The sequence below is a fragment of the Sinomonas humi genome (genome assembly GCF_000802235.1).
Classification (GTDB): Bacteria; Actinomycetota; Actinomycetes; order Actinomycetales; family Micrococcaceae; genus Sinomonas; species Sinomonas humi.
Genome location: NZ_JTDL01000098.1, coordinates 1 through 54,738, shown reverse-complemented (window position 1 = coordinate 54,738; position 54,738 = coordinate 1). Strand labels below are relative to the sequence as shown.

Below are 54,738 nucleotides of genomic sequence, written 5' to 3'. Positions count from 1 at the left end.
ACTCCTCCATCTGGACAGTCTCGCAGTCCACAGGTCTCGCACCCGCCGATTCGCCAGCTTCCGCCAACCTCGGGTACTCTAGAGTCTGCTCTGCACAGGGTGCCCGAAGGGGCGCGGCTGTGCGTGGGGCAATCTGGAGGATTCGCCTAGCGGCCTATGGCGCACGCCTGGAACGCGTGTTGGGTTCACGCCCTCGGGGGTTCAAATCCCCCATCCTCCGCCGTTGTGGCCCCGGGATCGGTTCGATTCCGGGGCCATTTTCGTCCCTTTCGTCTCTCCCGGAGGCCGAGCCCTCGGCCTTTCCACCTGCGCGGCTTTCCCGCTTATGCGCGGCTGCCCCGCTTATGCGCGGCTGCCCCGCCGCGCATAAGCGGCGCGAGCGCCCACGAGCGGCTCGAGTGCACATAAGCGGCCCGAGCGCCCAAGCGGTTGCGGTGAACACCCGAGCCTTGTGCGTAGCGCCAGTCCATTTCTGATCCTCGATTGGCGCGGATCTGCTCTCACTGCTCCCGTTTTCTTGACAAGCTGTCGAAGCGCTGTGTGACTCTGTCAATGTCTAGCGGGATCGCTCTGTCTAACTGACAATGGAGCCATTCGGCGCGAATTACTTGGATAGATCATGCCGAAAAACGCATGACTGATTGGGGAGTCACGTGGAGCAGCAAAGCGGTGCAGGGCGTCAGATCGGTCGTCGAGGCTTCGTCGGGCTACTTATACCGATAGCCTGCGCGGTCTGCGGCGCGAACGCGGCGTTCGCCGATTCCGGTAGCTCGGACGTCGTGCGCGCTGACCCGAACGCGACCCTCACCTTCGACCGTTCTGCGGTCAGTTCGATCCCCGCCGGCAATCACTCGGGAACAGTCATGGTCGCCTCGGCAGACCTTCCTCGGCCTGCGAAGGGGCAACTGTACGCTCCGCTCGAAACCCTTGTGCCTACCTCGCCCTTCGGCTATCGGATCAACCCCCTGACCGGGCAGCCGGGCGAGTTCCACTGGGGCCAGGACTTCGCGGCCGCGGAGGGCACGCGCGTCTACGCTGCCGACGCCGGAGTTGTCCAGGCCGCGGGTTGGCACCCCTGGGGTGGTGGGAACCGCGTCGAAGTCAACCACGGCAACGGTCTCGTGACCACCTACAACCACATGCACGCGTGCGCCGTGAAGGCTGGGGACTCGGTTCAGCCGAGTCAGGTCGTCGGTCTCGTGGGCCACACGGGCAGCGCTACAGGCCCGCACCTCCACTTCGAGACCCACCTCAGCGGCGTCTACGAGGACCCCATGAAGTGGACGTATATCCCGATCAAGCAGACAGATCCGGTCACGAATCTCACCCTCACCGACTACACGCCCAAGAGCGGTCAGACCCCGGCGAACCAGAACTGGAGCGTTCCCACGACCCTCGACGAGCCAGCCCCGGGAGAGACGATCCAGAAGGCGCCGGCACCCGCACCGACCGCTCCGGGGCCAGCGGCGGCCCCTACGCCCAGCCATTCACCGGCAGCCTCGAACCCCGCGCCGACTACCGGCCCGGCACCCACGTCGAAACAGACGTCGGCCAGCCCGTCGTCGTCCGCGAGCCCCAGCCACACGCCGAGCCCGACGCCTACGCCGAGCCCCACCCCCACGCCGAGCCCCACGCCGTCGCCCACGGCGACCCCTACGCCCACGCCGAGCCCCACCGCGACGTTGAATGGCGCTCCGTCGATGGCCACCTCAGCAACGGCGACACCGTCACCAACCCCGACGGCGACACCAACCCCGTCGCCTACCGCGACAGCAACGCCTACGCCCACGGCTACCGCGACCCCGACCCCCTAGCCCGAGCTGGGCCGTTCCCGGGACGCTGAGTCAGCGATTGGCCATAACCGCGTTGCGCCACTCGCGCAGGAAGGCGAGCCCGGCGTCGTCGTGGATGACCTCGGGGCCGAGGCCGAGATAGCCCGCCGTGAGGATCTCGTACGGCTTCTCCGGAACGCCGTCCTCAGGGCGGACGTCTACGTGCGAGACCTCGTGGTCGTTGTGGTGGAGCCAATCGGCCATCGCGTAGTCGGTCCGCGAATCGCCCATGGTGAACCAGGCTTGCGGCACGATCCCGTCCCGGCGCAGGAGCTCGCACGCGCGGCTCGCCCCGAGGTCCTTTCCGAGCCGGACCGACTCGATGTCGGTCGAGATGATCGTCGGGTCCACGCGGTAGTCCACCGTGTCGTCTTGGCCCGGAACGTGATGGTCCAACCGCACAGCACCGAGTCCGAGCTGCGCCATGATGGCCATCGCGTCGGAGTCGAAATGCTCCTGGATGGCGCGATATTCGCTGTTCGGAACGTCGACGCGCTGCTCGACCGAGACCATCGCCCGCTTGGTCTCATCGAAGAACATATAGTCCGCGTACTTCTCCTTCACCAGGCGCCGGACCTCGTCCGCGAAGCCGACGGGGACGGCGAGGTCGCGGTCCACCCGGACGGGAGTCGCGGCGGCGCCGGAGAAGGAGAACCAGGTGGCGCCCTTCTCGCAGATCGCGTGAACGGTGAGCGAGGACGGCATCCCCTCGGCCAGCATCGGTTCCATCACCTGGCCCGCGATGAAAGCGTCCGAGCGGCCAGTATTGAAGACAAGGGGAATTCCGGCCTCGCCGAGCTCGAGCAGGAGCGAGATGATCTCGGGCTTGACTGAGCGGCTCACAGGGCTCGCGATCGGGCCGTCGACATCGAGCAGGAGGGCGAAAGGGGGTCGGAGGTCCATGCCACCCATTCTTTCAGGCACCCCGTGCGCAAGCCGCCGATGACGGGCTACGGCGACAAATCGGCGTCGTCCGCTGGCTTTCCGAAGCGGTCCGTAACCGTTCGGCCACAATCCTGAGGGGCGCGGCATGCGGCATGACGCTCGGGCGAGCGCCTGCCTACTCTAGTCGCGTGATCTTCAAAGCTGTGGGGGACGGGCGCCCCTACCCGGACCATGGGTACCACACGCCCAAGGACTGGGCCGCCCTCCCGCCGCGTCCCGTGCGGCTCGATGAGCTCGTCACGACCAAGCGCACCTTGGATCTTGAGGCCCTCCTCGCCGAGGACTCGACCTTCTTCGGCGACCTCTTCCCGCACGTCGTCCAATACCAAGGGGTCCTCTACCTCGAGGACGGACTCCACCGCGCCCTGCGGACGGCCCTTCACCAGCGCACGGCCATCCACGCGCGCGTCCTCGATCTCGATTCCTGAGCCGAGGGCGCCATGAGCCGCAAGCCCAAGGACCTCACCGTCTACCACGGGCACCACGTCATCGACGGGGAGCACCTGCGCTCGCAGTTCGAGGCGGAACGCGACGAGCGGGAGCGCCAGCGGAGCAAATGGCGGAAGATCCGGCACGGCGTCATGCTCACGCTCCTGCTGCTCCTCGTCGTCGGCGGCTCGACGGGAGCCTGGGCCGTTCTGACCGGCCGGATCGTCCTCTCGCCGCAGGCCGCCTCGCCCGCGCCGACCATGGGATGCCCCGCCGGTCCATTCGACTACGCTGCCCCGCAGTCGGTTCACGTCAACGTGCTCAACGCCACGGGCCAGGACGGTCTCGCGCGCAGCATCGCGGATCAGCTCGCACAGCGGAAGTTCGTTGTCGGCAAGGTCGCCAACTCCACGGCCGATGGGGCGCCGCCCGCACTCATCGTGTCGGGGGCCGCGGGTGAAGGGGCGGCGTTCACGGTCCAGCGGACCGTGCCGGGGAGCGTCTACACCGCCGACGGGCGGGGCGACTCGAGCGTGGACCTCATCCTCCTGCCCGGTTTCGCGGGCCTCAAGGACCCGGGCCTCGTGGACCAGACGCCCGGCGGACTCGTGTGCGCCGGGGCCTCGCCGAGCCCGGCCCCGCCCGCGCCCCCGGCGCCTTAGGCCTGCCGGGCTCAGCCGCGGACCGGTCTCCCGATTTCGTCGAAGCGTGCCCCCACGCCGAGCTGGATGAAGCGCACAGTGGCTTCGGTGTGGCGATCGTGCCGCGCGTCCGGCACGCGGAGTTCCGGGTCCTGGGCCTCGGCGTCGCCCTCCCGGCGTCCGCGGTCGGCACTCGCGGCGAGCGAGCCGAGCACGAGCTGGGCGAGTTCGTCGAGGTCGGCCCGCGGAATGTAGCCCTCGTCCATGCATGCTCGGAGGATGTCCCGCAGCACCGCGTGGAGCTCGCCGACGTGGTCGCCGAGCTTTGCGAACGATGACGGCGAAAGCACGGCCCGCATTGCAGGGCCCGGCGGGAGGTGGCGGCGGGAAAGGTCCTCGATCTGGGCGCGGATGTAGACGGCTAGGCGGTCGACCGGATTGTCGAGGCGCCCGAGCTCATCCTTGAGATCGCTCAGGAAGCGGCCGGTCTCGTCGAGGGCATAGCCGATGAGGAGCTCTTCGAGATCCGCGTAGTAGTTGTAGACCGCCGTCCGGCCGACGCCGGCTTGGCGCGCGACGTCTGTCATCGTCAGCCCAGGGAGGCCGCGCGTGAAGAGCAGTTCGCCGAACGCGTCGAGAATGCGGCGCTGAGTGAGCGCGCGCTGGGCGGCGTTGGATTCTGCCTGAATGCGGGGCATAGGCCCATTTTAAGTCGATGTGTCAGTAAGCGAGATCCATCCGCGAGCTGATCTGCCGATTCTGGGTGCTCGGCTCGGGGTAGCGCCAAGGTGGACGAAGCCGATGAGCGGACAGGAGACCGGGATGCTGGTGTGGTTGACAGAGAGGGTCGGACCGCTGGGCGCCGGGCTCTACGCTGGAGTGCTGTGTCTCGTGGTGCTCACGGTCGCGGGGATTGTGGGCCTCGGGCTGCATGAGCCTTGGCTGTTCCCCAGCCTGGGCCCCACCGCCATGATGTTCTTCGAGACCCCGCAGGCCAAGGCGGCGCGACCGCTCGACACGCTCGTCGGGCACGGAGTTGCGCTCGTGGTGGGCATCGCGATGTTCTTCGCGTTCGGGCTCGAGGGCCTTCCGTTCGCGCCCGGCGGCAGTCTCACCCTCGGCCACGTCCTTGCTGGCGCGCTGTCGGTGGCTGTCACGACGCTCATACTTTCGTGCGTCAAGCTGCCCCATCCTCCCGCCGGGGCGACCACGCTCATCGTGAGCCTCGGGATCCTGCGCGGCTTCACGGCGTGGGGCACGATGGCGGCGGCCATTGTGCTTCTCACGGTGATGGGCTGGGGACTCAACATTCTGCTGCACGAACACCCTTCTCCTCGGACCGAGGCGGCGATGAAGCGGTGACGCGGTGAACGCTGGGGCCGCCTGCTTCGGTTGGTGAGGCAGGCTCTCAGCCCCCAGCATCCGCTCCAGCCCACTTCTGGGCCAGCGAAATCGGGTCCGGCCGCAACACGCCGCGGTTCTGACTGATTGAGAAATCACAAGTGGGCTGGAGCGTAGAGCCTGCTCGTCGGGCGGGTGAGTTGGCGTACCCGAGATGGGTTTTGGGGTGAGTTGGCGTACCCGAAACAGGGGGTTCTAGAGCTGGACGTCTAGAGCTGGACGGTGGTCGACTTCGCGGCGGCGGATTCCTCGATCGCGGCCAGGACTCGTTGGACCTGAAGGCCGTCCTCGAGGGAGGGCGAGGGCGGGTTGCCGTCGCGGATCGCCAGGAGGAAGTCGCGGATCTGGTGGGTGAACGTGTGCTCCCACCCGATCACATGCCCCTGCGGCCACCATGCCTCGAGGTACGGGTGCTCGGGTTCGGTCACGACGATCCGCCGGAACCCCTGCTCCTGGACCGGCCCGGTGCCGTCGAGGAACTCGAGCTCGTTGAGTCGTTCGAGGTCGAAGGCGAGCGAGCCCTCGGACCCGTAGACCTCGATCCGGAGCGAGTTCTTCCGCCCGAGCGCCACGCGCGAGGCCTCGACCGAGGCGATCGCACCGCCGGAGAGCGCGAGGATCGCCCAAGCAGCGTCATCGACAGTGACGTCCTCGAGGCCGTCCCGGCCGGGCCGCCGGCCCACGAAGGTGTGCAGCCGCCCGGACGCCTCGGCCACGGTGTCGCCGAGGAGGTACTGGACCTGGTCGATCGCGTGCGAGGCGATGTCCCCCAGCGCCCCGGACCCGGCGGTCTCCTTCCGCAGCCGCCACGTCATCGGCGATTCCGAATCAGCGAGCCAGTCCTGCAGATACGATGCCCGGACCTCCCGGACCGTGCCGAGCCGGCCGTCCGCGATCAGCTGGCGCGCGTACGCGAGGGCCGGGACGCGGCGGTAGTTGAACCCGACCATGGACTGCACGCCGCGGGCGCGGGCATCCTGGGCGGCGGCGACCATGGCCTCGGACTCGGCGAGGGTGTTGGAGAGGGGCTTCTCCACGAGGACGTGCTTGCCGGCCTCGAGCGCGGCGATCGCGATCTCGGCGTGCAGCCACCCGGGCGCGCAGATGTCCACGATGTCCACATCGTCCCGGGCGATCACCTCGCGCCAGTCCGTCGCCGACTCCGCCCACCCGTACCGCGCCGCGGCCTCGGCCACGGACTCCGGGTCCCGGCCCACGAGGACCCGCTGCTCGACGGCGGGGACGTCGAAGTACGCCCCCACGTTCCGCCAAGCCTGCGAGTGCGCCTTGCCCATGAACGCATACCCGATGGCCGCGACCCCGAGGGGCCGCGGCGTCGCTTCCCGCCCGGGGAGGCCGGGTGCGCTCATGCGAGCACCCCGTCGAGGGTGGCCGTCTCGGGGGCCCAGTCCTCGGGCAGGGGGGCGGACGACGGCGCGGAGCTGGCGACGTCGGTGAACGCGCCCGAGTCGATCGACTCGGAGACCGAGACCATGGTGTCCAGCACGTGGTACGCGAGCTGGCCCGTGGCCCGGTGGGGTTCGCCTGCGCGGATGGACCGGGCCATGTCCAGAACGCCCATGCCCCGCCCGTTCGCCGGGCCGGTCGTGGGGATCGGCGTCCACCCGTCCGACCCGTTGGGGTGGATCTCGAGGGGCCCGTCGAAGTAGTTCGGATCCGGCACCGACAGGGTCGCCTCCGTGCCGGTGATCTCGACGTAGCCCACGCGCTTGAAGGGCGACTGGAAGCTGAAGATGCTGTGCGAGGACGCCCCAGACTCGAACTCGGCCAGCGCGCTGACGTGCGTCGGGACCTCGACCTCGAACTCCTCTCCGGCCTTCGGCCCCGAACCGATCACGCGCGTGGCCTTTGACTTGGACCCGAGCGCAGCGACCCGGCGGATGCTGCCGAAGGCCTGGACCAGGGTTGTGAAGTAGTACGGGCCCATGTCGAACAGCGGTCCGGCCCCGCGCTGGAACAGGAACGCGGGGTTCGGGTGCCACGACTCGGGGCCAGGGTTCTGGAACACGGTCTGCGCGGTGAGGGGCTCCCCGATGTCGCCGCGCTTGATCACGCGCAGGGCCGTCTGAATGCCCGCCCCGAGGAAGGTGTCGGGAGCGCACCCGAGCCGCAGCCCGGCGTCGTCCGCCTCCTTCAGCAGGCCGAGGCCGCTCTCGCGGTCGAGCGAGAACGGCTTCTCACTCCAGACGTGCTTGCCGGCGCGCACCGCGGCCGTGGCGACCTCGACGTGCGCGGCCGGGATCGTGAGGTTCACGATGATGTCCACGCCCGGGTGGTTCAGGGCCAGTTCGGGGGCGCCATGCTCGGCGATCCCGTACTCCTCTGCGCGGGCCTCGGCAGCCTGGGGGAACAGGTCCGCGATCACGTGGACCTTCAGATCCGGGAACTTCGTGAGGTTGTCCAAGTACTGCTTGCTGATCACCCCGGCGCCGATCAGGCCGACGCCAACAGGTCCGCGGCTCATCGCGCAGCCTCCTCGCCCGTCGGCGCCCCGGCCTCGAGGTAGCGCAGCGAGGCCGCGACGCCCTCGAAGATATCGCCGGAGTAGTCGTCGAACTCGACGACGCCGACCTCGAGGTTCTTCGCAGCGGCGATGACGCCCCAGATGTCCACCTTGCCCTGGCCCGCGGGCTGCTGGGCCTTGCGGTCCTCGTTGACGGGGCCATCCTTGAGGTGGACCGCGACGACGCGGTCGCCGAGCCTCCCGAGGACGGCGATGGGATCCTCCCCGCCCACTGCAACCCAGTAGGCATCGACCTCGAGGACGACCTCCGGGTCGAGGAGCGAAGCGAAGAACTCGAGCGCGTTCGTGCCCTCGACCTTGGACTCGAGCTCCCACCAGTGGTTGTGGTAGCCGACGCGGATGCCGTACTCCGCGCCCTTCTTCGCGGCCTCGTTCAGTCGGGCTGCGGTGTCGCGGATGGTCTCGGCGTCCTGCCACTTCTCGGCCGGGACGAACGGATCGATGACCGTGCCGATGCCGAGCCGCTTGGCGGCGGCGAAGATCTCGTCCTGGTCTGCAGAGAGCAGCGGGGCGTGCCCGGTCGGGGCGCTGATACCGTTCTCCTCGAACGCAGTGGCGAACTCCTCGGCGCGCTCTGCGAACTTGTACGGCTCGGCCTGGGTGTAGCCGATCTCTGCGAGCCGGCGTATGGTGCCGGGCAGATCCTTCTCGATCGCATCCCGGACTGTGTAGAGCTGGACTGAATAGGCCATGGGACAGGTCCTCTCGGGTTGGCGGAGGTCAGCGCAGCGTGGCGTGATCTACTTCACTTGAAGCCTAGGGGCACTTTTGACGGTACGCAAGCAAAAGTTGAAGGGTCGACGTACCGAAGTCGCTGTGCCACACTAAGCGCATGGCAGACGACGGACGCTCAGGTCCCCGCGCTGGCGACCTGTTCCAGCTCCTTCGTGACGGGAAAGCGTGGACGCGGGCGGAGCTCGCGACGACGACGGGCCTCGCGCGCTCCACAGTCGCCGGCAAGGTCGACCTCCTGCTCAGTTCGGGCCTCGTCGTGTCCGTCGGTGAGGCCAGCTCGAGCGGTGGCCGCCCGCCGTCCCGCTTCGCGTTCCACGCGGAGGCCCGCACCGTGCTCGCCGTCGACGTCGGGGCGAGCCATGTCCGGGTTGCCCTCACCGATCTGAACGGCGAGGTGCTCGCCGAGGAACGCGAGCTGATGCCCGTCGCGGCCGGCCCCGAAGCCGTGCTCGGCTACGTCATCGAATCCGCCGAGCGCCTGCTCGCTGCGACTCACCACCCGGAGAGCCTGCTCGCGGGCGTTGGCATCGGGCTCCCCGGCCCGGTCGAGCACGCCACAGGCCGGCCGGTGAAGCCACCGATCATGCCGGGGTGGGACGGGTTCGACGTGGTCGGCTTCGTCCAGCAGTCCCTCCGTGTCCCTGTTCTCGTGGACAACGACGTCAACATCATGGCACTCGGCGAGCGGGCAGGCTTCTGGCCCGACGTCGACGACCTCCTGTTCATCAAGCTCGCCACCGGCATCGGCTCCGGCATCATCAGCAGTGGCCACCTCCAGCGCGGCGCCGACGGCACCGCGGGGGACCTCGGCCACGTGCGCGTCGCGCGGGGCGACGGCGTCGTATGCCGTTGCGGGAACGTCGGCTGCCTCGAGGCCCTCGCCTCGGGGGACGCCGTCGCGCACTCCCTCGCCGAGCAAGGCGTCGACGCACCGAACGGCGCCACCGTCGTCGAGCTCGCGTCGCACGGCAACAGCGCCGCGATCCAGTCCCTGCGGCAGGCCGGACGGGACATCGGCGAGGTGCTCGCGACGTGCGTGAACCTGCTCAACCCGAGCGTGATCGTGATCGGCGGCTCGATGGCCGCCGCCGGAGAGCACATCATGGCGGGTGTGCGGGAGGTCGTCTACCGCCGTTCGCCACCGCTCGCCACGACGAATCTGCGCATCGTTCTCTCCCGCGCAGGCGAGCGTGCCGCCGTCATGGGCGCGAGTCAGCTGGTCTCCCAGCACGTGCTCTCGCCGGCGGGCATCGAAGCCGCCCTCTTGAGCATGGCGACGGCTGGCTGACGCGAACGCCGCCTACCCCTCCGCGATCCGCAGCACCCTGTCCGCGCGCTCGGCCGTCGCCGCGATGAGCGCGGCATTCGCCTCGTCCGTGCCGAGGGCCCACGCCCGCGCGGCCTCAGGGCTCTTGCCGAAGGCGACGTGTCGCGCAATGAGGCGCTCCCGGCGCACGTCTGGCGCGGGCTCGAGGAACCAGCACTCGGTGAGGCAGGCGCGCACGCGGGGCCACGCGCCGTCGTCCGCCAGGAGGTAGTTCCCCTCGGTGACCACGAGCGGGACGTCGGGGCGCACCTCGATGCTTCCGGCGATCGGCTCCTCGAGGTTCCGGTCGAAGCGCGGGGCGTAGACGATCTCGCCCGGGCGCGGGTGGCGGATGCGTTCGAGGAGGGCGGCGTAGCCGGCGTCGTCGAAAGTGTGGATCGCGCCCTTGACGTCGCGGAGACCGCGGGCGGCCAAGACTGCATCGGCGAGGTGAAAGCCGTCCATGGGCACGAGCACCGCCCGCTCCGGGCCGAGCGCCTCGACGATCCCTTCGCCGAGCGTCGACTTCCCGGCGCCCGGCGCCCCCGTGATGCCGAGGATGGTGCGCCGCTTCCCGGACGCAAGCCGGGTGGCGGCCTCGATGAGGTCCGCGAGCGTCGTCGCCTGGGCGCGTGCCGTCATGCGGGCAGGTGGGTGAGCGCGGAGATCCCGAGGATGACGAGCGAGGCGACCTTGACGAGTTCAAGCCCCACGTACCAGAGGTGCAGGCTGTGGCGCGGCATCGCGTCGCTGACGTTTCCGCTCGTGTAGCGGCGGTCCATCCGCGGGCGCAGCACGGCGACGTCGAGCACGAGCACGACGACGAGAATCGCCATGAGCACGACCGCCGCGGCCGGCGTCGATCCGCCCAAGGCGACGAGGCACACGACGACGACGGCGGCAAGGACGCATTCGGCGGTGTTGAGCGCGCGGAACACGAGGCGGCCGATCCCGACGCCGAGCTCGATCGTGATGCCGGGCGCCCGGAACTTGAGCGGCGCCTCGAGGAACGAGATCGCGAGCACCATCCCGAGCCACACGAATACCGCTGCCGACGCCACCGCTGTCGCCACTGTCACGCTTGTTCACCTCGAAAGGAAGGGGTCAGTTCTGCCCTTTCGAGATTAGTCCTGGTTTCGCGCGCTTCAGTCCGCCGCGAGGCGCCAGGCCCTGAGCACGGCATCGGTCATGACCGCCGTCTGGCCCTCCGGCCCCGAGACTTCCCGGCCCTCCGACGTCGTGGCCTCGACCTCCCACCCGCCAGCCCGCAGCCCGAGGCTCATGGCGAGCTCCTCCGCCGTCGGAAGCTCTGCCTCGTCCGCGTGGCGGTGGCGGCCCCACGGCGGGAAGGCGGTGTGTCCGACCACGAGCAGGAGGCCACCCGGCGCGACGGCAGCCGCGGCACGGCGAAGGATCCGGTCGCGCGGCAGCTCGATCGGCGAGTGCAGGAACTGGGCCGAGACCAGGTCGTATTCGCCCTCCGGCTCCCACTCGCCCAGGTCGCGTTCGAGCCATTGGACCCGGTTCGTGACGCCCGCGTCTTCGGCGTGCTGCCGCGCGCGGGAGAGCGCGACGGCGGAGACATCCACCGCCGTGACCGTCCAGCCGCGAGCGGCGAGCCAGATCGCGTCGGCACCCTCGCCGCACCCGAGGTCAAGGGCCCGCGCAGGGGCAACGGTCTCGACCTCCCGCACGAGCGCGGCGTTGGGCTTGCCGCTCCAGACGCGCTCACGCTCGCTGTAGAAGCCGTTCCAGAACTCAGAGGGGCCCTCAGTCGTCTCGGTGTCCATCCACCACTCCTATCCGTGGGCGGGCACGGTGCGCAAGAGGGTCGGCCGCGGAAGCGGCCTCGTTGGTGGGTTCCCGCAGGTTGGGAGAGGCCTTCATGGACCCTTCCGTCCGGCGATGCCGCTACGTACCCTCGGGGCTAGGAGGTGATCCGCGATGAACGCTGTGCAGGGAGACCGCATCATCATCCACGGCCGGACGGTGGACTCCAAGGACCGGCATGGGGAGATCGTCGAAGTCAAGGGAACCAACGGGGATCCGCCCTACGTGGTCCGCTTCGATGACGGGCACGAGTCCGTGGTGTTCCCGGGCGGGGACTTCTCGATCGAAAAACCCACCAGCTGACGCTGTTGCCACATTCCCGGCCTTCCCCGCACAAATCCCGAGTGAAATCCCCGGAGGCGGGTAGGGCGTACTGAGCCGACCGAATCGAGTTGGAATCGAGTCGAGGAGGAACCACATGCATGCCCTCAGGGACTTCGCCGAAGCCCTCCGTGAGAATGGCCCCTGGTGCACCATTCACGCGAACGTGAGTACCGGAACCGTCACCAGCCTCGAGGCGACTGAGGTGTTGGGTGACAACCTTGCCCGTCAGCTCGCCGACGCCGGTGCGAGTCCCGAGGATGCGAAAGCCGCGGGCCAGCTGGTCTGGTCCGCGAAAGGCGCCGCGGGCCCGGTCTCGCGTTTCGTGCTCATCCGCGACGGCGAAGCTGTGGTGGACGAAGTCCTCCCGGGCGCGCCGACGCAGCCCGTCGTCGAATGCGGCGCGATCCCGAATCTGCTGCCGCTCGCCGCGGTGCGCGGTTCGGACCTCGAATACCTCGTGGTCGAGGTCGAGCGCGCCGAGGCGAAGATCGGCCGCTACCGCGCCTCTGCGCGGGGGCCGCTGGACCAGCAGGAGATGACGGGCGAGACCGAGAACCTGCGGAAGGTGCCCGTAGGTGGCTGGTCGCAAGGGAAGTACCAACACCGCACGGAGGAGATCTGGCGCCGCAACGGTGCCGATGTCGCGGCGGAGATCAACAGGATCGTCGAGGAGGGGGACGTGCAGCTGGTCGTCATCTCCGGCGACGAACGCGCACGGCAGATGGTGCTCGACGCACTGAGCGAGCGTGCTGCTGCCCTCGCTCAGACCGTGGACATGAACTCCTCAGCCGCAGGCGCGGATCGGGAGCGTTTCGAGGAGGAGGTCGACGCCGTCGTCGCCGGCGTCGCTGCCCGGCGACAGCACGAGATACTCGAGCGGCTCGTCGGAGGACTCGGGAGCGTCGCGGCCGGTGACTGGACCGAGACCCTCAGAGCGCTCCAGCAGGCACGCGTCGACACGCTGCTCCTCTCGCCGGAGGTCGCTGAAGGGCGCACCCTCCTTGCGCTGGGAGCCGAGCCGTGGATCGCCACCGACGAGTCCGAGTCCCTCGGCGCGCCCGTGCTCGGCAACGTGGACGCATCCGCAGCGCTCCTGCGCGCCGCCGTACTCACGAAGGCGGACACGGTCCTGTTCCCGAAGGGCGCGCTCGAGAACGGCGAGGCGGCGGCCGCGCTCCTCCGGTGGTAAGACTGGTTCAGAAAGACCCAACGGTTCCGAACAAGGGAGAACTGTGCATTACACGCGTCTCGGCAACACCGGCCTCGAAGTCTCTCGTCTCGCCGTCGGCTGCATGAGCTTCGGCGACCCGCAGCGGGGCAACCACCCCTGGAGTCTCCCCGAGGAGGAGAGCCGTACCCTCATCAAGCAGGCGGTCGAGGCCGGCATCAACTTCTTCGATACAGCCAACGTCTACTCGGCAGGCAGCAGCGAGGAGATCGTGGGCCGCGCGCTCGGGGACTTCGCCGACCGCGACTGGATCGTCCTCGCGACCAAGGTCCACGGCCGCATGCACGAGGGGGCCAACGGCGGCGGCCTGTCCCGCAAGGCGATCATGAGCGAGATCGACGCGAGCCTGCGCCGCCTCGGCACGGACTATGTGGACCTGTACCAGATCCACCGCTGGGACCCGCACACGCCCATCGAGGAGACGCTCGAGGCGCTGCACGACGTCGTCAAGGCCGGGAAGGCGCGCTACATCGGGGCCTCTTCGATGTGGGCGTGGCAGTTCTCCAAGGCCCAGTACATTGCCCGCGCGAACGGTTGGACCCCCTTCATCTCGATGCAGGACCACTACAACCTGCTGAATCGCGAAGAAGAGCGCGAGATGTACCCGCTGTGCGCGGACGAGGGCGTCGGGGCAATCCCGTGGAGCCCCCTCGCGCGTGGGCGCCTCGCCCGTGAATGGGGGACGACGACGAACCGCACCGAGACCGACGAGTTCGGCCGCACGCTGTACCACGAGAGCGACAAGGCGATCGTCGATGCCGTCGGCCGGGTCGCAGACCGCCGCGGCGTCTCGCGTGCGCAAGTCGCCCTCGCGTGGGTGCTGCGCAACCCCGTCGTCGCCGCCCCGATCGTCGGTGCGACCACGAGCTCGCACCTCGAGGATGCCATCGCCGCCCTTGAGATCGAGCTCGACGACGCCGAGGCGGCGGAGCTCGAGGAGGCCTACACGCCGCACGAGCCGGCGGGGTTCTGACCCCGCGGGGGCCGGCTGGCCTCCGTTCCTGCCGCCTCACGATTCCGACCACCTTTGAGAGGCTCTCGGCGGCGTGTCGCGCAGACACGCCGCCGTTCAGCCGATCCTCGCCGCGATCCCGGTCGGAAACCCGAGCATCCGAGCCACCTCGGCAACGAAGACCTCGGGACGGTGGACGATGTCGGCATACCCGTACCGGAAGACCGGGTGGCCGCGCAGCTGCGCCGCCCGGTCCCGGCGCCTGTCCTTCTCCCGTTGAGCGCGCTCCTCGTGGCTCTTGCCGTCGAGCTCGAGGATCAGCCACCCCTCTACGAGGGAGTCGACCCAGCCGACACCGTCGATCTCCACCTGCGTGTCGACACGGAAGCCCGCACGCCGAAGATGCACTCTCGCAAGGGTTTCGATCGGCGACTCAGAGCCGCTGTCCACTAGGTCGAGCACGGCCCGCGCTGGCCCGTTCCGGTTGCCGGGGAGCCGCTCCCGGATGAAGTCCATAGAAAGTCCTCGATGCATCGCCGACTCGGCGATGAGGAGGGCTTCGAGCTCCGGGAGGCACCGCACCGCGTGGAGGACGACGTCGGCCAGGCCCGCCACGGGCGCGTAGGCGTCCGGCGGAACCCAGGTGCCCCGGTGGATGACGGCGTCAGGCGGGTCCCCGCCAGTCTGGCGAAATAGGTGGAATCGGCCCTGGGCGGTGAGCGTCCAGAGGCCGTAGAAGCCCGCCGCGGAGGCACACGTGAGGAGTGAGCGCGTGCGCCTGGCCGCGACGAACACAGGGTCGGCCTTCGGGAGTGCGTAGAGGCCTTTGCGGACCAGGACAAGTTCTCCGCGGACGACGGCGGCCCGCACCTCGCGCTCGGCGACTCCCCTCGAGAGCAGGTCCCGCAGGCGGCAGACGCCGTGGAACAAGTGCATGACGTGGCTTATCCGGCCCCGAGAATTCCCCATGAGGCCATCCTCGGGGCCCGCCACGCGCCGTCGTCCGCGATCTCGCGCTTATGTGGATAACTCCACCCTCGGATTCCGACCAAGTTTCAGCCCGCGACTAGGCGTGTCGAGGCCAGACACGCCCGAGCGGGGGCGCGAACGGCTTCAAACCAGGTCGGAATCCGCGCACGCGGCCGAGGACGACCAAGTCTAGGGGGACGGCGGCAGAGGGAGGGAAGGCAGTCGAGGGAGGGAAGGCAGTCGAGGGAGGCTCGGGTCAGCAGCCGTCGGGGCCGCAGGCTTGGCCGTTGAGCTCGTCGTCGCCCCTACCCGCGCCGGGCCCTGCGCTGTCATCTGCCGGAGCGTTGACCATCACCAGCGGGTTCGACTCGCGCCACGCGGTGTCGAGCGCCTGAGCAAACAGCTCGGCGGGCTGAGCGCCGGAGACGCCGTACTTGCGGTCGAGGACGAAGAACGGCACCCCCTGAATCCCAAGCGCCTGGGCCTCCCGGATGTCGGCGCGGACGGCGTCACGGTAGGTGCCGGCGTCGAGCGCTGCAGTGATGTCGGCTTCGGCGAGCCCGGCGGCGGTCCCGACCTCGATGAGCACTTGGCGGCTCCCGATGTCCTTCCCGTGCTCGAAGTGGGCCGAGAGCAGGGCCTCCTTGACGGCGTCGGCCGCTCCTTCGGTTCCGCGTGCCTTGGCGAGGTGCAGCAGCTCATGCGCGGGGAAGGAATTGGCGACGACGACGGTGCTGAAGTCGTACGCGAGCCCCTCGCCGGCCGCGACCTGCGTGACCTGCTCGAACATCTGCGCGACGCGGTCCTCGGGCATGCCCTTGCGCTGGCTCAGGTACTCGAGCTCGGTACCGTCGTAGTGTTCGGGAAGCGACGGGTCGAGCTGGAAGCTGTGCCAGGTGACCGTTACCTGGTCTTTGTGCGGGAACCCAGCGAGAGCCTTCTCGAATCGGCGCTTTCCAATGAAGCACCACGGGCAGGCGATATCGGACCAAATGTCAACGTTCACTTCTGTTCAAAGGCGCGCCCGTTGGCCTCTATTCCCTTGAGAGCGAAGGTGTCCGAGACTGACAGCACCAGCAGTACGGCAGCGCGCAGGGCAGGAGTCGACGATGACGATGTTCGAACTGACAGAGGACCAGCGCGATCTCGTGGGAATGGTCCATGATTTCGCCTCGGAGAAGATCGCCCCGCACGCACTGGAATGGGATACGACCAAGCATTTCCCGGTGGACGTGCTCCACGAAGCAGGCAAGCTGGGGTTGGGCGGCATTTATGTGGCCGAGGAGTATGGGGGATCCGGCCTTTCGCGGGCCGACGCCGTCCTCATTTTCGAGGAATTGGCCAAGGCAGATCCGACGATCGCTGCCTACATTTCGATTCAGAACATGATTGTCTGGATGGTCGATACCTTCGGCACCGACGCACAGCGCGCCGAGTGGATCCCAAAGCTCGCCTCCATGGAATCGCTCGGCAGCTACTGCCTCACCGAACCCGGGGCGGGCTCCGACGCCGCAGCGCTCATCACCAAGGCGACGGCGGACGACGGCGATTACGTCCTCAACGGCGTCAAGCAGTTCATCTCGGGGGCCGGTTCTTCGGCGCTCTACATCGTCATGGCGCGCACGGCGGATACAGGCCATCACGGCATCACAGCGTTCCTGGTGCCGGGGGACGCGCCGGGGCTTTCCTTCGGGCGCAGCGAGAAGAAAATGGGCTGGAACGCCCAGCCGACGAGCCAGGTGGTCTTCAAGAACGTCCGCGTCCCTGCAGCGAACATCTTGGGCGAGGAAGGATCGGGCTTCAGCATCGCGATGAAGGGGCTCAACGGAGGGCGGCTGAACATCGCAGCGTGCTCCCTCGGCGGCGGGCAGGCGGCCTTGGACAAGACGGTGGCCTACCTCAAGGAGCGGACGGCGTTCGGGGGCCGGCTGGCCGACAAGGAGGCGCTCATGTTCGATCTCGCGGACATGGAGATGAAGCTCGAGGCCGCGCGAAGCCTCCTCAGCCGGGCCGCCGCCGCCCTCGACCGCAACGACAGGGACGCTCTACGGCTCTGCGCGATGGCGAAACGCGTGGCCACCGACGCCGGATTCGAGGTCGCCAACATGGCGATCCAGCTCCACGGCGGCTACGGCTACCTGCACGAGTACGGGGTCGAGAAGATCGCGAGGGACCTGCGCGTTCACCAGATCCTCGAAGGGACCAACGAGATTATGCGCCTGATCGTGGGCCGCATGCTGGTCGAAGGCTGAATGGGTCGAGGGGCCGATCCGCGCAGCACCACTACGTGGATCGACCCCTCAACTCTGGTTCCCGATCGCCGGCCCCCGGCCTTCGGGGTGCGTGTTGCGAGTGGCGCGTGCCGGCGTCGGGAAGTATGGGTGGTGGACGGGTGAGAAGAAGCCTGGGCGGCCCCGACTAGACGACCGCCGCGAGCGCCCTCTCGGGTTCGGGCAGCCCGGCCTCGTACTCGTCCTCCTTGCCCGCGGTCTCGCACAGGTAGCGGGCGTAGGCCGGGAGGGTGAGGAAGGTGGGGAACTCGGGGGCGAGGGCGACTTCTTCGAAGATCTCGTGGGCGTCGCGGAACCGGTCGCCGTCGAAGCGCTCGAGCTTGGCGAACTCCTCCTCGAAGAGCTCCTTGACCCACTCGCGGGTGATGACCTCGCCTTGATCGGTGATGGCGTGGGAGTAGATCCACTGCCAGATCTGCGAGCGGGAGATCTCCGCCGTGGCCGCGTCCTCCATGAGGTTGTGGATGGCGACGGCGCCGGAGCCCCGCAGCCACGCCTCGATGTAGCGGACCCCGACCTCGATGTTGTTCCTGATCCCGGCCTCGGTGATTGTCCCTGTGCAGGAGGCGATGTCGATGAAGGCCCGATCGTCGGCGGTGACGTCCTCGCGGAGCCGGTCGAGCTGGTTCGGGCGCTCGCCGAGCACCGAGTCGAACACGTCGCGGGCCACGGGCACGAGATCCGGGTGGGCCACCCATGAGCCGTCGAAGCCGTCGTTCGCCTCGCGCGTCTTGTCGGCGCGGACCTTCTCGAACGCAATCGCGTTCGCCTCGGGATCCTTCCGGTTGGGCACGAACGCCGCCATCCCGCCGATGGCCATCGCCCCGCGGCGGTGGCATGCGCGCACCAGCTGCTCGGTGTAGGCGCGCATGAACGGCTGCGTCATCGTCACCTGGCCCCGGTCCGGGAGCACGAAGCGCGGCCCGCGGGTCCGGAAGTTCTTGATGACCGAGAAGATGTAGTCCCACCGGCCGGCGTTCAGGCCCGCGGCGTGGTCACGGAGCTCGTACAGGATCTCCTCCATCTCGAACGCGGCCGTGATGGTCTCGATCAGCACGGTGGCGCGGATGGTGCCCTGAGGGATGCCGAGGAGGTCCTGGGCAAACACGAACACGTCGTTCCAGAGCCGGGCCTCGAGGTGGTTCTCGATCTTCGGGAGGTAGAAGTAGGGGCCCTTGCCCTGCCCGATGAGCCGGCGGGCGTTGTGGTAGAAGAACAGCCCGAAGTCCACGATCCCGCCCGCGATCGGCTTGCCGTCGATCAGCATGTTCTTCTCCGGCAGGTGCCACGCCCGGGGGCGCACCACGATCGTGGGCCGCTCTTCGGCCGGGCGGAGCCGGTACTCCTTGCCCTCGGGGGAGACGAAGTCGATCCGGTCCGCGAGGGCGTCGATGAGGTTGATCTGGCCTTGGATCACGTTCCGCCAGGATGGGGTGAGCGAGTCCTCCATGTCTGCGAGCCAGACCTTTGCGCCCGAGTTGAGGGCGTTGACGGTCATCTTCCGCTCGACCGGCCCGGTGATCTCGACTCGTCGGTCCTCGAGGCCTGGCGCGGGCGGGGCCACCCGCCACGACGGGTCGCTGCGGACGTGCGCCGTCTCCGGCAGGAACCGGGGGTCCTGCCCCTTGCGGATCGCGGCGCGGCGCTCGTGGCGGGCCTCGAGCAGTTCTTGGCGCCGCCCCGCCGTCGCCCGGTGGAGTTGGGCGATGAACTCGAGGGCGCCCGAGGTGAGGATCTCGTGCTGCCGCGCGAGCGGCTGGGCGGTGAGGGTGATGCCGTTGATGGTGATGCCATCGCTGTAGCTGTTCATGGGGGTCTCCTAGAGGCGTGAGGTACGACGGCGGGTGGGCGCCCGAGGCGCAGGCGGCACCCGCCGTCGTCAGCTCGAATCAGTGGAATTGGCCCTCTTCGGTGGATCCCACCAGGGCAAGGGTGCTGGCGTTCGGGTTCAGCGCCGTGGAGACCAGGTCGAAGTAGCCGGTGCCCACTTCGCGCTGGTGCTTGGTCGCGGTGTAGCCGCGGTCCTCGGAGGCGAACTCGCGCTCCTGGAGTTCGACGTACGCGCTCATCCCGTTGCGGGCGTAGCCGTGGGCGAGGTCGAACATCGAGTAGTTCAGGGCGTGGAAGCCCGCGAGGGTGATGAACTGGAACTTGAAGCCCATCGCGCCGAGTTCGCGCTGGAACTTCGCGATCGTGGAATCGTCGAGGTGCTTCTTCCAGTTGAACGAGGGCGAGCAGTTGTAGGCGAGCATCTGGTCCGGGAACTCGGCCTTGACCGCCTCGGCGAACTTCCGCGCCAGGGCCAGGTCCGGGGTGCCCGTCTCCATCCAGATCAGGTCGGAGTACGGGGCGTAGGCCTTGGCGCGGGCGATGCAGGGCTCGACCCCGTTGCGCACCTTGTAGAAGCCCTCCGGCGTCCGCACGGGCGCCCCGCCCTCGGTGACGAGGAACTCGCGGTCCCGCTCGTCGACGTCGGAGGTGATGAGCGTCGCGGCCTCGGCGTCGGTGCGGGCGATGATGACGCTCGGCACGCCGGCAACGTCGGCGGCGAGCCGAGCAGCATTGAGGGTGCGGATGTGCTGCTGGGTCGGGATGAGGACCTTGCCGCCGAGGTGGCCGCACTTCTTCTCCGAGGCCAGCTGGTCCTCCCAGTGCACGCCCGCCGCGCCGGCCTGGATCATGGACTTCATGAGCTCGTAGGCGTTGAGCGGGCCGCCGAAGCCGGCCTCCGCGTCCGCGACGATCGGCACGAGCCAATCCTCAACGCTCGACTTGCCCTCCGAGAACTCGATCTGGTCCGCCCGCTGGAGGGCGTTGTTGATCCGGCGTACGACGGCGGGCACCGAGTTGGCGGGGTAGAGGGACTGGTCGGGATAGGTCTGTCCCGAGAGGTTCGCGTCCGCGGCGACCTGCCAGCCCGAGAGGTAGATCGCCTTCAGGCCGGCCTTGACCTGCTGCACGGCCTGGTTGCCCGTGAGGGCTCCGAGGGCGTTGATGTAGCCGGTGCCGTTCTCCCGGCCCTCCGTCACGGCGCTCCACAGCTTCTCCGCACCGCGGCGCGCCAGCGTGTGCTCCTCGACGACGCGGCCACGGAGCTTCACGACGTCCTCTGCCGTGTAGTCGCGCTCTACACCCTCCCAACGGGGGTCGGCGGACCACTCGAGCTTGAGGGCCTCGGCCTGCTGCTGAGGGGTCTGGGGCTGCTCGAATGCTGCGGTCATCGCGGTCTCCTTCGACTCGTCCTCCGGCTGCTCCGCCGGGTGGAATTCTTCGTGAGAACAACTTTTCCGCCTCTGCAAGCCCTCTTCCAGAGAAATGTGCTGGCAAGAAATGCGAATCTTCACGTATTCTCAAGAAATGTCGCCTGCATCCTCTTGGGCCCGCCCATCCGGACCTACGAGTCCCGCCCGCAAGGGTGTCGACGCCACGCCCGGGGGAGGCGCCGACGTGATCAGCCTGGGTCGCCGGGTCCGGCATCTGCGGAAGGCCGCGGGCCTCACGCTCGACGAGCTCGGCGCCGCCGTGGGCGCTGCGGCAAGCCAGCTGAGCCTCATCGAAAACGGGAAGCGGGAGCCGAAGCTCGGCCTGCTCCAGCAGCTCGCAAGCGCACTGGGAGTGGGCGTGGATTCGCTCCTCGGGGCCGAGCCGCCGAGCCGGCGCGCGGCCCTCGAGATCGAGCTCGAACGCTACCAGCGCAGCCCCCTCTACGAATCCCTCAATCTGCCCAAGATCCGCATCAGCTCAAGGACTCCTCTCGATGTACTGGAGTCGCAGCTCGGACTCCTGCGCGAGCTCGAGCGAAAGCTCAACGAGCAGGTCGCCACGCCGGAGGAAGCCCGGCGGGCCAACGGGGAACTGCGCCGCATGATGCGCGAGCGCGGTAACTACTTCCCGGAGTACGAGGCCGAGGCGCAGAAGGTCCTCAAGGCCGTGGGCTATCCGGGGGGCCCGCTCAGCCAGCACCTCATCGCCGACATTGCCGCCCACCTCGGATTCACGCTGTACCACGTGGGCGATCTGCCGCATTCAACCCGCTCCGTGACCGACCTGAAGAATCGCCGGATTTATCTCACTCAGAACCAGCGCTCGGATCATGACCCCCGATCGGTGCTCCTCCAAGCCCTCGGCCATTACGTCCTCGGGCATGAGACTCCGGGCAGCTATGGCGACTTCCTCGCTCAACGAGTCGCTACCAATTACTTTGCCGCGGCGCTTCTCCTACCCGAGCACACGACCGTTGAATTCCTGCAACAGGCCAAGGCCCGCAAGGAGATCTCGGTCGAGGACCTGCGCGACGCCTTCGCCGTCAGCTACGAGACTGCCGCCCACCGGTTCACGAACCTCGCGACCCAGCACCTGGGCATCACGACCCACTTCCAGAAGACCCACCAGAGCGGCATCATCTACAAGGCCTACGAGAACGACGGCGTCAATTTCCCCATGGATCACACGGGCGCCATCGAGGGCCAGCCCTCGTGCAAGGCGTGGACGAGCCGCGCGGTCTTCGACGTGCCCGACAAGTTCAGCTCGTACAGCCAATACACCGACACGGTCAACGGCACCTTCTGGTGCACTGCCCGCACGGAGCGAAGCGCGAGCGGCGAGTTCTCCCTGAGTGTCGGGGTGCCCTACCAGCACGTCAAATGGTTCCGCGGGCGGGAGACGACGGCGCGAGCCACCTCCCGCTGCCCGGATCCCGCGTGCTGCCGCCGGCCGCCCGTCGAGCTCAGCGACCACTGGGCCGGCAACGCGTGGCCCTCGGCGCGCGCCCACTCCCATCTCCTCGCCGCCATGCCCCCCGGCGCCTTCCCCGGCGTCGACGAAACCGAGGTCTATTCCTTTCTCGAGGCCCACTCCGGCGCGTGAGCCAAGGGGGGGCGGGGAACGCCAGAGGGTGCGGTCAGCCAACGGGCGGCGGGAACGCCACAGGGTGCGGTAAGCCAACGGGCGCGGTAAGCCAACGGGCGCAGTGAGCCAACGGGCGCAGTAAGCGGCCGGGCTTGGAGCCGCCGATGCCCAATGCCACCCCTGGCCGGCTCCGTGGTTCCGCTCTGGCCGGTTCCGCCGAGTGGCAGGGTTGATCCATGGTGGATCCGAACGGTGTCCGAGCTTTGATGGAATTGCTGGCGACAGCACCAGCTGCAGGCATCTTCGAGGGGCTTTTCTACCCCTCACAGGTTCGCGGCATTGCCGAGACCGCAGGCCTTGTCGTCGAGAAGACACCGACGCTCGAGGATCTCGCGCGCGAACTCCTTAGTCAGCGGCGCACCACTTCCGGCGGCGCCCATGAACATCTGGAGGAGCCGGGAGAATCGGTGCCGCGAGAACCGGAGCCGTGGGAGTCGAACGTCTGCCCTGCTCCCGGCGACTCCGACATCCTCCCCTTGCAACAGCTCAGAGATTCCCTGGCCCAGATCCTGAATGCATCGCTCGAAGACCAGGCCCGGCGGCGTCAGGTTGCACTGCTAAGCGTCGAGTTCGAGCTGTTTCCGTGCATCGACCACGAGGGACGCCACGCCATTCGCTCGCGGCGCGGCGACCCCGCTGCACGAATTGCCGCCGTCCTCGTCCCGGCAGTTGCGGCGCTCGTTGTGGACGGACAGCTCGGGCGAGTTCGTCGCTGCGCCGCACCCGTCTGCGGCTTGCCTTTCTTGGACCGAAGCCAGGATGGGCGAGGACGATTCTGCTCCAGCTCGTGTTCGTCCCGGGCGCGCGCTCGACGACGGCGGGAACGGCTGTACGGCGGCTGAGGCTCAGGGCCGGACCAGCAGCTGAGGCTCAGAGCCGGGCCAGCGGCGGAGGCTCGAGAGCTGGACCAGCAGAGGCATCGTTGGTCAGGAAAGTCACGCATTCGAGTGCTTTGAATGCGTGACTTTCGTGAGAGGCATCCCCTGCCCTCTGCAACATCCGTGCTGCCTTTAGCGTCTGGCGGCAGCGGGGTAGTAGCGGCCGAGGGTCTCCTCCTTGAAGTCCCAGAAGGTGCCGTCCTCGATCGCGTTGCGCGCGTCGTCGACCATTCGGACCACGAAGCGCTCGTTGTGGATCGAGATGAGGGTGTGGGAGAGCATCTCCTTGGCTTTGAAGAGGTGGCGGATGTACGCGCGCGAATAGTTCTGGCACGTGTAGCAGTCGCAGCCTTCCTGGAGCGGACCCCAGTCCTTCCGGTACCTTGCGCCGGAGAGGTTGAAGCGGCCCTCGGAGGTGTAGAAGGCCGAGTTGCGCGCGACGCGGGTGGGGGAGACGCAGTCGAAGGTGTCGGCGCCAGCTTCGATGGCGGCAAAGATGTCGTCGGGCTCGGAAATGCCGAGGAGATGCCTTGGCTTGTCCTCGGGGAGCTCCTCGGAACACCACGCCACGATGGTGCCGAGGTTCTCCTTCTCGAGCGCGCCGCCGATCCCGAAACCATCGAACGGCATGGCCCCGAGGTCTCGGCACGCCTTCCGCCGCAGATCCTCGTATTGCGCACCCTGTATCACGCCGAAGAGGGCCTGATAGGGCCGATGGCTCCGCTCGTCGGTGAGCCGGAAGTGCTCGGCAACGCAGCGCTCGGCCCACCGCCGCGTCCGCTCGAGCGATTCCTCCTGGTAGCCGCGTGAATTCTGCAGAGTGGTGAGCTCGTCGAACGCGAACATGATGTCCGCTCCGATCTGGTGCTGGACGTTCATCGAGATCTCCGGCGAGAAACGGTGGCGATCGCCGTTGAGGTGACTCGTGAACCAGACCCCGTCCTCGTCGATATGCGCGAGGCGTTCCTTGCCGGGCGCGACGGCTAGGTCTCGATCGGGGTGCCCTAGCGCAGACTGCTCTCGCGCAGAGTGCCCTCGCGTCGGATCGTCGGGGCCTGATGCATCCACCGCCGTCATGTCGATGACCTTCTTGAAGCCGGAGCCGAGGCTCATGACCTGGAAGCCGCCGGAGTCGGTGAATGTCGGTCCCTGCCAGTTCATGAACTTCCCGAGGCCACCCGCCTCGTCGAGGATCTCTGGGCCGGGCTGGAGGTAGAGGTGGTAGGCGTTCGCCAGCACAGCCTGCGCACCCAGATCGCGCACTGACTCAGGAAGCACCGCCTTGACTGTCGCCTTCGTGCCGACGGCGATGAAGGCGGGCGTTCGGATCTCGCCATGGGGCGTCGTGATGGTTCCAGTCCTGCCAAGAGTGCGGGCGCCGTCGGAAGCCATCAAGGGGCTGTCCACACGGAAGGCGAAGTCAGACTGGCGAGGATGGGAAATCGGCACCCCACCAGTCTGCCGTACGCTCACGTTTCCACAGTGCTCGCACAGAATCGTCTCCTAGATTGATGGGCGCACCACTGAGGGGACAGGAGAACAGATGAAGCACGCAGGTGGTCCCCGACGCGTGCGCCGCCTTCCTCTCGAGTCGGTTTTGGGAAGGACGGTCCGGGTCCGGCGCCGTCGACTCGTCGCCGCCGCCTTGGGAGCTGCCTTCGTGTTCATTGCTGGAACGGCCGGGATCACGAGTGCGAGCGCCCTTCGCGGCCACGCGCCGAATCTGCTCCTCAACGCGCCTGTCTCTGCTGCGACCCCAGCTCATCCGAAGCCCGCGGCTGCCCAACAGGCCCCCGCCCAGTCAAGCCAGTCCAATCAGCCTGCATGGCAGCAGATGCCCTCGCAGATCTCAGACATCGTCTCGCAGTTCCTCTCGGACCAAGGTGCAGCAGGTATCGCAGTGGCTGTATCGACGGGTGGTTCCTCGTCGTCCGGCGGCAACGCGCGTTACGTCACAACCCAGGGCAATGCCGCGGACGGAGTCGCGTGGTCGACCGATACCCGCTCGGCATTCCGCAGCATCACGAAGAGCTTCGTCGGCACCGTGGTCCTCCAGCTCGTCTCCGAGGGCAAGCTCAACCTCGACGACCCCGTCTCCCGCTACGTCCCCGACGTCTCCTCCGTCCAGTACAACGGCTCCGCCGTGGGCGACCAGATCACGGTCCGCGAAGCCCTCGAGATGCGGACCGGTCTGCCGGAGTTCTCCGGCACGCAGGGATTCTCGGATCAGCTCAACACCGATTACACGGCGCCGTTCACGGACGATCAGCTCCTCGGCTTCGCGTTCGCGCAGCCGCTCGATTTCGCGCCGGGGAGTGACTACGAGTACAGCAACACGAACTTCGTGCTGCTCGGAAAGGTGATCCAAGCAGTCACGGGCAACTCGTGGGACCAAGAGGTCCAATCGCGGCTCCTCACGCCCCTCGGCCTCAGCTCTGTCGCCTACTCGGGAGCGAGTGACCCGGCTCCGCCCGTCGCGACGCCCTACGAGATCGACAGCGATTCGAATCTCGAGAGCCTCGCTCAGGTCAGCCCGTCGCTCTACGGCGCCTCTGGCGGACTCTTCGGAAATATCGGCGACCTCCTCCGGTGGGGAACAGCGCTCGGCTCGGGCCAGTTCCTCCCGGCGTCCCTCCAGCAGCAACGGCTCTCGGCGATTTCGAATCCAGACGCTGACGACCCCCAAAGCCCCGAGTACGACGCCTACGGCCTCGCGGCCGGCGAGCTCGACGGTTGGTGGGGCCACACTGGCACGGGCCTTGGCTATGAGTCCCTCACGATGTACCAGCCCAGCACCGGCATGACCGTGGCCATCCTCATCAACACGCAGTTGCCCAACCCGAACGGGCCGGCGATTCTCTTCAAGCAGCTTGAGGGATCGCTCAGCTCCCTGAGCTGACCCATTCAGCGGCCGTTTCGTCGTCTGGAAGCGGCGCGGCCCCTTCCAGACCACGTCAAACTGCGGTACAAAGACGGCGGGGGGACAGACATATGCGCCTCCGCCCAGCTGATTTTCCCGAGTGTTCGGGGGAACGGCCGGACGGGCTGACAAGGAGGTCCTGATGTCCGGTCAAGAAAATCCCGCGCCCGACCAGCGCCCCATCCCTGCCGTCCCTGGAGCAAACGGGGGCCGGAGCCGTGATCAGGTGACCAGGGATACTCCGACCAGAGGTCCCGCTCGACCGCTCCCGTACGTCATCGCGGGCATCCTGCTCGCGGCAGCGGTCGTGTTCCCGCTTCTGCCGCAGATGTATTCGTTCGACTCCCCGCGCCTCGGCGGGATGCCCTTCTTCTACTGGTACCAACTTCTGTGGGTACCGATCTCGGCCATACTGAGCAGCTTCGCTTATTGGCTCGTCACGAGCGAGGACCGACGACGGCGCCGTGAGGCCCGGGCAGCCGGGGCCGGTTTCGAGGGGGGTGAGCGGCCATGACCCGTCCTATCAGCTGGGTGGCGCTCATCATCGTCATCATCCTCTTCCTGATCGTCGCCGCCATGGGCTTCATGGCCGCACGCTGGCGGCGGAGCGAGCAGGCCACAGGCCTCCATAGCCTTGACGAGTGGGGACTAGGCGGCCGCGGCTTCGGAACCTGGATCACGTGGTTCCTGCTCGGCGGCGACCTCTACACGGCGTACACGTTCGTGGCCGTCCCCGCCGCAATGTACGCCACCGGCGCCGTGAGCGGCTTCTTCGCAGTTCCGTACACTGTGGTGCTCTACCCGATCATCTTCATCATCATGAGCCGCCTGTGGTCGGTGTCCCACCGCCACGGGTACGTCACGGCCGCGGACTTCGTGGGCGGCCGCTACGGGAGCCGCTGGCTGTCGCTCGCGATCGCCCTCACCGGCATCGTCGCGACCATGCCGTACATCGCGCTGCAGCTCGTCGGGATCAAGTCGGTCCTGACGGTCTTGGGCCTCGGCAGCGCCCAGAACGCGTTCCTGACGGATCTCCCGCTCATCATCGCGTTCGTCGTGCTGGCCGCCTACACCTACACGTCCGGCCTGCGCGCGCCGGCGATGATCGCGTTCGTGAAGGACATCCTGATCTATCTCGCGATCATCGTCGCGGTCATCTACCTGCCGATCAAGCTGGGTGGATGGGACACGATCTTCGGGGCAGCGCAGGCCAAGCTCAGCGCGATCAGTCCAGCCACGGGCAAGCCGGCCGGCGTGTTCATCCCGAGCCCCACGAACTACTCGGCCTACTGGACGCTCGCGCTCGGTTCCGCGATGGCGCTGTTCATGTACCCGCACTCGGTCACCGGCGTTCTCGCGTCGAAGGGGCGCAATACGATCCGTCGCAACGCCGCGATCCTGCCTCTGTACTCGCTCATGCTGGGGTTCCTCGCGCTCCTCGGCTTCGTGGCGATCAAGGCGGGGACCAAGCCCATCGACCTGAACGGCACGGCGAACCCGCAGCTCGTGATCCCGCAGCTGTTCCTCGATGCCTTCCCGTCGTGGTTCGCGGGGATCGCGCTCGCCGCGATCGCGATCGGGGCGCTCGTGCCAGCTGCCATCATGTCGATCGCGGCGGCGAACATGTTCACTCGCAACATCTACAGGGACTTCTTCCGTCCTGATGCGAATCCGAAGACCGAGGCGAACGTCTCGAAGATCGTCTCGCTCCTCGTGAAGATCGGCGCTCTCGTGTTCGTCATCGCGATGGACCAGTCGGCGGCCATCAACATGCAGCTCCTCGGCGGCATCTGGATCCTGCAGACGTTCCCAGCCGTCGTCGCGGGCCTCTACACGCGCTGGTTCGACCGTTGGGCACTGCTCATCGGGTGGGCCGCCGGCATCATCTTCGGGACGGTGTCCGCCTATGACGTCGTGAATCCCGCCACGCATGCCCACTTCGGCGGCTCATTGGCCAACATCCCTGGGACGAACATCAGCGTGTACATCGCGATATCGGCGTTCGTGCTGAACCTGATCGTCGCAATAGTCCTCACGCTCGTGCTCCGCGCGTTCAAGGTCCCTCAGGGCGCGGACATGACGCGGCCTTCGGACTACGGCGCCGACGAGACTGATCCAAGGGTGCTCGAGATCGAGGAGAGGCAGCACGGGTTCGTGGAGCCGGGAGGCCCCTCGCCCGTGGCGTGACCGACTCCGGGGCCACGCACCCTCACCGCTTGACGGCGTCGAGCTCGATCCTGATCCGGCGATCGAGCTCGGCGCCGTCGAACGCTTCCGAGCCCCCATGGGCGCGGAGGTGCAGCAGTGTGTCGAGCCGCAGGATCCGCCAGCTGTGTTCCTCCGCCTCGTCGCCGGTCTCCGCGGCCCGGGAGACCTCCTTGTCGTAGAGGTTGGGCTCGTTGAGGGTCCGCTGCCGGACGCGGGCGGCCATCTGGGCGCGGAATGGGTCCTTCTCTGCCGTCTCTGGGGCACGGAGCAGTTCGGAGTACACGGCCGCCCGCGCGTCCTCGCCCCGCTCGCGGGCGAGGTGGGCGGCCAATGCGAGACCGGACTCGACCGACGCCCACCGCCCCGGGTTGCCGTCGAAGGGCACGACGGCGAGCAGGTCGGCTACCTTCTGCGCGTTCTCGGGGTCGTTCTGGCTCACGTAGAGCTCGTAGGCGAGCTCCCGCAGATCCTGGAGGCACGCGCCTGACTTCGTGTTGATGCCTTTCCCGAGCCGCTCGCACAGCTCGTGGATCGCGTGCCGTCCGGGGTGTACCGCGTCGATATGCCGGATGAGATCCTCGGGATGCCCCTCGAGCTGCGGGATGAGTCGGAGCTGGGCCGGGGAGGGGCCTCCCGTCGACACGCGGGCCTTGCCGGGAACGACGACGACGTCCCCCGTGTCGAGCGTGATGGTCGTCTCCCTGCGCTCGGGTTCGCCCCCGTCGGCTTCCGCGGCGCCCCCAGCTGATTCGTCCGTCGCCGGGCCGTCGTCGCGTGCAGCCGAGCCGCCGTCGTCCGGGCCGCCGTCGTCCGGGCCGCCGTCGCGTGCAGCCGGGCCGTCGTCGTCCGCACGGCCGTTGTCTGGCTGCCCCTGGTTCTCCAACGGGTAGCTCTGGAAGTGGCGCCCCTCGGCCTGCGTCCGGAGATCGCCGTCGGCCGCTTCGCCGCCCCAAATCGCAGCATAGGCGGGATCGAACGGGCCCTTGTCCTCGTCCGCAGACCCGGCCCGCGCCTTCTCTCGCCCGGCCTTCTCGCCCCGCGCCTTCTCCGGCCCACCCTTCTCGCCCCGAGCCTTCTCTGGCCCACCCTTTTCAGGCCCGGTCGCCGCAGGACCGGAGAACAGGAGGTCGGCAGGGCGGCTCGGGCGGGGGGCGACGATCCGCGCAGACGTGCCGTGCGCGACGCGCAGGTTGAGGTGGTTGTCGAGGATCGCGAAGTAGAGGGCGGGGTTGTCGTAGTCGTCGAGGACCGTGTCGATCTCGATGATCTCGGCCGTGCCCTCACCGTCGGGAAGCACGAGCCGGTGCCCGGGCCGCAGCTCGGAGGCGTCGATCGATCGGAAGTTCTCGAGCGCGTGGGGGTTCGACCCGCTGGGCTCAGAATCTGGGCGGTACTGCATGGCGGAGTCCTCCAAGTCGCTGTCGGTCCGCGCCCCAGTCTATAAAGGTCCGGTAACGGTCCCTCCGAGGCGCGCCATAGGCCGCGTCCGCTAGAGCACGATCAGCCGGCCACGCCCGCGAACGCAAGCGCCTGCCGCACGAGCTCGCCGCGGCCGCCCATGAATTCGGCCTGGACGGGCCCGCTCAGCACGTCGGACGGAGACATCCACGTGAGCTCGAGCGCATCCTGCCGGGGCTGGCACTCACCCGCGACCGGGATGACGTACGCAAGGGCGACGGCGTGCTGCCGCTCGTCCGTGAACCCGGTCTGGGATGGCGAGGGGAAGTATTCGACGACGGTGAACGGCACCGGGCTCACGGGAAGCTGGGGGAGTGCGAGGGGACCGAGATCCTTCTCGAGGTGCCGGAGGAGCGCCGCTCGAATGGTCTCCTTGTAGAGGACCCGGCCCGAGACGAGCGTGCGCATCATGTTGCCCTCGTCGTCGGCTTGGAGGAGCAGGCCGACCTCGTTGACGTAGCCCAGAGGGTCGAGGCGCACAGGCACCGCCTCGACGTACAGCATCGGCAGGCGGTTTCTGGCTTCGTAGAGATCCTCAGGGGAGAGCCAGCCAGGGTAGGGGTCGGGTGTGCGCACTGCCATAGGTAAGTTTCTACAGCATCCAATCGACGATGTCCCCGATGACGGCGGCGTCGACGTGGGCTGGCGTCCTCCTCAGCTGCGTCCCCCAACCCTTATTCTGAGGCCCATGGCCATCGAATTGCCCGAGCTGCTTCTTCCCGACGCCGCTGCCTGGCGGGCGTGGCTCGCGCAGAACCACGCCACGAGCCCCGGCGTGTGGCTCGTGCAGCACAAGAAGGGCGGTTCTGTCACCGGCCTGACCTTCGCGGACGCCCTCGACCACGCTCTGTGCTTCGGCTGGGTGGACGGGCAGATCGGGCGCCGCGACGAGGGCAGCTACGTCACCCGGTTCACGCCTCGCGGGCCGAAGAGCAAGTGGTCGAAGCTCAACGTGGCCAACGTCGAGCGGCTCGAGAAGGCTGGCCTCATGACTGACGCGGGCCGCGCCGTCGTCGATGCCGCGAAGGCCGACGGTCGCTGGGAGGCGGCGTATGCGGGCCAGGCATCTGCCGAGGTTCCCCCGGATCTGGCCGCCGCGATCGCGGCGAATCCCGCCGCTCAGGAGATGTTCGAACAGCTCACCGCAGTCAACCGCTATGCGCTTATCTACCGCACGGAGTCGGTGAAGAAACCGGAGACGAGGGCAAAGAAGATCGCCCAATTCGTGGACATGCTCGCCCGCGGTGAGACAGTCCACCCCCAGAAGAGCCGCGCTGAGAGGAACTAGTTCTCATGTCACACGTACCCGAGGCGCGGCTGCACGCGACCGTCAAGGGCATGGTCCAGGGCGTCGGTTTCCGCTATTGGACGCGAGGCGAGGCGAACAGGCTCGGCCTCGTGGGCAGCGCCGGAAACAGGCTGGACGGGACCGTTGAGATCGTGGCCGAGGGGAATCGCGACGACGTCGAGCAGTTCCTCAGGTGGCTCCAGTCAGGCGAGACTCCGGGACGGGTCGAGGGGGTCGAGGCCTCGATCGGCCCTGCGACCGGGGAATTCCGCCACTTCTCGGTCTGGTGAGGCGAGCTCACGCCCAGCCGCGGAGATAGTCCAGCTGGGCCGCGACGGAGGTCTCGGCAGCGCTGCGGACCGACGTGTCGACGTCGGCATAGACGAGGTCTGTGACCGCACCGACCGGCGCCTCCGCCCCGAGGCTCGAAAGGGCCGCGCGGATCTGGGCCAGACGTTCCTCGCGGTGGGCGGCATATGCCCGCGCGATCTCGCCGAGGTCTGGCAGGACCGGCCCGTGTGCGGGGAGCACCGTCTTCGGCCCGAGAGCCTCGAGGCGGCGGAGGGACGCGAGATAGTCGCCCAGTCGGCCGTCGGGGTACGCGATGACGGTGGTGCCGCGGCCCAGGATCGTGTCGCCCGTGAGGACGGATCCGTGGTCGCCGTCGTCGGGGAGGAGCAGTGACACCGAATCGGCCGTGTGCCCCGGCGTCGCGAGCACCTCGATCCGAACTCCCGCAGCCTCGATGATCTCGCCGTCAGTGAGCGGCGGGGCGGCGAAGCACAGGGACCCGTCGAGCGCCCGGACGGGCGCCCCGGTGATCCGATGGAACTCCTCGGAGCCCTCGGTGTGGTCTGAGTGGTGGTGCGTGATGAGTACGAGCTCCACGCGCCCGGCCGCGGCGAGTTCGCGGAGATGGGTCGCCTCGAGGGGGCCGGGGTCCACGACGACGACGGGCGGTTCGTGGGTGGCGTCCGCGCCTCCCGCTGCGGCGGCGCTCGCGCCGGAAATGACGTAGGAATTCGTCCCGTCCAGACTCATCGGGCCCGGGTTGGGGGCCAGACGATAACGGGTGAGCTCGGAACTCTGGACCCAAAGCGAGGGCTGCGATTCAGTCACAGGGAACAGCCTAGCGAGAGGCAAACGAGCCAAGCGAGACAGGCGACGAGAACGAAGGCAACTCAAGCCCGGTTTCCAGAAGGCGAATTATGGGTAATCATTGAGGAACATCTCGAGCAATGGGACGGGCACGACGGCGTGCCGCGCGTCGCTATTGACGGGAACAGCAACAATGCACTCCAGAGCACAAGGTGCCAGCTCATCCGCCGCCCGGTCGGAACAGAAGACGTCGCGGGCCAGCTCGGAGAGGGGCCGCCTCCGAGTCCTCCGGCCGGAACGGCACGAGCTCTCCTCCCTGCGCCTGTGGGAGCACCTCGTAGCAGATCTGCGGAAGGCCGGCCTGGGCGACGAGCACGCGCGCGCTGAGGCAGCTCGGCTCCTCGCCGGCGACGTGTGGGGCGGCTAGGGCTCACTCAGCGAGAGTGCTCACGCCCGTCGAGGGTTCCCCGAGTGGGAACGCGACGCCCTCTCCGATGACCTTGAGCGCGAGGTCCATGCCTTTGCGTGCCATTGCGGCGTTCCAGTGGCGGATCGTGATGACCTCGCCCCCGCCGGGAAGGCCCGGGTGAATAGGCTGGTCCCAGGGCCGATCGGCGAGCTTGATCCGTACCGACGACTCGGGGCCGAAATAGTCCCAGTCCAGCACAGTCCCATGAATGGGCGATTCCGCTGCAATTCGAATTTGCTCCGGCCGCAGCATGATCTGAACGTGGCCCTGCGCGGTTGGGTGCCGCACTGGGACCGGGCCGAGCGAGCACATCGCGAGGCTGCCCTCGAGCCATGCGTCGAGGATGACGGCGTCGCCGAGGAATTCCGCGGTCGCCCGGTCCGCGGGGCGCGTGTACACGACGAAGGGGTTGCCGATCTGGGCGAGCTTCCCGCCGCGCATGACGGCGACCTGGTCGGCGAAGCTGAGGGCCTCGGCTTGGTCGTGGGTCACGAGGATCGTGGTCACCCCGGCTTTGGCGAGCACCTTCGCCACTGCACGCCGCGTCGCGACCCGCAGGCCGGCGTCGAGCGCTGAGAACGGCTCGTCGAGGAGCATGACCTCGGGCCTGCGCGCCATGGCCCTCGCAAGGGCAATGCGCTGCTGCTGGCCGCCGGAGAGCTGATGGGGGCGGCGCTTCGCATAGGAGCCGTCGAGGGCGACCATGTCGAGGAGTTCCTCGACCCGCGCCGCGATCTGCTTGCGTGACCCGCCGTGCGCCTTGTCGAGCCCGAACGCGATGTTCTGGCCCACGGTCAGGTGGGGGAAGAGCGCGCCGTCCTGGGCCACGTAGCCCACGTTCCGCCGATGCGCGGGCACCCACGTGTCGCCGGCGACCACGCGCCCGTCGAGCCTGATCTGGCCCGTGTCGGGGGCCTCGAATCCCGCGATGAGGCGAAGGAGCGTCGTCTTGCCCGACCCGGACGGGCCGACGATCGCCGTCGTGCCTCCCCGCGCGACGTGCAGGTTGATGCCCTTGAGGACCTGCTGACGCCCGAACGTCTTGGTGACCTCGTCGATCTCAAGGTGATGGTTCGCCGTGTCCGCGATGGACCGCGCGATGCGCGGCTCGGGAAGCCGGGAGGCCGAGGTGGGGGTGGGGCTCTGTTCGGTCACTGGCCGGCCGCCTTCTTCGACTGCTGGAACAACAGGTAGGTCATGGGTGCGGAGAGCAGGATCATGAGCAGCGCGTACGGGGCGGCGCCCGTGTAGTCGATGCCGCTCGAGAGATTCCAGAACTGCGTCGCGAGCGTCGAGGTGCCCGTCGGGGCGAGCAGGAGCGTCGCCGTGAGCTCGTTGAGGACGGCAAGGAAGACGAGCGCCGCGCCGCCGGCCGCCGCTGGAGCCGCGAGCCGCAGCGTCACGCGGAAGAAGGCAGCCGCCGGCCGCCGACCTAGAGCCCTCGCGGCTTCCTCGAGCTCTTTCGGGGCCTGGGCGAGCCCGGCCCGCAGGCTCACGAGCGCCCGGGGGAGGAACAGCAGGACGTACGCAATGACCAGCAGGAGCGTGCTCTGGTAGATGTCCGGGATGGCGTGAAGCGCGACGGTAACGAACGCGAGGGCCAGGACGATGCCGGGCATCGAGCTCGTGACGTAGTTCGCGAGCTCGAGCGACTTGCTGAGCCACCCGGGGTACCTCACGGCGAGCCACGAGAGCGGGAAGGCAGCGGCCGTCGTCGCGAGCGCGCCGAGGAGGCCGAGCCATAGGCTCTGGCCGAGGGCCGAGGCGAGGTCGGCCGTCTCCCAGATCTGCGCGCCGCCGTCGAGGAGCCAACGGCCGATCACGGCGAGCGGGACGCCGAGGGCGATGATAGCGAGCCCGAGGAGCCCCAGCTGGGCTGGCAGCTCCCACGCCCCGAGGCGTGCCCGCGTCGGGGCCGCCTGCGCGCCGGAGCCGAGTTTCGCGTAGCGGGCGTTGCCGCGGGCTCGGGCCTCGAAGACGAGCATGACGAGGCACAGGGCGACGAGCACGCTCGCGAGCATGTTGCCGGCGGCGCCGTTGAACGTCGAGCGGTACTGCTCCATGATCGCCGTCGTGAACGTGCTGAAGCGCATCATCGCGAAGGCGCCGTACTCGGAGAGGAGGTGCAGGCCCACGAGGAGCGCGCCGCCGGTCACGGCGATGCGAAGCTGAGGGAGGACGACGCGGAAGAAGACCTTCCACGGCCCGAGGCCGAGGGAGGCTGCGGACTGCTCGAGCGCGGGGTCGAGGCGAGCAAGCGTAGCGGCGGCCGGGATGTAGACGAGCGGATAGTACGAGAGCGTCGCGATGAAGACGCCCCAGCCGAGCCCCGCCATCGAGGGGACCACGGAGACCCACGCATAGGCGTTCACGAAGGCCGGGATCGCGAGTGGGGCGGCGAGCAGTACGGCCCAGGTGCGATGGGCGCGCAGCCTCGTGCGCTCGACGAGCCAAGCGCCGCCCACGCCGATCACAAGGCACAGCGGCACGGTGATGACCACGAGCCAGATCGTGTTGCCGAGCAGCTCAAGGACGCGCGGCCGCACGATGAGCGCGATCGCGGTGTCCCAGCCCGTTGCGATCGTCATCGCGACGACGAAGCCGAGCGGCACGAGCGAGAGGGCGCCGATGAGGATGCTCAGCACAAGGACGGTCCACGGCAGGGAGCGGATTCTGGCCCCCGGGCGGAAAGCCCTCAGCGGGCGGAGGCGCGTGCCTCCGTCCGCTGAGGGGCTCCGGCGTGCCGGGGTAGCTGTGGTCTGCAACAAGGTCTAGAGCAGTCCTGCCTGGGTCATGAGGTCGGTGACCTGCTGGGAGTTGAGCTTCGCCGGGTCGACGGCCGGCGCCTGCAGCTCCTGGAGCGGGGTGAGCTTCGGGTTCGCGGCGACTCCCGAGCCGACCGGGTATTCGAACGAAGAGCCCGTCTGGAGGACCTTCTGCCCGTCCGCGCCGGTGACAAACGCGAGGAACTTCTGAGCCGCCGTCTGGTGCTTGCTCGAGGCGAGCACGGCGCCGCCCGAGACCGAGACGAAGGCACCCGGATCCTGGTTCTTGAAGTAGTAGAGGCCCACGTTGTTCGAGTTCTCGCCGGTCTTCGCCTGATCGCCGAACCAGTAGTAGTGGTAGATGACCGCGGCGTCGATCTCACCGGAGTTGACGGCCTTCATCGCGGTCGTGTTCCCCTGGTAGGTCTTGGCGTTGCCCTTCATGGCCTTGAGCCAGTCGAGCGTGGCACTCTCGCCCTTGAGCTGGAGCATGGCGGAGACGATGGCCTGGAAGTCAGCGCCCGAGGGCGCGGCGCCCCAGCGGCCCTTCCACGAGGCATCGGCCAAGTCCATGATCGACTTGGGGAGATCGCTCGCCTTGACCTTGGTCTTGTTGTAGGCGAGGACGGTCGAGCGCGCTGCGATGCCGACCCACTTGCCGGTGGACGGGCGGTAGGCCTGCGGGACGTTCGCGATCGCCTGTGAGCCCGGGTCGCCGAGCAGGCCCGCGTTTTCGACGGCGCTCATGGCCGGCGAGTTCTCGGTGAGGAAGACGTCGGCCGGGGAGTTCTTCCCCTCCTGGATGATCTGCTGGGCCATCTCGGTGTCGTCGCCGTTGCGCATGTTCACCTTGATGCCGGTCTGCTTCGTGAACGCATCAACCCACGCCTGCGTGAGCTCCTGGTGCTGCGCGTTGTAGACCGTGATGGTGTCGGTGGGGCCGCCCGTGGCCCCTGCCGAACCGGACGACGAGCCGGGCGAGCTGCCGCAAGCCGAGAGGCCGAGCGCAGCAACCGCGGCGATCGCGATGCCCGCGAGGGCCTGGGAACGGATCTTCACAGAAGGTCCTTTCGTAGCTTTCGAGGGCCGGCACGTGAGGGCCAGCCCGAAGGGTGCGGTGAGGCTTCGACGTCGAGGGTGGAGGCGGCTGCCTCCGAGAACGACTGTAGGTTAGCCACACCTAACCTCCGAGCGATTCTGGCCTAATTGTGGCGTAAATCACTTCAATTACGCAATTTCGGCGTGACCTAATTGCCCTTTGTGACCCTGTGCGCGGCCTCGAGCACGGTCCAGGCCTGCACTTGGGTGCACAGCTCGACGGGCTGCCCGGGCGGGTACGACGACGACGCGAGCTCGCCCGGGTGGGCCGGGAAGACCAGGTGGGGCTGCTTTTGCGAGCTCGGGTGGCGGCCGTGCTCCGGCCTTGCGTCGCGCCCCAGCCACAGCGCCTCGGCGGTGTCTCTGACGAGGCGCCCCGCCGTCGCCCGCGTTGATTCGGGAAGCCGGGAGTCGATGGCAGCGAGCCCGAGATACCGGGCGAGGATGCCCATGAAGAGGCCACCGTCGCCACCGCCGTGCGCTTTGAGGACCCGGGTTTCGGCCTTCTCCGTCCCCGTGGGTGCAACGACGACGGTGAGCTCCCGGTCGACGGCGTCGACCAGCGCGGCCGCGCGCTCGAGGTTCGCGTTTTCGCCGCCCGTATCCCCGCCCTTCGTCCCGAGTTCGAGCAGGGCGCCCAGGACCGTTCCCTGGTTGTACGCCCAGATATCCCGGGTCACGCTGGGTTCTTGGCCCTTGTTCGGCACGTGGATGCCGTCGAGGAAGAGGCCCTGTTCGGGGTCGAAGAGGGTCTCGTAGAGCCAGTCGACGAGGGATTGGGCTCGCTCATGATCGCCGGCGCGAGCGAAGAACAGGGCGCCCGGGCCGGTTGTCGCGGTGTTCTTGTATTGGCGGCGGGTGTTCCAGAACATGCCGCCGCCGAGCTCGTCTTCGCCTGCCAGGAGGCGGCGCCCGAGCTCCCGCAAGGCCGTCTCCGCAGGCGGGAGCCCATGGCCCGTGAGCCGTCTGGCGAGCGCCTCTGCACGCTGGGAAGCGAGGGCGAGCCAGGCCATGTCGTCGAAGAACATGTTGGGGAAGCGGCCGAAGTTCCGCAACCGGATCCCCCGAAGGTGCCGCTGGGCGAGGGCAAGCCACGGGGAGAGGCCTGATTGCACGGCGTCGGCCCCCTCCGCTTCGCGTTCGGCGGCGTCCACGAGGCAGTCGAGCAGATGAGCCTGCCACCAGTAGTGCCACTCACTCCACGGAAGCTGGGGGCGGTGATGCGGGTCTTGAACCCATGCGAGCCACGCGCCGCGGATGCCGAGGGGCTCGTGGCCAAAGGAGGTCGTTACGCTCTCGGCGGCGGCGTTCGCCCGCGCAGCGCTGCTCGCGGAGCCTCCGGTCTTCTCCTGATCGCTCACCCCACCACGCTAACGTCAGGGCACTAGGATGCGCCCGGAGATCAGGATTTGTAGCCAAATTGGCTACAAGGATGCAGGTAGGGCCTCGTGACGCTGCTCACCTCAGCCGTTAGGATGAGCTCGGTTAGCCGGCATTAACTCAGCCGCCTGTTCAAACTCGGAATCGGAGGACCCATGGATCTCGCTGGTGCAACTGCTCTCGTCACGGGCGGCGCCTCCGGTCTCGGCGCTGCCACCGCGCGCCGCCTGCACGACGGCGGGGCCGGCGTCGTCGTCGTCGACCTCCCGGGAAGCCGCGGCGCCGAATTCGCGGAGGAGCTCAGTGCATCACGGCGCGGGGGACCGCCCGCGCTCTTCGTCCCGGCCGACGTGACGGACGAGGCTCAGGTTGCCGCCGCCGTCGACCTTGCCGGGTCTGAGGCCTCTGGGCCCGGGCCGCTGCGCATCGTCGTGAACTGCGCCGGGATCGCGACGCCGGGCAAAGTCCTCGGGCGCGACGGCGTGCTGCCGCTCGAGCAGTTCGAGCGAGTCGTCCGGGTCAACCTGTTCGGAACGTTCAACGTGCTCCGACTTGCTGCCGCTGCGATGGTGGAAGCCGAGCCGGTCAGCACCGAGCTCGGCGGCCCCGAGCGTGGCGTCATCGTCAATACCGCGTCCGTCGCCGCTTTCGAGGGCCAGATCGGGCAGCCCGCGTACTCTGCGTCCAAGGGCGCAGTGCACGCCATGACGCTCCCCATCGCTCGGGAGCTCGCGCGTTCGCTCATCCGCGTCGTCACGATCGCCCCAGGGATCTTCGAGACCCCGATGATGGCCGGGCTCTCCGAGGAGGCCCAGGCGTCGCTCGGGCACCAGGTGCCTCATCCCGCGCGTCTGGGCCGGCCAGGAGAGTACGCGAACCTCGTGGCGCATATCGTGGACAACGCGATGCTCAACGGCGAGACCATCCGGCTCGACGGCGCGATCCGGATGGCCCCGAAGTAACCCACACCCGTCGGCCGGTGCTACTCGCCCTCGTTGAACACCTTCTCACCGGCCTCGACCGCGAGGTCGAGCGAGTTGTCCCTCACCGGCATCGGGCACGTCCCGTAGGGCGTGAAGGCGCTCGGGTAGTTGATGGACCGGTTGAAGTCGAGGATGACGCTGCCGTCGGGCCTCGGCCGGGCGGTCGTGACCTTGCGCCAGTCCTCGGTCGTGCGGCCGTTCGTCTCGTCGTGGAACGTGATCGTGAGATCGCCTAGCTTGCCCTGCTCGGCCTGGAGTCGGTACTCGTGCCCGTTCCGCCGGAACACGACCTCGCCGGCCGAGCGGTGGACGCCGTCCACGAGGGGATTCGCCGTCGAGATCGGTACTTCGCGAGGTTCAGGGTACGGCTCCCATTTGGCTTCGATGACCCACTCGGGGTCGAAGTCGAAGACCGGTACGCCGCTGAACTCGGTCCGGGTGGGTGATTGCGAGTCTCGTGTGCGGATCGCGTAGCGGCCGCCGCGCATGGCAAGCTCGACGACGATCGTCCCGTAGCGCACCCAGTTCAGGGACTCTTCATTGGACAGGTGCGCGCTGAACGTCCCGTCCACGGGATCGCCCTCCTCGTCGAAGACGAGGCCATCGTCCGCGTGGGCCGTGAGGACCGCCGTCTCGAGCCCCACGGATTCCGAGGTGGACCAGAGGCCGGGCACGAGCTCGACGGAGAGGGCTCGGGCGCGAGCCATTGGAGAGACGTGAGCGTGAGCCAGCCGTGCTCTTCGGCGAGGGCATTGTTCCGGTTCTCGCGGAAGCGCTGCCAGCGGGCGAGTTGATCGGTTTCGTTGGTGGAACCCTCAAGAGTGTCCGTCATGAACCCACGATCGCCCCGCTCGGCCCGCCCTGCAAGGGTTTCGCACGGCCGTCCCGCGCAAGCACAACCGTCGCTCCCAACCACAACCGGCCCTCGCAAGCACAACCGTCGCTCAAAGGCATAACCGTCCCGCACGCCCGGCGGTTATGCCCCTAACGGACGTTCGTGCGGAGAACCGACGGCCGTGCGGGCAACGGACGGCCGTACGGGTAACGGTCGTGCGGGCAACCGACGTTCGTGCGGGCAACGAACGGCCGTAAGCGTCACGCCACGCGCGTCTCGAGCACCGCCACCACTCCGAACGCGCCGAGCACGGTGCCGGTGACGCGATCGATCCACTTCCGGAACTTGGGCCCGTCGAGCCACTTCCGGAAGAAGTGGGCCGCGGCGACTATTGCGATGAACCAGATGACCGCCTCCACGTTGCTGACCACCGTCAGCATGAGGCCCATCCACACGGCCGGAACGCCTGGCACGAGGAATTGGGGGATGACCGCGATGCAGAACATCCCGTACTTCGGGTTGAGGAGGTTCGAGACGAGTCCCTTGGCCCACGTGCGCCCGAGCGGCTCGTAGCCCAGGCGCGGGAAACCTGCCGCGAGGGGTGACCCGTCGCCGTCGTCCGCCGTGCCCGGCGTCGGCCGTCTGAACGAGGCGCGCCAGAGGCCGATAGCGAGCCACACCATGTAGAAGGCGCCGGCCAGCCGAAGGACGTCGTAGGCGACGGTGGAAACCGTCAGTAGCGCCGAGATGCCGGTCGCCGCGGCGACGCCCCACACGAAGGCCCCCGAGATCATCCCGAGCGCGGCCGTGTACGCGTGGCGGCGCCCCTGGCTGAGGGTGTAGCGGAGAACGAGGGCGGTGTCGGTACCGGGAATCACCGTGATGAGCGCAGCGAGCGCGGCGAAACCCAGCAAGGAATTCTGGAGGGTCACCGACTCAGGATACGTTGGGCGGGATGCCAAGCTATCGCGCTGTCCTCCAGATCACAGGCCTCCGCCCCGGCCACCCTCCCGAGCGGGTCATGGAGGCGGCGCAGGAGGCGCTCGGGTCGCGGCATCTGGTCGAGGCGAGCCAGCTCGACGTCGTTCGCGGCGTCCCCCAGATCACCTTGCGCTTCTTGGTCGAGGCGGCGTCCGACGACGACGAGACCGCCGCGGCGTGGGCGTCGGCTCTCGCGATGCACGAGGCCGTGGACGAGGTCGCGACGACGGGCCGGCTGCGGGTCCTGCGTCAGCGGCGGGGGAAATGGGTGCCGGTCTAGCTTCAGGCGGCCGCGACGAAGACGTCGGCCATGTCCTCGCTGAAGAGGACGAACTCGACGAGCTCCACCTTCTGGGTGTCGGCCTCCCGGACCGCGTCAACGGCGGTACGGGCGACGACGCGCGGGTCCCACCCGTAGATCCCCGCCGAGATCGCGGGGAAGGCGACGGAGGCCGCGCCGAGGCTGTCGGCGAGGATGAGGCTTTCGAAGAAGGCGGAACGGAGGAGGTCGGGGTCGCGCTGGCCCGCGTGCCAGTTCGGGCCGACGGTGTGGATCACCCATCGGGCAGGGAGGCGGAAGCCTGGGGTCGCAACCGCGTGCCCGACGGGGAGGCCGTCGCGGTAGTCCCTGCGGCGCAGTTCCTGGCAGGCCTCGAGAAGCTCGGGACCCGCGGCGAGGTGGATGGCGCCGTCCACGCCGCCGCCCCCGAGGAGTGAGCTGTTCGCGGCGTTCACAATCGCGTCGACGGGCCGGGTCGTGATGTCGCCGGTGACGATGTCGATCTTCATGGGACCAGTGTCGCCTAGAAGTGGAAATGAGCCAATGGCTTTAGATCCGCTGAAGGAAACCGATAGTTACTTCCCTGTGGAGTCCGTGACTGTTCTAGTCAAGTTCGGCAGGAGGAGCTTCCTGCAGTTCGAGTCGGCTCCGGAATTCGGTCTCGCGATGGGTGATCGGGTCGCGGAAGCGGACGGCGCGGGCGAGGAGTTGGAGAGGGCGGCTGAAGTCGTCGGGCGCCTTGTCGAGGAGCACTGGGTAGAAGGGATCGTGCATGATTCCTGCACCGAGGCCCGCCATGTGAACGCGAAGCTGATGGGTCTTTCCTGTGTGCGGCTCGAGGCGGAACAGCGCCCGTGGATGGCCGGACGAACGGTCCAGCCGGAGGAGGCTGATGCGGGTCTCGGTGTTGGGCTCGCCCTCGACGACACTCGCGAGCAGGTAATTCCGCGATTTCACCATCCGGTTTCGCACCGTGACGGGCTCCGCGAACTGCTCGAGGAATTGCTCCTCGTCACCGACCCGTGAGACGCACTCATACTCCTTCTGCACCTTGCGCCGCTCGAAGAGCACCTGATATCGCCCCCGCGTCTCCGGGTTGACCGCGAAGAGGAGCACGCCGGCTGTCATGCGGTCGAGCCGGTGCATGGGTACGAGATCCGGGAGTCCGAGCTTGTTGCGGAGCCGGACGAGCGCGGACTCCTGGATGTAGGTTCCGCCAGGCGTCGTGGGGAGGAAGTGCGGCTTGTCCACCACCACAATGTGCTCGTCCTGGTGCAGGACCGAGAGCTCGACCGGGAGCCGCTCCTCGCTCGGCAGCGTCCGGTAATACCAGATGAAGGTGTACTCCTCGAGCGGGGTGGCCCGATGCAGGGGTGCGCCGTCCGCCCCGACGATCTCGCCGTCGTCGAACCTCTGGAGGATTCCCTCCGGATCGATGTGCCCCCAGCGGTGCAGCATGTAGTCCAGCGCGGTGTCCCAGGGCCCCTCCGTGGGCAGGCGAAGGCGCGTCGCGTTGACGCCGTCGCGCACGGGGAGGGGGGATTTCATCACCGTTTAAGGGTAGCGGGGGAAGATCGGGCAACCACCATGCGGACGCCAGCGGCGGCCCTGCGGCCGCCTGCTGTATTCTCGGGCGCTGAGAAAGTCCTCCGGCTCAAGGTATCCGGCGTTGCGTACGAGCCCCGATCCTTTAGGAGTGCCCGCATGCCGTCTTCCCCTAGCGAGCAGGACCTGACCTCCGGGTCCGAGGCGGCCGCTGGCCCCACCGGCCCAGCTGCGGAGCTGCGCGCCGACGTCCGGCGGGTCTCGACGCTGCTGGGCGCCTCGCTCGTCCGGCAGCACGGCCCGGAGCTCCTGCGCCTGGTTGAAGAGGTCCGGCTCCTCACGAAGGAGTCCAAGGAGGCGGCACGCGGCGGCGCGGGCGCGCTCGGCCCGTGGAACGCGGCCGACGTCGCAGCCCAGGTCCGCGAGCTCCTCGCCTCCCTGCCGATCGACGAGGCGACCGAGCTCGTGCGCGCCTTCGCGTTCTACTTCCACCTTTCAAACGCGGCAGAGCAGCTGCACCGCGTGCGCGAGCTCGAGTCGCGCCCCGAGAACTCCGGGTGGCTTGCGACTGCAGTGCGGGACATCGCGGAGCAGGCGGGCCCGGAGGTCCTCCGGGAGGTCGCGGCGTCGCTCGATGTCCGCCCCGTCTTCACGGCGCACCCCACCGAGGCCTCGCGGCGGTCCGTGCTCGACAAGCTGCGCGCCGTCTCGAAGGTCCTCTCGGTGCCCTCGACCGAGGGAACCGAGCTCCGGCGTCGTCAGGATCGCCACCTCGCCGAGATCATCGACCAGATGTGGCAGACGGACGAGCTGCGGCAGGTGCGCCCCACGCCCCTCGACGAGGCACGCAACGCCGTCTACTACCTCGGCCAGATCCTCGGCGGACCCCTTCCCGAGGTGCTCGACGAGCTCTCAGGCCTCCTCGCCGAGCACGGTGCGACCCTGCCCTCGACCTCGTCGCCGCTGCGGTTCGGCTCATGGATCGGCGGTGACCGGGACGGCAACCCCAACGTGACCCCCGAGGTGACGCGGGAGATCCTCGCGCTTCAAAGCCAGCAGGCGGTCCGCATCGCCGTCCAGCTCATCGACGAGCTCATCAGCGTGCTCTCCAACTCGGCGGCGATCGCCGGCGTCGAGCCCGAGCTGCTCGAATCGATCGACGCCGACCTCGCCAAGCTGCCCGGGCTCGACAAGCGCGTGCTTGAGCTCAACGCGCAGGAGCCTTACCGTCTCAAGCTCACATGCATCAAGGCGAAGCTCCTCAACACGGGCCGTCGCATCTCCGCGGCCACTCCCCACGAGCCGGGCCGCGACTACGCCGCGACCTCGCAGCTCGCCGAGGACCTCGCCGTGCTGGACCGTTCCCTCCGCGAGCACGCGGCACAGCTGGTGGCCGACGGCGCGCTGGCCACCGTGCGCCGCGTCGTCGCCTCGTTCGGGCTGCACCTTGCGACGGTCGACATCCGAGAGCACGCGGACTACCACCACGAGGCAGTCGGCCTGCTCCTCGATCCGCTCGGCGAGCTCTCGCGGCCCTACCTCGACCTCCCGCGCAACGAGCGCAGGCGCGTCCTCGCGCTCGAGCTCGGCAGCCGCCGTCCTCTGTCCGGCCATCCCGTCGAGCTCCCCGGCCATGCGGCGCGCGTGTACGAGACGATGCGCGTCATCCGCCAGGCCCGCCGCGTCTACGGTCCAGATGTCATCGAGACGTACATCGTGTCCATGACTCGCGGCGCCGACGACGTCCTCGCACCTGCGCTGCTCGCCCGCGAGGCCGGCCTCGTTCGGCTGTTCGGCGAGGCGCCATACGCACACGTCGGCTTCGCGCCCCTGCTCGAGACCGTCGACGAGCTCCGCGCGTCCGCCGAGATCATCGACCAGCTCCTCTCCGAGCCGGCGTACCGCGAGATCGTCCGCCTCCGCGGCGACGTGCAGGAGGTCATGCTCGGCTACTCCGACTCCAACAAGGAATCGGGCGTCCTCACGAGCCAGTGGGAGATCCACAAGACGCAGCGCAAGCTGCGCGACGTCGCAGCGCGGCACGGCGTCCGGCTCCGCCTCTTCCACGGCCGCGGCGGCTCGGTAGGCCGCGGTGGCGGCCCGACTTATGACGCGATCATGGCCCAGCCCAACGGCGTCCTCGAGGGCGAGATCAAGTTCACGGAGCAGGGCGAGGTCATCAGCGACAAGTACTCGCTGCCCGAGCTCGCGCGGGAGAACCTCGAACTCTCCCTTGCCGCCGTCATGCGCGCCTCGGCCCTGCACCGCGCCCCCCGCACCACCAACGACGAGCGTGAGCGCTACGGCGAGCTCATGGACCTCATCTCGGACGCGGCGTTCGAGCGCTACCGCAAGCTCATCGATGATCCGGACCTGCCGGCGTACTTCGTGACATCGACTCCCGTGGAGCAGCTCGGGCAGCTGAACATCGGTTCGCGCCCGTCGAAGCGCCCGGACTCTGGGGCGGGGCTCGAGGGGCTGCGGGCCATCCCGTGGGTGTTCGGCTGGACCCAGTCGCGGCAGATCATCCCGGGCTGGTTCGGCGTCGGCTCCGGGCTACGAGCGGCGCGGGAAGCGGGGAAGGACGCGGAGCTGCGGGAGCTCCAGGAGCGCTGGCCGTTCTTCCAATCGGTCATCTCCAACGTCGAGATGACGCTCGCGAAGACGGATCTCGAGATCGCTTCGCATTACGTCTCCTCGCTCGTACCCAAGGAGCTGCACCACATCTTCGAGGACATCCGGGCCGAGTACGAGCTGACCGTCGTCGAGGTCGAGCGCCTGACGGGTGAGCGGGACCTCCTCGAGGCGACGCCGACCCTCAAGCGGACGCTCGAAATCCGCGACCAGTACCTCGACCCCATCAGCTACCTCCAGGTCGAGCTCCTGCGGCGCATCCGGGAGAGCGCCCCCGAGGCTGGGCAGCCGGGGGAACGGGAAATTGACGAGCGGCTCCAGCGTGCGCTCCTCATCACGATCAATGGCGTCGCTGCGGGGCTCCGGAACACGGGGTGAGGGCTCGTGGACTCGGCGGTGAGGCGCAAATTCCGGACGGCGCTTTCCTAGGGCACTTGGCCTCTTAACATTGCCCCCGCTCTCGCCCAAGCTGTTGTGGAACGGGTCAAGTGCCCGTGTCCGAGAGGGCGGCTCCAACAGTGAGGGAAAGAGGTAATGCCGTCATGTCAGATCTGACCAGGTGGTTCGATTCCCGGCGGTCGCCGTTTGACCTGTTCCAGCGACTGTTCGAAGGCGATGCCGTCGCTTCGGCGGAGATCAGGGTCGAGGAATTGGTCGACGACGGAAAGCTCGTCGTGCGGGCCGAGCTCCCCGGGATCGATCCCGAGACGGATGTGGACGTCAGCGTCTCGGAAGGGCAGCTCCGCATCGCGGCCCATCGCGAGGAACGGCAGGAGGAGAAGGAGAAGGGCGGTTACCGGACAGAATTCCGCTACGGTTCCTTCACCCGGACGCTCGCCCTTCCCGAAGGCGCCTCCGCGGACGACATCACCGCGACCTACACCGACGGAGTGCTCGAGATCCGCGTCCCAATCCCGGAGCAGAAGCCGGCGCGGCTATCGAACAAGATCGAGGTCAAGCGAGGCTGAGGGCCAGCACTCTCAAGCGGCGAATCTCTTTCAACTAGTGCGCGGCGGGGTGGTTCCGCGCGATGAACAGTGCGGCCTGCGTCCGCCGCTCGAAGCCGAGCTTTGCGAGAAGTGAGGAGACGTAGTTCTTCACCGTCTTTTCGGCAAGGAACAGTTCGTTTCCAATCTCACGGTTCGTCAGGCCTTGGCCGATCAGCTCCAGGACGCGCCGCTCCTGAGGGCTGAGGAGGGCCAGCCGAGGGTCCATCTTGTGCATGGGCGAAAGCTTGTCGAGGACCTTCGCGCGGGCTTCGGGGCTGAAGAGGGACTGGCCGGCGGCTGCACGGCGGAGAGCGGAGACGAGCTCCGTCCCCCGAATCTCCTTGAGCACGTACCCGCTCGCCCCGGCGAGGATCGCGCCGCGAAGCGACTGGTCGTCGTCGTAGCTTGTGAGCATCACGCAGGGGAGCGACGGGTCGACGGCATGCACGTCCCGGCACACCTCGATGCCCGTACCATCGGGAAGCCGCACGTCGAGAACCGAGACGTCCGGGTGGAGCGCAGGGATTCGCCGGGCTGCTTCGGCCGCGCTCCCCGACGTTCCTATGACCTCGAATCCCTCGTCCTCGAGCAGTTCCTGCAGGCCACGGCGCACGAGTTCGTGGTCGTCGAGGATGAAGACCCGCAGCCTTGCCGAGGGCCCCGGGCCCTGCATTCCCCGTGCTGCATCCCGTTCCACGGCGTTCCTCCGTCCGCCCGAAGCTGATCCCGTCTTCGGGCCCAGTTGCCTCATTGTGTACCTGTCAAGAGCTGGGGACTAGGGACTTAGGGCCGACGGTCTTACGCTGGCATCACGACGCTTCGACGTCACGACAGCCCGTTCCGGCGCTGGCGGACGCCCCGCGACGTGGTTCGTTCGAGCCTGGAGGTTTCGATGCTTCCTTGGGGCGGAGTAGGGATGGGCGGCGGTCTGTTCGTCGCGATCCTGCTCCTGATTGTCATTGCCCTGCTCGTGGTGATCGCCGTGCGGCTGTTCATGCATGAGCCGTGGCACGGCCAGGGGAGCATCCCGCCCGGGGCGGTGCCGCCTCTGCCCGGCCACCCTCCCGGACAGTACCCGGGACCTGAGCGGGGAGCGGGGAACCCCTCGCGACAGTACCCGGACCCCGAGCAGAGCGCGGGGAACCCCTCGCGACAGTACCCGGGCCCCGAGCAGGGCGCTCCGGGTCCTACAGCCCCAGTCCCGCCAATTCCTTCGCCTCCCGGCAGGAGCCGAGCGCGGCGGATCCTCGACGAGCGTCTCGTGAGCGGCGAGATCACGCCCGAGCAGTATCGGGAGCTCAAGCAGACCCTCGAGGAGCAGTAGCCCCGCTCCCGCCCACTTGTGTTTTCCCAATCAGTCGGCCACGCGGCGCGGCGGCCGCTGCCACGCGCCTAGCTGGCCCAGAAGTGGGACGGAACGCACCGAAAGCAGACTCGTCCTTGACAAATAAGTTTGTCGGTAGCGACACTTAAGGCATGCAAGACGTAGTCGTGATCGAGGATCCCGCCGCAGCGGCGGCCAGCCTCGACCCGCTCAGGGCGAGGCTCCTTCGGGAACTCGTAACGCCCTCCTCGGCCGCCGGACTCGCGGGGAAGGTGGGCCTGCCGAGGCAGAAGATCAACTACCACCTGCGGGCCCTCGAGGAGCACGGCCTCATCGAGCTGGTCGAGGAGCGCCGCAAGGGAAACGTCATGGAGCGCGTCCTCCAAGCAGCAGCGGCCTCATACGTCATCTCGCCGGCGGCGCTCGCCGCTGTCGAGCCGGACCCCACGCGCTACCGTGACCGCTTCAGCGCCTATTGGCTGCTCGCGCTCGCCTCGCGCATGGTCCACGAGGTAGGCCGCCTCATTGTCGGGGCAACCGCAGCGAAGCAGCAGCTTGCGACGTTCGCGGTGGACGGTGAAATCACCTTTGCCTCTGCGGCGTCCCGCGCGGCTTTCGCCGAGGAACTGGCGGCCGACGTCGCGCGGCTCGCCACCAAGTACCACAACGCGGATGCGCCGGGCGGCCGGCCGCATCGAGTCATCGTCGCCCTCCACCCCAGCCTGAAGAAGGATTCCCGCTCCGAACAGGGCGCGTCCCTTGAAGCATCAGAAAGCCAGGAGATTCAGCCATGAACCACGAATTCACGATCGTCCACGACGGTGTCCTCCGGGCCACCCCCGAGCAGATCTGGAAAGCCGTCACCGACGACACCGCGGCCTGGATGTTCCCGACCGACCAGTGGCCGGCTGTCCGGACGGTCGACGAGTACCCGACCCATCTCGTTTCCCGAATGGAGGGTCCCAACGGCTGGTACAACCAGCTCGAGCATGTCATCACGCCGGGGCCGGACGGTGCCGAGCTGCATTATGTCCACTCCGGCGTCATGACCGATAACTGGGAGCAGCAGTACGACGGCGCGTCCAAGCACACCGTTTTCTACCACCACACTCTGGGGCAGTATCTCGAGCACTTCTTCGGCCGTGCGGTGGCATTCAGCGACGTCCGCGGCCCTGACGCGGCCGCGGAGCCAGACGCATTCAAGCGGTTCGTTGCCGAGCTCGGCCTCGACGGCGCGATCGAAGGCGAGAAGCGCGATCTTGAACTCCCAGGTCTCGGTGCGTTGGCGCCGACCCTCGTCGAGACGACCGTGGACTTCCGCAATGAGAACTTCCTTGGGCTCCGGACGCCGGATGCGATGATTCGGGTCTTCGGCCGCAACGCATTCGGGGACCGCGTGGGCCTCACGGTTCACGACTTCTCGCTTGATACGGCCTCAGCGGACGAGCGCGCAGCCCGCGCCGAGGCGAACACGTCGGCGTTCACCGAATGGCTGGCCGAGCTGTACGCCTAACCCTTTCCCCTAGCATCTCCCGCGTTCACGTCGCGGCGCTTCCGGCCGTGAAATATCCAACTACCGCCTCGGAGGGGCATAGTTAAGCTCTTGGGTTTGCGCTTCTGTCTTGGGTTGGTGCCTCTCTGGGTACAGTCACGGCATGAATGCAGCACGGAAACGAACAGGGGCTTGACTTGGCAGGGAATGCGACCTTCCGGCATACCAACACTGCGCTGCTTTCGGTGAGCAGCGTCGAAGCTCCGAGGATCGTGAGTTCCACGCATTTCGACGACAGGCTGGCACCGACCCTTCGACGGCTGAAGTTCCCTCCCAGACTGCTGGAGCGCGTCGCCGGAATCACGCACCGCCGCTGGTGGGCCCCCGGCACCTCGTTCGATGATGCCGCGATCGAGGCCGGTGCGAAGGCCTTGGCCGAGGCTGGCGTTGAAGCGACCGAAGTCGGCCTGCTGATCAACACCTCTGTCACGCGGCGCAATCTCGAGCCGTCCGTCGCGGTGAAGATCCATCACCGCCTGGGCCTGACGTCCTCGGCCATGAACTTCGATCTGGCCAATGCGTGCCTTGGATTCGTGAACGGCATGATCCTGGCTGCCAACATGATCGACTCCGGCCAGATCAAGTACGCCGTGATCGTCAACGGTGAGGACTCCCAGGCCGTCCAGGAGACCACTCTGGCCCGATTGCAGCGGCCTGAGACCACGCGTGAGGACTTCAACCGGGAGTTCGCCACTCTCACCCTCGGATCTGGGGCTGCCGCAGCGGTCCTGGGCCCGGCGGACGCGCACCCCGGAGGGCACCGGCTCGTCGGAGGCGTGATGCGTGCTGGCACCGAACATCACGAACTGTGCGTGGGAGGCGTCGACGGCATGAGCACCGATGCGAAGGGCCTGCTCGACGGGGGCCTTCAGCTCGTCGTCGAGGCTTGGCGCGAAGCCCAGCCGGAGTGGGACTGGGCGGCCATGGACCGCTATGTCACGCATCAGGTCAGCAACGCCCACACGCAAGCGATCATCAAGGCAATTGAGCTGAACCCGGACAGGGTTCCGATCACCTTCCCGTACTGGGGCAACGTGGGCCCTGCCTCGCTCCCCATGACGCTTGCAGCCGAGGCGCAGTCACTCACCTCGGGGGACAGGGTCCTGTGCATGGGCGTCGGCTCGGGGCTGAACACCGGCATGGTGGAAATCGTTTGGTAGGCAGCAACCGTCCCGGGCTCGATCCCGAGTGGTCCCGGACAATCTTCGTAAAGTCGACGTCCGCCGTCGATGCGCCAGGCACTGAGCGCCGCTGGCATTTGCTGGACAACGCTGCACAACTCTCCCGCCGTGGTCTAGCGGCAAGGGGCACCCTCCTGTGCGTCCACGGCAACCCAACCTGGTCCTACCTATGGCGAACGCTGCTGGCCGCGGGATCCGACCCGGCCCATCCGTGGCGCGTCGTGGCGGTGGACCAGCTGGACATGGGCTATTCAGAACGCACCGGCACGTTCCGGCGCTTGGAGGACCGGATCAACGACCTGGGCGACCTTACGGACGCCTTGGACCTGCAGGGGCCCGTCGTCACGGTGGGCCACGACTGGGGCGGGGTGGTGAGCCTGGGCTGGGCATTGGCGCACCCGCAGCACCTCGTTGGTGTGGTACTCACCAACACCGCCGTCCACCAGCCCTCCGGTTCGAGGATCCCACCTGCGCTGCAGCTCGCCCTGCACCCTGCCGTGCACCGGTGGGGCACGACGACGTCGGACGCCTTTCTTCGGGTGACCCACGCCTTGGCGAGCCCGCCGCTGGCTCCCGAGGTCCGAAGGGCCTACATGGCCCCCTACCGGGGAGCCGCCCGGAGGGCCGGCGTGGGAAACTTTGTTGCCGACATTCCGGTGGATGCTTCCCACCCCAGCTTCCCGACCCTCAACGGCGTTGCGGAAGGGGTGCGCGGGCTGAAGGTTCCGGCCCTGATGCTCTGGGGTCCACGCGATCCCATCTTCTCGGACCGGTACCTCAAAGACCTCATCGACCGCCTTCCTCACGCCGAAGTGCATCGCTTCGAAGGCGCGGGGCACCTCGTCGCCGAAGACCGAGACATTGCCACACCCCTCTTCGAGTGGCTGGCCATGCAGGGCGGTCACCCCGGAGGCGATTTTCCGACGACGGAGGCCGCACCGACCGATCGCCAGCTGGCGAACGAGCAGGCTGAGTCGGAGCCGGAGGGATTCCGGGCGCTTTGGGAGCTGCTCACTGAGCAGGCAGCAGGGCCGTCCGCGGACGAGACCGCCATCACCGAAATGGCGCCGGAGGGCACGCCGGCCCGCTCGCTGAGCTGGAAGCAGCTGGAGCGGAACATCCTGGACCTCGCTGCGGGGCTGCGGGAAACCGGGGTGCGGAGCGGCAGCCGGGTGAGCCTCATGGTTCCGCCCGGGGTGGACCTGACCGTAGCCCTTTACGCCTGCCTGAGGCTGGGTGCGGTGGTGGTAGTGGCCGACGCCGGATTGGGAACCAAGGGCTTGAGCCGCGCCGTAAAGGGGGCGACGCCCGATTTCCTCATAGGGATCGACAAAGCGCTGGCAGCCGCCCGGGTGCTCGGCTGGCCCGGACGGCGCATCAGTGTGCGGGACCTCCCGCCCGCCGTCGGCCGATTCCTCGGCGTCGAAACCTCCCTCGCGGCGTTGGCCCGGTCCGGTGCTGAACTCGATCCAGGCCGCCCGATGCCGAGCGTGGACCCGACGGCCCCGGCTGCCGTCCTCTTCACCTCAGGCTCCACCGGTCCTGCCAAGGGCGTGCTCTATACCCATCAGCAGCTGGGCGCCATGCGGGACACGGTGGCCAAGACGTTCGGGATCGGCCCCGGTTCGCGGCTGGTCGCGGGCTTCGCCCCGTTCGCCCTGCTGGGCCCCGCTCTGGGAGCAGTTTCGGTGACGCCCGCCATGGACGTCACAGCGCCCCGCACCTTGACGGCCCGCTCCCTCGCGGACGCCGCTGCGGCGATCGACGCCACCGTAGTCTTCGCCTCGCCTGCGGCGTTGCGGAACGTCCTTGCCACGCGGGATGGCCTGGATGGGGCTGGGCATAGAGCTCTCGAGCGTGTCGCCGTGCTGCTGTCTGCGGGGGCGCCCGTCCCCGAACCGCTTCTGGCGGAGGTGCAGCGGCTGCTGCCGCGGGCCTCGCTGCACACCCCCTACGGCATGACTGAGGCATTGCCGGTCACCGACATCAGCCTCGAAGAAATCCAGGCGGCCGACGCCGAAGCCACTGCTGGCAGCGTGGCGGGAGCAGGCAATGGCGTGTGCGTGGGGAGGGCAGTGCACGGCGCCCGCATCGCCGTCGTCCCGCTGGCCGCGGACGGAACCGCTCCCGGTCCCCACCCCGTGACGGAGGCCGGCGTGACCGGCGAGATTCTGGTGAGCGCCGCGCACGTCAAGGAAGCCTACGACAGGCTCTGGGCCACCCAGCGGGAGAGCAGCAGCCTGCCCGGCTGGCATCGCACGGGCGACGTGGGGCACTTCGACGCCGCGGGGCGGCTGTGGGTGGAGGGACGTCTCGCCCACGTCGTGACTGCGCCCGGCGCCGTCGTGACGCCCGTGGGCCCCGAACAGGCTATAGAACGCCTGGACGGCATCCGGCTGGCCGCTATTGCGGGAGTCGGACTGGCAGGAACGCAGGCCATTGTCGCCGTCGTCGAGACCGTGCCTCCCGCCCGCAAGGCCGGCCCCGCTGACCGCCAGCTTGCCGCGCGCGTCCGCTCGGCCGCCCTCGAGGCTGGCGTCAAGGTCTCCGCTGTGCTCGTGGTTCCCGCGCTGCCCACGGACATCCGGCACAACGCCAAGATCGACAGGACTCGCCTTTCCCGCTGGGCTTCCCGAGTCCTGGCCGGTGGCCGCCAGGGAGAGCCATGAGGGTTCTCGTCACCGGTGCGAGCGGGTTGCTCGGGCGGGAAGTGGCGCGGCTCCTGGTCAGCCAGGGCCACGCCGTGACCACGTTCCAGCGCCGTCCATCAAGGGTCGACGGCGCTGCTGACTTCTGCGGGTCCGTCACCGATGATGAAGCGGTCTCGGCGGCGGTCCAGGGGGCAGAAGGAATCATCCATTTGGCGGCGAAGGTTTCCTTCACGGGCCATGCCGCCGAGTTCGACGAGGTGAACGTCGAAGGGACCCGACGTCTTCTCCGCTCCGCCCGCGCGGCCGGAGTGCGGGACTTCGTGTTCGTCTCCTCCCCGTCCGTGGCGAACTCCGGCGCCGCCATCGCGGGCCTCGGCGCCGAGCCGGCAGACCCCCAGCACGCACATGGCGACTACTCCCGCACCAAGGCCGAGGCGGAGCTGCTGGCCCTGGCGGCGGACGCTCCGGAATTCCGCGTCGCCGCGGTGCGCCCGCACATCGTCTGGGGCCCAGGCGACACGCAGCTCGTGGAACGCGTCCTGGAGCGTGCCCGGCGCCGTCGTCTGCCCCTGCTCGACTCGGGTGCAGCTCTCATCGACACGACCTACGTGGACAACGCAGCCTCGGCCATCGTCGCCGCGCTGCACCGCATGGAGCATGTCCACGGCAGGGCTCTCGTCGTGAGCAACGGAGAGCCCCGCCCGGTAGGCGAGCTGCTGGCAGGCATCTGTGCCGCAGGGGGCGCCCCCGCGCCGTCGTGGTCGGTCCCCGGCAGGGTGGCGCGGGCCGCTGGTGCCGTGGTGGAAAAGCTCTGGACCTGGGCCGGGCGGAAGGAGGAGCCGCCCATGACCAGGTTCCTTGCCGAGCAGCTCTCGACCGCCCACTGGTTCGACCAGCGCGAGACCCGTGAGCTCCTCGACTGGACCCCCGCCGTCTCGCTCGACGAGGGGCTCGCGAGGCTGGCCGAGCACTACGGTTCCCGGCCACGAGATCCTTCCCCTAATTGATGGGTGTCGGCGGTCGCTCGCCGTTGAGCACGGCGAGCGCGTTCTCGGCGGCGAGCATCGCCATCGCGGTGCGTGTCTCCACCGTGGCGGAGCCCAGATGCGGCAGGAGCACCACATTCTCGAGCTCGAGCAACTCGGGGTGCACTCGAGGCTCGTGCTCGTAGACGTCGAGTCCCGCCCCCGCGATTCGTCCCTCGCGAAGAGCGGATGCGAGCGCCGCTTCGTCGACGATCGGTCCGCGCGCAGTGTTGACGAGGTACGCCGAGCTCTTCATCGCCGTGAGCTGCTCGGCGCCGATGAGGTGATGCGTGGCGGGCCCATAGGGTCAGTGCAGCGAGACGACGTCGGAGACTGCGAGCAGTTCGTCGAGATCGAGCCGCCGGGCGCCCAGTTCCGCCGCGATGCCCGGATCGAGCTCGCTGCGCGATTGGTAGACGATTTGCATGCCGAAGGCCTTGGCCCGGCGCGCGGTCGCCTGCCCGATGCCGCCCATGCCGACGACGCCGAGGGTCTTGCCCTGCAGGCTGCTGCCGAGCAGGAAGAACATGCCCCACTTCCAGGCTTGGCCCGAGCGGATGAGCCGTTCCCCCTCGCCGAGCCGGCGGGTCGCCATGAGGACGAGGCCCATCGCAATGTCGGCGGTGGCGTCGGTGAGCACACCTGGCGTGTTGGTGGCGACGACGCCGCGTTGGGTGCAGGCTGGCACGTCGATGTTGTCATAGCCGACTGCGACGTTCGCGACGACCTTGAGCTGCGGTCCGGCGGCGTCGAGCAGCTCGCCGTCGATGCGTTCGGTCAGCAGGCTCACGACGGCGTCGGCGCCGGCTACCCGGCGCAGGAGCTCCTCGCGGCCGATCGACTCGGGGGCAGTCCAGGCA

Annotated in this window: 52 protein-coding genes, 1 tRNA gene and 2 pseudogenes (1 of these 55 only partly in view); 28 read left to right on the top strand and 27 right to left on the bottom strand. The window is 68.2% G+C overall.

The annotated features are described in order from the left end of the window. A protein-coding gene (locus tag LK10_RS08700) for a hypothetical protein (RefSeq protein WP_043122644.1) crosses the window boundary here: on the bottom strand, window positions 1-10 show its 5' end (the start). 326 nt of this gene lie to the left of the window's left edge; only the first 10 of its 336 coding nucleotides appear in the window; its start codon is at window positions 8-10; its stop codon lies beyond the left edge, outside the window. A gap of 125 nt (window positions 11-135) precedes the next feature. Between LK10_RS08700 and LK10_RS08695 the strand changes: the two genes are divergently transcribed. Both LK10_RS08695 and LK10_RS21820 read left to right on the top strand, forming a co-directional pair. After that, window positions 136-220: transfer RNA gene (locus LK10_RS08695), tRNA-Ser, on the top strand. Window positions 221-653: 433 nt separating this feature from the next. Beyond that, window positions 654-1,814 (top strand): M23 family metallopeptidase, encoded by a 1,161-nt coding sequence (locus tag LK10_RS21820; protein ID WP_156144100.1) that lies wholly within the window; start codon window positions 654-656, stop codon window positions 1,812-1,814. A 30-nt stretch (window positions 1,815-1,844) separates the two neighbouring features. On the opposite strand, the gene LK10_RS08685 is transcribed toward LK10_RS21820, so the two are convergent. Continuing rightward, on the bottom strand, window positions 1,845-2,735 hold the full coding sequence (locus LK10_RS08685) for a Cof-type HAD-IIB family hydrolase (RefSeq protein ID WP_231567692.1): 891 nt from the start codon (window positions 2,733-2,735) through the stop codon (window positions 1,845-1,847). A 170-nt stretch (window positions 2,736-2,905) separates the two neighbouring features. On the opposite strand from LK10_RS08685, the gene LK10_RS08680 reads away from it, so the two are divergent. Beyond that, window positions 2,906-3,205, top strand: a complete 300-nt coding sequence (locus tag LK10_RS08680; RefSeq protein ID WP_043122642.1) for a type II toxin-antitoxin system VapB family antitoxin — start codon at window positions 2,906-2,908, stop codon at window positions 3,203-3,205. A 12-nt stretch (window positions 3,206-3,217) separates the two neighbouring features. Next, entirely contained in the window at window positions 3,218-3,868 is a 651-nt protein-coding gene (locus tag LK10_RS08675; protein WP_052207118.1) for a LytR C-terminal domain-containing protein, read from the top strand. Window positions 3,869-3,879: 11 nt separating this feature from the next. On the opposite strand, the gene LK10_RS08670 is transcribed toward LK10_RS08675, so the two are convergent. Next, on the bottom strand, window positions 3,880-4,545 hold the full coding sequence (locus tag LK10_RS08670; protein ID WP_043122460.1) for a TetR/AcrR family transcriptional regulator: 666 nt from the start codon (window positions 4,543-4,545) through the stop codon (window positions 3,880-3,882). A gap of 103 nt (window positions 4,546-4,648) precedes the next feature. Between LK10_RS08670 and LK10_RS08665 the strand changes: the two genes are divergently transcribed. Continuing rightward, window positions 4,649-5,209 (top strand): HPP family protein, encoded by a 561-nt coding sequence (locus LK10_RS08665; RefSeq protein WP_231567691.1) that lies wholly within the window; start codon window positions 4,649-4,651, stop codon window positions 5,207-5,209. A 248-nt stretch (window positions 5,210-5,457) separates the two neighbouring features. Here the strand turns inward: LK10_RS08665 and LK10_RS08660 are convergent, their stop codons facing one another. The 3 genes from LK10_RS08660 to LK10_RS08650 are packed head-to-tail and all read right to left on the bottom strand — an operon-like array spanning window position 5,458 to window position 8,485. After that, window positions 5,458-6,618, bottom strand: coding sequence for a Gfo/Idh/MocA family protein (locus LK10_RS08660; RefSeq protein ID WP_043122459.1), 1,161 nt, complete (start codon window positions 6,616-6,618; stop codon window positions 5,458-5,460). Further along, window positions 6,615-7,733 carry a Gfo/Idh/MocA family protein gene (locus tag LK10_RS08655; protein ID WP_043122458.1) on the bottom strand — a complete coding sequence of 373 codons (1,119 nt, stop codon included), beginning with the start codon at window positions 7,731-7,733 and terminating at the stop codon, window positions 6,615-6,617. The genes LK10_RS08660 and LK10_RS08655 overlap by 4 nt, the downstream gene beginning before the upstream one ends. Continuing rightward, window positions 7,730-8,485 carry a sugar phosphate isomerase/epimerase family protein gene (locus tag LK10_RS08650; RefSeq protein WP_043122457.1) on the bottom strand — a complete coding sequence of 252 codons (756 nt, stop codon included), beginning with the start codon at window positions 8,483-8,485 and terminating at the stop codon, window positions 7,730-7,732. Before LK10_RS08650 ends, LK10_RS08655 begins: the two co-directional genes overlap by 4 nt. A gap of 140 nt (window positions 8,486-8,625) precedes the next feature. On the opposite strand from LK10_RS08650, the gene LK10_RS08645 reads away from it, so the two are divergent. After that, complete coding sequence (locus LK10_RS08645; protein WP_043122455.1) at window positions 8,626-9,816, top strand: ROK family transcriptional regulator; 1,191 nt, start codon at window positions 8,626-8,628, stop codon at window positions 9,814-9,816. Window positions 9,817-9,828: 12 nt separating this feature from the next. Here LK10_RS08645 and LK10_RS08640 read toward each other — a convergent pair whose 3' ends face one another. From LK10_RS08640 to LK10_RS08630, 3 genes are all read right to left on the bottom strand, one after another. Next, complete coding sequence (locus LK10_RS08640) at window positions 9,829-10,476, bottom strand: nucleoside/nucleotide kinase family protein (protein WP_043122452.1); 648 nt, start codon at window positions 10,474-10,476, stop codon at window positions 9,829-9,831. Continuing rightward, a complete protein-coding gene (locus LK10_RS08635; RefSeq protein WP_043122449.1) occupies window positions 10,473-10,913 on the bottom strand; it encodes a hypothetical protein in 441 nt (146 codons plus the stop codon). Before LK10_RS08635 ends, LK10_RS08640 begins: the two co-directional genes overlap by 4 nt. Before the next feature lie 66 nt (window positions 10,914-10,979). Then, the gene (locus LK10_RS08630; protein ID WP_043122446.1) at window positions 10,980-11,624 is read right to left on the bottom strand and encodes an SAM-dependent methyltransferase; all 645 of its coding nucleotides are present in this window, start codon (window positions 11,622-11,624) and stop codon (window positions 10,980-10,982) included. Between the two features lie 154 nt (window positions 11,625-11,778). Here LK10_RS08630 and LK10_RS08625 point away from each other — a divergent pair, with 154 nt between their 5' ends. The 3 genes from LK10_RS08625 to LK10_RS08615 all read left to right on the top strand — a co-directional run bounded on the left by LK10_RS08625 (window position 11,779) and on the right by LK10_RS08615 (window position 14,189). Then, complete coding sequence (locus LK10_RS08625; protein ID WP_043122444.1) at window positions 11,779-11,967, top strand: DUF1918 domain-containing protein; 189 nt, start codon at window positions 11,779-11,781, stop codon at window positions 11,965-11,967. Between the two features lie 115 nt (window positions 11,968-12,082). Beyond that, on the top strand, window positions 12,083-13,177 hold the full coding sequence (locus LK10_RS08620) for a baeRF2 domain-containing protein (protein WP_043122442.1): 1,095 nt from the start codon (window positions 12,083-12,085) through the stop codon (window positions 13,175-13,177). A 43-nt stretch (window positions 13,178-13,220) separates the two neighbouring features. Further along, complete coding sequence (locus tag LK10_RS08615; RefSeq protein ID WP_043122441.1) at window positions 13,221-14,189, top strand: aldo/keto reductase; 969 nt, start codon at window positions 13,221-13,223, stop codon at window positions 14,187-14,189. Between the two features lie 96 nt (window positions 14,190-14,285). On the opposite strand, the gene LK10_RS08610 is transcribed toward LK10_RS08615, so the two are convergent. After that, window positions 14,286-15,137 (bottom strand): DUF559 domain-containing protein, encoded by an 852-nt coding sequence (locus LK10_RS08610; RefSeq protein ID WP_081998391.1) that lies wholly within the window; start codon window positions 15,135-15,137, stop codon window positions 14,286-14,288. A 256-nt stretch (window positions 15,138-15,393) separates the two neighbouring features. Further along, entirely contained in the window at window positions 15,394-16,143 is a 750-nt protein-coding gene (locus tag LK10_RS08605; protein ID WP_043122436.1) for a DsbA family oxidoreductase, read from the bottom strand. Window positions 16,144-16,252: 109 nt separating this feature from the next. On the opposite strand from LK10_RS08605, the gene LK10_RS08600 reads away from it, so the two are divergent. Continuing rightward, on the top strand, window positions 16,253-17,389 hold the full coding sequence (locus tag LK10_RS08600; protein WP_043122636.1) for an acyl-CoA dehydrogenase family protein: 1,137 nt from the start codon (window positions 16,253-16,255) through the stop codon (window positions 17,387-17,389). 166 nt (window positions 17,390-17,555) lie between these two features. Here LK10_RS08600 and aceB read toward each other — a convergent pair whose 3' ends face one another. Both aceB and aceA read right to left on the bottom strand, forming a co-directional pair. Next, entirely contained in the window at window positions 17,556-19,238 is a 1,683-nt protein-coding gene (gene aceB / locus LK10_RS08595) for a malate synthase A (protein WP_052207116.1), read from the bottom strand. A gap of 79 nt (window positions 19,239-19,317) precedes the next feature. Further along, window positions 19,318-20,649 carry an isocitrate lyase gene (gene aceA / locus LK10_RS08590; RefSeq protein WP_043122433.1) on the bottom strand — a complete coding sequence of 444 codons (1,332 nt, stop codon included), beginning with the start codon at window positions 20,647-20,649 and terminating at the stop codon, window positions 19,318-19,320. A 109-nt stretch (window positions 20,650-20,758) separates the two neighbouring features. On the opposite strand from aceA, the gene LK10_RS08585 reads away from it, so the two are divergent. Together LK10_RS08585 and LK10_RS20830 are read left to right on the top strand one after the other, a co-directional pair. Beyond that, on the top strand, window positions 20,759-22,294 hold the full coding sequence (locus LK10_RS08585) for a helix-turn-helix transcriptional regulator (RefSeq protein ID WP_043122430.1): 1,536 nt from the start codon (window positions 20,759-20,761) through the stop codon (window positions 22,292-22,294). A gap of 218 nt (window positions 22,295-22,512) precedes the next feature. Further along, window positions 22,513-23,178, top strand: coding sequence for a CGNR zinc finger domain-containing protein (locus LK10_RS20830; protein ID WP_081998390.1), 666 nt, complete (start codon window positions 22,513-22,515; stop codon window positions 23,176-23,178). 168 nt (window positions 23,179-23,346) lie between these two features. Here the strand turns inward: LK10_RS20830 and tgt are convergent, their stop codons facing one another. After that, window positions 23,347-24,606: a tRNA guanosine(34) transglycosylase Tgt gene (gene tgt, locus LK10_RS08575; RefSeq protein ID WP_081998407.1), complete on the bottom strand. Its 1,260-nt coding sequence runs from the start codon at window positions 24,604-24,606 to the stop codon at window positions 23,347-23,349. A 151-nt stretch (window positions 24,607-24,757) separates the two neighbouring features. Between tgt and LK10_RS08570 the strand changes: the two genes are divergently transcribed. The 3 genes from LK10_RS08570 to mctP all read left to right on the top strand — a co-directional run bounded on the left by LK10_RS08570 (window position 24,758) and on the right by mctP (window position 28,321). Then, on the top strand, window positions 24,758-26,113 hold the full coding sequence (locus LK10_RS08570) for a serine hydrolase domain-containing protein (protein WP_043122428.1): 1,356 nt from the start codon (window positions 24,758-24,760) through the stop codon (window positions 26,111-26,113). Window positions 26,114-26,276: 163 nt separating this feature from the next. Then, a complete protein-coding gene (locus tag LK10_RS08565; RefSeq protein WP_081998389.1) occupies window positions 26,277-26,648 on the top strand; it encodes a DUF3311 domain-containing protein in 372 nt (123 codons plus the stop codon). Continuing rightward, the gene (mctP, locus tag LK10_RS08560; RefSeq protein WP_043122426.1) at window positions 26,645-28,321 is read left to right on the top strand and encodes a monocarboxylate uptake permease MctP; all 1,677 of its coding nucleotides are present in this window, start codon (window positions 26,645-26,647) and stop codon (window positions 28,319-28,321) included. Before LK10_RS08565 ends, mctP begins: the two co-directional genes overlap by 4 nt. 22 nt (window positions 28,322-28,343) lie before the next feature. Here the strand turns inward: mctP and LK10_RS20825 are convergent, their stop codons facing one another. Together LK10_RS20825 and LK10_RS08550 are read right to left on the bottom strand one after the other, a co-directional pair. Next, a complete protein-coding gene (locus tag LK10_RS20825) occupies window positions 28,344-29,741 on the bottom strand; it encodes a DUF6707 family protein (protein WP_052207114.1) in 1,398 nt (465 codons plus the stop codon). A 101-nt stretch (window positions 29,742-29,842) separates the two neighbouring features. Next, window positions 29,843-30,382, bottom strand: coding sequence for an NUDIX hydrolase family protein (locus LK10_RS08550; RefSeq protein WP_043122424.1), 540 nt, complete (start codon window positions 30,380-30,382; stop codon window positions 29,843-29,845). 106 nt (window positions 30,383-30,488) lie between these two features. Between LK10_RS08550 and LK10_RS08545 the strand changes: the two genes are divergently transcribed. Beyond that, a complete protein-coding gene (locus LK10_RS08545) occupies window positions 30,489-31,088 on the top strand; it encodes a YdeI/OmpD-associated family protein (RefSeq protein ID WP_043122421.1) in 600 nt (199 codons plus the stop codon). A gap of 5 nt (window positions 31,089-31,093) precedes the next feature. Then, window positions 31,094-31,378 carry an acylphosphatase gene (locus LK10_RS08540; RefSeq protein ID WP_043122419.1) on the top strand — a complete coding sequence of 95 codons (285 nt, stop codon included), beginning with the start codon at window positions 31,094-31,096 and terminating at the stop codon, window positions 31,376-31,378. Between the two features lie 7 nt (window positions 31,379-31,385). On the opposite strand, the gene LK10_RS08535 is transcribed toward LK10_RS08540, so the two are convergent. Then, entirely contained in the window at window positions 31,386-32,207 is an 822-nt protein-coding gene (locus LK10_RS08535) for an MBL fold metallo-hydrolase (RefSeq protein ID WP_043122417.1), read from the bottom strand. A gap of 172 nt (window positions 32,208-32,379) precedes the next feature. On the opposite strand from LK10_RS08535, the gene LK10_RS08530 reads away from it, so the two are divergent. Further along, window positions 32,380-32,613 carry a hypothetical protein gene (locus tag LK10_RS08530; protein ID WP_043122415.1) on the top strand — a complete coding sequence of 78 codons (234 nt, stop codon included), beginning with the start codon at window positions 32,380-32,382 and terminating at the stop codon, window positions 32,611-32,613. Window positions 32,614-32,616: 3 nt separating this feature from the next. Here the strand turns inward: LK10_RS08530 and LK10_RS08525 are convergent, their stop codons facing one another. From LK10_RS08525 to LK10_RS08510, 4 genes are all read right to left on the bottom strand, one after another. Further along, window positions 32,617-33,810, bottom strand: coding sequence for an ABC transporter ATP-binding protein (locus tag LK10_RS08525; RefSeq protein WP_197061894.1), 1,194 nt, complete (start codon window positions 33,808-33,810; stop codon window positions 32,617-32,619). Next, on the bottom strand, window positions 33,807-35,327 hold the full coding sequence (locus LK10_RS08520) for an ABC transporter permease (protein WP_231567696.1): 1,521 nt from the start codon (window positions 35,325-35,327) through the stop codon (window positions 33,807-33,809). The genes LK10_RS08525 and LK10_RS08520 overlap by 4 nt, the downstream gene beginning before the upstream one ends. 99 nt (window positions 35,328-35,426) lie before the next feature. Then, window positions 35,427-36,479 (bottom strand): iron ABC transporter substrate-binding protein, encoded by a 1,053-nt coding sequence (locus LK10_RS08515; RefSeq protein ID WP_043122413.1) that lies wholly within the window; start codon window positions 36,477-36,479, stop codon window positions 35,427-35,429. A 188-nt stretch (window positions 36,480-36,667) separates the two neighbouring features. Continuing rightward, a complete protein-coding gene (locus tag LK10_RS08510; protein ID WP_043122412.1) occupies window positions 36,668-37,879 on the bottom strand; it encodes a glycoside hydrolase family 76 protein in 1,212 nt (403 codons plus the stop codon). Between the two features lie 174 nt (window positions 37,880-38,053). Here LK10_RS08510 and LK10_RS08505 point away from each other — a divergent pair, with 174 nt between their 5' ends. Continuing rightward, window positions 38,054-38,860: an SDR family NAD(P)-dependent oxidoreductase gene (locus tag LK10_RS08505; RefSeq protein ID WP_043122409.1), complete on the top strand. Its 807-nt coding sequence runs from the start codon at window positions 38,054-38,056 to the stop codon at window positions 38,858-38,860. 20 nt (window positions 38,861-38,880) lie between these two features. Here the strand turns inward: LK10_RS08505 and LK10_RS08500 are convergent. Further along, window positions 38,881-39,713: pseudogene (locus LK10_RS08500) on the bottom strand (DUF1684 domain-containing protein). Between the two features lie 263 nt (window positions 39,714-39,976). Next, window positions 39,977-40,648: a LysE family translocator gene (locus tag LK10_RS08495; RefSeq protein ID WP_043122402.1), complete on the bottom strand. Its 672-nt coding sequence runs from the start codon at window positions 40,646-40,648 to the stop codon at window positions 39,977-39,979. 23 nt (window positions 40,649-40,671) lie between these two features. Here LK10_RS08495 and LK10_RS08490 point away from each other — a divergent pair, with 23 nt between their 5' ends. Then, the gene (locus tag LK10_RS08490) at window positions 40,672-40,977 is read left to right on the top strand and encodes a hypothetical protein (RefSeq protein ID WP_043122399.1); all 306 of its coding nucleotides are present in this window, start codon (window positions 40,672-40,674) and stop codon (window positions 40,975-40,977) included. A gap of 2 nt (window positions 40,978-40,979) precedes the next feature. Here the strand turns inward: LK10_RS08490 and LK10_RS08485 are convergent, their stop codons facing one another. Both LK10_RS08485 and LK10_RS08480 read right to left on the bottom strand, forming a co-directional pair. Further along, on the bottom strand, window positions 40,980-41,486 hold the full coding sequence (locus LK10_RS08485; RefSeq protein ID WP_043122396.1) for an O-acetyl-ADP-ribose deacetylase: 507 nt from the start codon (window positions 41,484-41,486) through the stop codon (window positions 40,980-40,982). Between the two features lie 94 nt (window positions 41,487-41,580). Further along, complete coding sequence (locus LK10_RS08480; RefSeq protein ID WP_043122393.1) at window positions 41,581-42,525, bottom strand: pseudouridine synthase; 945 nt, start codon at window positions 42,523-42,525, stop codon at window positions 41,581-41,583. Window positions 42,526-42,681: 156 nt separating this feature from the next. On the opposite strand from LK10_RS08480, the gene ppc reads away from it, so the two are divergent. Beyond that, window positions 42,682-45,534: a phosphoenolpyruvate carboxylase gene (gene ppc / locus LK10_RS08475; RefSeq protein WP_081998388.1), complete on the top strand. Its 2,853-nt coding sequence runs from the start codon at window positions 42,682-42,684 to the stop codon at window positions 45,532-45,534. A 164-nt stretch (window positions 45,535-45,698) separates the two neighbouring features. After that, the gene (locus LK10_RS08470; RefSeq protein ID WP_043122391.1) at window positions 45,699-46,124 is read left to right on the top strand and encodes an Hsp20/alpha crystallin family protein; all 426 of its coding nucleotides are present in this window, start codon (window positions 45,699-45,701) and stop codon (window positions 46,122-46,124) included. Between the two features lie 34 nt (window positions 46,125-46,158). On the opposite strand, the gene LK10_RS08465 is transcribed toward LK10_RS08470, so the two are convergent. Then, entirely contained in the window at window positions 46,159-46,818 is a 660-nt protein-coding gene (locus tag LK10_RS08465; protein WP_043122387.1) for a response regulator, read from the bottom strand. 243 nt (window positions 46,819-47,061) lie between these two features. Between LK10_RS08465 and LK10_RS20820 the strand changes: the two genes are divergently transcribed. From LK10_RS20820 to LK10_RS08435, 6 genes are all read left to right on the top strand, one after another. After that, a complete protein-coding gene (locus tag LK10_RS20820; protein ID WP_052207112.1) occupies window positions 47,062-47,469 on the top strand; it encodes an SHOCT domain-containing protein in 408 nt (135 codons plus the stop codon). A 152-nt stretch (window positions 47,470-47,621) separates the two neighbouring features. Continuing rightward, window positions 47,622-48,263 (top strand): winged helix-turn-helix domain-containing protein, encoded by a 642-nt coding sequence (locus LK10_RS08455; protein WP_043122384.1) that lies wholly within the window; start codon window positions 47,622-47,624, stop codon window positions 48,261-48,263. Next, window positions 48,260-48,982: an SRPBCC family protein gene (locus LK10_RS08450; protein WP_043122383.1), complete on the top strand. Its 723-nt coding sequence runs from the start codon at window positions 48,260-48,262 to the stop codon at window positions 48,980-48,982. Before LK10_RS08455 ends, LK10_RS08450 begins: the two co-directional genes overlap by 4 nt. Before the next feature lie 146 nt (window positions 48,983-49,128). Continuing rightward, entirely contained in the window at window positions 49,129-50,181 is a 1,053-nt protein-coding gene (locus LK10_RS08445; RefSeq protein WP_043122378.1) for a 3-oxoacyl-ACP synthase III, read from the top strand. Continuing rightward, window positions 50,175-52,871 (top strand): alpha/beta fold hydrolase, encoded by a 2,697-nt coding sequence (locus LK10_RS08440; RefSeq protein WP_043122375.1) that lies wholly within the window; start codon window positions 50,175-50,177, stop codon window positions 52,869-52,871. Before LK10_RS08445 ends, LK10_RS08440 begins: the two co-directional genes overlap by 7 nt. Further along, window positions 52,868-53,860 (top strand): NAD-dependent epimerase/dehydratase family protein, encoded by a 993-nt coding sequence (locus tag LK10_RS08435; protein WP_043122373.1) that lies wholly within the window; start codon window positions 52,868-52,870, stop codon window positions 53,858-53,860. The genes LK10_RS08440 and LK10_RS08435 overlap by 4 nt, the downstream gene beginning before the upstream one ends. Here LK10_RS08435 and LK10_RS08430 read toward each other — a convergent pair. Further along, window positions 53,853-54,738: pseudogene (locus LK10_RS08430) on the bottom strand (2-hydroxyacid dehydrogenase); the annotation flags it as partial. The gene LK10_RS08435 and the pseudogene LK10_RS08430 overlap by 8 nt on opposite strands.

What these genes read in the sequence shown, in the direction of transcription:
- LK10_RS08685 (WP_231567692.1), bottom strand. Translation starts at nt 2,735, where the DNA reads ATGGACCTCCGACCCCCTTTCGCCCTCCTGCTCGATGTCGACGGCCCG.
- LK10_RS08675 (WP_052207118.1), top strand. Translation starts at nt 3,218, where the DNA reads ATGAGCCGCAAGCCCAAGGACCTCACCGTCTACCACGGGCACCACGTC.
- LK10_RS08670 (WP_043122460.1), bottom strand. Translation starts at nt 4,545, where the DNA reads ATGCCCCGCATTCAGGCAGAATCCAACGCCGCCCAGCGCGCGCTCACT.
- LK10_RS08665 (WP_231567691.1), top strand. Translation starts at nt 4,649, where the DNA reads ATGAGCGGACAGGAGACCGGGATGCTGGTGTGGTTGACAGAGAGGGTC.
- LK10_RS08660 (WP_043122459.1), bottom strand. Translation starts at nt 6,618, where the DNA reads ATGAGCGCACCCGGCCTCCCCGGGCGGGAAGCGACGCCGCGGCCCCTC.
- LK10_RS08655 (WP_043122458.1), bottom strand. Translation starts at nt 7,733, where the DNA reads ATGAGCCGCGGACCTGTTGGCGTCGGCCTGATCGGCGCCGGGGTGATC.
- LK10_RS08650 (WP_043122457.1), bottom strand. Translation starts at nt 8,485, where the DNA reads ATGGCCTATTCAGTCCAGCTCTACACAGTCCGGGATGCGATCGAGAAG.
- LK10_RS08645 (WP_043122455.1), top strand. Translation starts at nt 8,626, where the DNA reads ATGGCAGACGACGGACGCTCAGGTCCCCGCGCTGGCGACCTGTTCCAG.
- LK10_RS08640 (WP_043122452.1), bottom strand. Translation starts at nt 10,476, where the DNA reads ATGACGGCACGCGCCCAGGCGACGACGCTCGCGGACCTCATCGAGGCC.
- LK10_RS08630 (WP_043122446.1), bottom strand. Translation starts at nt 11,624, where the DNA reads ATGGACACCGAGACGACTGAGGGCCCCTCTGAGTTCTGGAACGGCTTC.
- LK10_RS08625 (WP_043122444.1), top strand. Translation starts at nt 11,779, where the DNA reads ATGAACGCTGTGCAGGGAGACCGCATCATCATCCACGGCCGGACGGTG.
- LK10_RS08620 (WP_043122442.1), top strand. Translation starts at nt 12,083, where the DNA reads ATGCATGCCCTCAGGGACTTCGCCGAAGCCCTCCGTGAGAATGGCCCC.
- LK10_RS08610 (WP_081998391.1), bottom strand. Translation starts at nt 15,137, where the DNA reads ATGGGGAATTCTCGGGGCCGGATAAGCCACGTCATGCACTTGTTCCAC.
- LK10_RS08600 (WP_043122636.1), top strand. Translation starts at nt 16,253, where the DNA reads ATGTTCGAACTGACAGAGGACCAGCGCGATCTCGTGGGAATGGTCCAT.
- aceB (WP_052207116.1), bottom strand. Translation starts at nt 19,238, where the DNA reads ATGAACAGCTACAGCGATGGCATCACCATCAACGGCATCACCCTCACC.
- aceA (WP_043122433.1), bottom strand. Translation starts at nt 20,649, where the DNA reads ATGACCGCAGCATTCGAGCAGCCCCAGACCCCTCAGCAGCAGGCCGAG.
- LK10_RS08585 (WP_043122430.1), top strand. Translation starts at nt 20,759, where the DNA reads ATGCGAATCTTCACGTATTCTCAAGAAATGTCGCCTGCATCCTCTTGG.
- LK10_RS20830 (WP_081998390.1), top strand. Translation starts at nt 22,513, where the DNA reads ATGGTGGATCCGAACGGTGTCCGAGCTTTGATGGAATTGCTGGCGACA.
- tgt (WP_081998407.1), bottom strand. Translation starts at nt 24,606, where the DNA reads ATGGCTTCCGACGGCGCCCGCACTCTTGGCAGGACTGGAACCATCACG.
- LK10_RS08570 (WP_043122428.1), top strand. Translation starts at nt 24,758, where the DNA reads ATGAAGCACGCAGGTGGTCCCCGACGCGTGCGCCGCCTTCCTCTCGAG.
- LK10_RS08565 (WP_081998389.1), top strand. Translation starts at nt 26,277, where the DNA reads ATGTCCGGTCAAGAAAATCCCGCGCCCGACCAGCGCCCCATCCCTGCC.
- mctP (WP_043122426.1), top strand. Translation starts at nt 26,645, where the DNA reads ATGACCCGTCCTATCAGCTGGGTGGCGCTCATCATCGTCATCATCCTC.
- LK10_RS20825 (WP_052207114.1), bottom strand. Translation starts at nt 29,741, where the DNA reads ATGCAGTACCGCCCAGATTCTGAGCCCAGCGGGTCGAACCCCCACGCG.
- LK10_RS08550 (WP_043122424.1), bottom strand. Translation starts at nt 30,382, where the DNA reads ATGGCAGTGCGCACACCCGACCCCTACCCTGGCTGGCTCTCCCCTGAG.
- LK10_RS08545 (WP_043122421.1), top strand. Translation starts at nt 30,489, where the DNA reads ATGGCCATCGAATTGCCCGAGCTGCTTCTTCCCGACGCCGCTGCCTGG.
- LK10_RS08540 (WP_043122419.1), top strand. Translation starts at nt 31,094, where the DNA reads ATGTCACACGTACCCGAGGCGCGGCTGCACGCGACCGTCAAGGGCATG.
- LK10_RS08530 (WP_043122415.1), top strand. Translation starts at nt 32,380, where the DNA reads ATGCACTCCAGAGCACAAGGTGCCAGCTCATCCGCCGCCCGGTCGGAA.
- LK10_RS08505 (WP_043122409.1), top strand. Translation starts at nt 38,054, where the DNA reads ATGGATCTCGCTGGTGCAACTGCTCTCGTCACGGGCGGCGCCTCCGGT.
- LK10_RS08490 (WP_043122399.1), top strand. Translation starts at nt 40,672, where the DNA reads ATGCCAAGCTATCGCGCTGTCCTCCAGATCACAGGCCTCCGCCCCGGC.
- LK10_RS08485 (WP_043122396.1), bottom strand. Translation starts at nt 41,486, where the DNA reads ATGAAGATCGACATCGTCACCGGCGACATCACGACCCGGCCCGTCGAC.
- LK10_RS08480 (WP_043122393.1), bottom strand. Translation starts at nt 42,525, where the DNA reads ATGAAATCCCCCCTCCCCGTGCGCGACGGCGTCAACGCGACGCGCCTT.
- ppc (WP_081998388.1), top strand. Translation starts at nt 42,682, where the DNA reads ATGCCGTCTTCCCCTAGCGAGCAGGACCTGACCTCCGGGTCCGAGGCG.
- LK10_RS08470 (WP_043122391.1), top strand. Translation starts at nt 45,699, where the DNA reads ATGTCAGATCTGACCAGGTGGTTCGATTCCCGGCGGTCGCCGTTTGAC.
- LK10_RS08465 (WP_043122387.1), bottom strand. Translation starts at nt 46,818, where the DNA reads ATGCAGGGCCCGGGGCCCTCGGCAAGGCTGCGGGTCTTCATCCTCGAC.
- LK10_RS20820 (WP_052207112.1), top strand. Translation starts at nt 47,062, where the DNA reads ATGGGCGGCGGTCTGTTCGTCGCGATCCTGCTCCTGATTGTCATTGCC.
- LK10_RS08455 (WP_043122384.1), top strand. Translation starts at nt 47,622, where the DNA reads ATGCAAGACGTAGTCGTGATCGAGGATCCCGCCGCAGCGGCGGCCAGC.
- LK10_RS08450 (WP_043122383.1), top strand. Translation starts at nt 48,260, where the DNA reads ATGAACCACGAATTCACGATCGTCCACGACGGTGTCCTCCGGGCCACC.
- LK10_RS08445 (WP_043122378.1), top strand. Translation starts at nt 49,129, where the DNA reads ATGCAGCACGGAAACGAACAGGGGCTTGACTTGGCAGGGAATGCGACC.
- LK10_RS08435 (WP_043122373.1), top strand. Translation starts at nt 52,868, where the DNA reads ATGAGGGTTCTCGTCACCGGTGCGAGCGGGTTGCTCGGGCGGGAAGTG.